This is a genomic window from Nocardiopsis sp. LOL_012 (genome assembly GCF_048060475.1).
Classification (GTDB): domain Bacteria; phylum Actinomycetota; class Actinomycetes; order Streptosporangiales; family Streptosporangiaceae; genus Nocardiopsis.
This window is the reverse complement of the sequence record NZ_JBHMIV010000019.1, coordinates 56793-106653: the sequence shown is the minus strand read 5'-3', so window position 1 is coordinate 106653 and position 49861 is coordinate 56793. Positions and strand designations below refer to the sequence as shown.

42 protein-coding genes (1 of these 42 running past the window's edge) are annotated in these 49861 nt (G+C 72.2%); 13 read left to right on the top strand and 29 right to left on the bottom strand.

Going from position 1 to position 49861, the window contains the following annotated elements:
• The first annotated feature begins 130 nt into the window (after positions 1-130).
• The 3 genes from ACFHWE_RS14375 (at position 131) to ACFHWE_RS14365 (ending at position 3398) form a co-directional block, all read left to right on the top strand.
• Positions 131-898 (top strand): LON peptidase substrate-binding domain-containing protein, encoded by a 768-nt coding sequence (locus ACFHWE_RS14375; protein WP_416601968.1) that lies wholly within the window; start codon positions 131-133, stop codon positions 896-898.
• Positions 899-978: 80 nt separating this feature from the next.
• Positions 979-1461: a Cys-tRNA(Pro) deacylase gene (gene ybaK / locus ACFHWE_RS14370; protein WP_416601966.1), complete on the top strand. Its 483-nt coding sequence runs from the start codon at positions 979-981 to the stop codon at positions 1459-1461.
• Between the two features lie 83 nt (positions 1462-1544).
• Positions 1545-3398, top strand: a complete 1854-nt coding sequence (locus ACFHWE_RS14365) for an AMP-dependent synthetase/ligase (RefSeq protein WP_416601964.1) — start codon at positions 1545-1547, stop codon at positions 3396-3398.
• Here ACFHWE_RS14365 and ACFHWE_RS14360 read toward each other — a convergent pair.
• The 3 genes from ACFHWE_RS14360 to dnaE form a co-directional block, all read right to left on the bottom strand.
• Entirely contained in the window at positions 3395-4030 is a 636-nt protein-coding gene (locus tag ACFHWE_RS14360) for a hypothetical protein (RefSeq protein ID WP_416601962.1), read from the bottom strand. The genes ACFHWE_RS14365 and ACFHWE_RS14360 overlap by 4 nt on opposite strands.
• A gap of 152 nt (positions 4031-4182) precedes the next feature.
• Entirely contained in the window at positions 4183-4962 is a 780-nt protein-coding gene (locus ACFHWE_RS14355) for a PadR family transcriptional regulator (RefSeq protein WP_416601960.1), read from the bottom strand.
• Positions 4963-5148: 186 nt separating this feature from the next.
• On the bottom strand, positions 5149-8712 hold the full coding sequence (gene dnaE / locus ACFHWE_RS14350; protein WP_416601958.1) for a DNA polymerase III subunit alpha: 3564 nt from the start codon (positions 8710-8712) through the stop codon (positions 5149-5151).
• 215 nt (positions 8713-8927) lie between these two features.
• Between dnaE and ACFHWE_RS14345 the strand changes: the two genes are divergently transcribed.
• Positions 8928-9329 carry a hypothetical protein gene (locus ACFHWE_RS14345; protein ID WP_416601956.1) on the top strand — a complete coding sequence of 134 codons (402 nt, stop codon included), beginning with the start codon at positions 8928-8930 and terminating at the stop codon, positions 9327-9329.
• Positions 9330-9426: 97 nt separating this feature from the next.
• Here ACFHWE_RS14345 and ACFHWE_RS14340 read toward each other — a convergent pair whose 3' ends face one another.
• The 3 genes from ACFHWE_RS14340 to ACFHWE_RS14330 all read right to left on the bottom strand — a co-directional run bounded on the left by ACFHWE_RS14340 (position 9427) and on the right by ACFHWE_RS14330 (position 11806).
• Positions 9427-10383, bottom strand: coding sequence for a hypothetical protein (locus ACFHWE_RS14340; RefSeq protein ID WP_416601954.1), 957 nt, complete (start codon positions 10381-10383; stop codon positions 9427-9429).
• Between the two features lie 180 nt (positions 10384-10563).
• Complete coding sequence (locus ACFHWE_RS14335) at positions 10564-11235, bottom strand: PaaI family thioesterase (protein ID WP_416601953.1); 672 nt, start codon at positions 11233-11235, stop codon at positions 10564-10566.
• 127 nt (positions 11236-11362) lie between these two features.
• Positions 11363-11806, bottom strand: coding sequence for a GNAT family N-acetyltransferase (locus tag ACFHWE_RS14330; protein WP_416601951.1), 444 nt, complete (start codon positions 11804-11806; stop codon positions 11363-11365).
• A gap of 45 nt (positions 11807-11851) precedes the next feature.
• Between ACFHWE_RS14330 and ACFHWE_RS14325 the strand changes: the two genes are divergently transcribed.
• The 4 genes from ACFHWE_RS14325 to ACFHWE_RS14310 all read left to right on the top strand — a co-directional run bounded on the left by ACFHWE_RS14325 (position 11852) and on the right by ACFHWE_RS14310 (position 15572).
• On the top strand, positions 11852-12709 hold the full coding sequence (locus ACFHWE_RS14325; RefSeq protein WP_416601949.1) for a helix-turn-helix domain-containing protein: 858 nt from the start codon (positions 11852-11854) through the stop codon (positions 12707-12709).
• A gap of 95 nt (positions 12710-12804) precedes the next feature.
• Complete coding sequence (locus tag ACFHWE_RS14320; RefSeq protein WP_416601983.1) at positions 12805-13485, top strand: AzlC family ABC transporter permease; 681 nt, start codon at positions 12805-12807, stop codon at positions 13483-13485.
• Positions 13482-13796 (top strand): AzlD domain-containing protein, encoded by a 315-nt coding sequence (locus ACFHWE_RS14315; RefSeq protein WP_416601948.1) that lies wholly within the window; start codon positions 13482-13484, stop codon positions 13794-13796. The genes ACFHWE_RS14320 and ACFHWE_RS14315 overlap by 4 nt, the downstream gene beginning before the upstream one ends.
• A gap of 105 nt (positions 13797-13901) precedes the next feature.
• The gene (locus ACFHWE_RS14310) at positions 13902-15572 is read left to right on the top strand and encodes a thiamine pyrophosphate-dependent enzyme (RefSeq protein WP_416601946.1); all 1671 of its coding nucleotides are present in this window, start codon (positions 13902-13904) and stop codon (positions 15570-15572) included.
• Between the two features lie 12 nt (positions 15573-15584).
• On the opposite strand, the gene ACFHWE_RS14305 is transcribed toward ACFHWE_RS14310, so the two are convergent.
• The 4 genes from ACFHWE_RS14305 to ACFHWE_RS14290 form a co-directional block, all read right to left on the bottom strand.
• Entirely contained in the window at positions 15585-16511 is a 927-nt protein-coding gene (locus ACFHWE_RS14305; protein ID WP_416601944.1) for an RluA family pseudouridine synthase, read from the bottom strand.
• Entirely contained in the window at positions 16508-17071 is a 564-nt protein-coding gene (gene lspA / locus ACFHWE_RS14300; protein ID WP_416601981.1) for a signal peptidase II, read from the bottom strand. The genes ACFHWE_RS14305 and lspA overlap by 4 nt, the downstream gene beginning before the upstream one ends.
• A complete protein-coding gene (locus tag ACFHWE_RS14295; RefSeq protein ID WP_416601942.1) occupies positions 17068-17478 on the bottom strand; it encodes a TraR/DksA family transcriptional regulator in 411 nt (136 codons plus the stop codon). Before ACFHWE_RS14295 ends, lspA begins: the two co-directional genes overlap by 4 nt.
• 458 nt (positions 17479-17936) lie before the next feature.
• Positions 17937-18200, bottom strand: a complete 264-nt coding sequence (locus ACFHWE_RS14290; protein ID WP_416601940.1) for a hypothetical protein — start codon at positions 18198-18200, stop codon at positions 17937-17939.
• A gap of 360 nt (positions 18201-18560) precedes the next feature.
• On the opposite strand from ACFHWE_RS14290, the gene ileS reads away from it, so the two are divergent.
• Positions 18561-21761 (top strand): isoleucine--tRNA ligase, encoded by a 3201-nt coding sequence (gene ileS, locus ACFHWE_RS14285; RefSeq protein ID WP_416601938.1) that lies wholly within the window; start codon positions 18561-18563, stop codon positions 21759-21761.
• A 52-nt stretch (positions 21762-21813) separates the two neighbouring features.
• Here ileS and ACFHWE_RS14280 read toward each other — a convergent pair whose 3' ends face one another.
• From ACFHWE_RS14280 to ACFHWE_RS14210, 15 genes are all read right to left on the bottom strand, one after another.
• Positions 21814-23004, bottom strand: coding sequence for a hypothetical protein (locus ACFHWE_RS14280; RefSeq protein WP_416601936.1), 1191 nt, complete (start codon positions 23002-23004; stop codon positions 21814-21816).
• Between the two features lie 69 nt (positions 23005-23073).
• Positions 23074-23949: a DivIVA domain-containing protein gene (locus ACFHWE_RS14275; RefSeq protein ID WP_416601935.1), complete on the bottom strand. Its 876-nt coding sequence runs from the start codon at positions 23947-23949 to the stop codon at positions 23074-23076.
• Positions 23950-24087: 138 nt separating this feature from the next.
• On the bottom strand, positions 24088-24375 hold the full coding sequence (locus tag ACFHWE_RS14270; protein ID WP_416601933.1) for a YggT family protein: 288 nt from the start codon (positions 24373-24375) through the stop codon (positions 24088-24090).
• A 39-nt stretch (positions 24376-24414) separates the two neighbouring features.
• Entirely contained in the window at positions 24415-24936 is a 522-nt protein-coding gene (locus ACFHWE_RS14265; RefSeq protein ID WP_028647763.1) for a cell division protein SepF, read from the bottom strand.
• Between the two features lie 131 nt (positions 24937-25067).
• Complete coding sequence (locus ACFHWE_RS14260) at positions 25068-25796, bottom strand: YggS family pyridoxal phosphate-dependent enzyme (RefSeq protein ID WP_416601930.1); 729 nt, start codon at positions 25794-25796, stop codon at positions 25068-25070.
• A 150-nt stretch (positions 25797-25946) separates the two neighbouring features.
• Positions 25947-26666 carry a peptidoglycan editing factor PgeF gene (pgeF, locus tag ACFHWE_RS14255; RefSeq protein ID WP_416601928.1) on the bottom strand — a complete coding sequence of 240 codons (720 nt, stop codon included), beginning with the start codon at positions 26664-26666 and terminating at the stop codon, positions 25947-25949.
• A gap of 210 nt (positions 26667-26876) precedes the next feature.
• On the bottom strand, positions 26877-28400 hold the full coding sequence (gene ftsZ / locus ACFHWE_RS14250; protein WP_416601926.1) for a cell division protein FtsZ: 1524 nt from the start codon (positions 28398-28400) through the stop codon (positions 26877-26879).
• 484 nt (positions 28401-28884) lie between these two features.
• Complete coding sequence (locus ACFHWE_RS14245) at positions 28885-29661, bottom strand: cell division protein FtsQ/DivIB (RefSeq protein ID WP_416601924.1); 777 nt, start codon at positions 29659-29661, stop codon at positions 28885-28887.
• A gap of 43 nt (positions 29662-29704) precedes the next feature.
• Entirely contained in the window at positions 29705-31159 is a 1455-nt protein-coding gene (murC, locus tag ACFHWE_RS14240) for a UDP-N-acetylmuramate--L-alanine ligase (RefSeq protein WP_416601922.1), read from the bottom strand.
• On the bottom strand, positions 31156-32316 hold the full coding sequence (murG, locus tag ACFHWE_RS14235) for an undecaprenyldiphospho-muramoylpentapeptide beta-N-acetylglucosaminyltransferase (RefSeq protein ID WP_028647757.1): 1161 nt from the start codon (positions 32314-32316) through the stop codon (positions 31156-31158). The genes murC and murG overlap by 4 nt, the downstream gene beginning before the upstream one ends.
• Positions 32313-33737, bottom strand: coding sequence for a putative lipid II flippase FtsW (ftsW, locus tag ACFHWE_RS14230; RefSeq protein ID WP_416601921.1), 1425 nt, complete (start codon positions 33735-33737; stop codon positions 32313-32315). Before ftsW ends, murG begins: the two co-directional genes overlap by 4 nt.
• A gap of 164 nt (positions 33738-33901) precedes the next feature.
• Positions 33902-35344, bottom strand: coding sequence for a UDP-N-acetylmuramoyl-L-alanine--D-glutamate ligase (gene murD / locus ACFHWE_RS14225; RefSeq protein ID WP_416601919.1), 1443 nt, complete (start codon positions 35342-35344; stop codon positions 33902-33904).
• The gene (mraY, locus tag ACFHWE_RS14220; protein ID WP_028647753.1) at positions 35329-36402 is read right to left on the bottom strand and encodes a phospho-N-acetylmuramoyl-pentapeptide-transferase; all 1074 of its coding nucleotides are present in this window, start codon (positions 36400-36402) and stop codon (positions 35329-35331) included. Before mraY ends, murD begins: the two co-directional genes overlap by 16 nt.
• The gene (locus ACFHWE_RS14215) at positions 36399-37853 is read right to left on the bottom strand and encodes a UDP-N-acetylmuramoyl-tripeptide--D-alanyl-D-alanine ligase (RefSeq protein ID WP_416601916.1); all 1455 of its coding nucleotides are present in this window, start codon (positions 37851-37853) and stop codon (positions 36399-36401) included. Before ACFHWE_RS14215 ends, mraY begins: the two co-directional genes overlap by 4 nt.
• Before the next feature lie 354 nt (positions 37854-38207).
• Entirely contained in the window at positions 38208-39869 is a 1662-nt protein-coding gene (locus tag ACFHWE_RS14210; protein ID WP_416601915.1) for a UDP-N-acetylmuramoyl-L-alanyl-D-glutamate--2,6-diaminopimelate ligase, read from the bottom strand.
• A gap of 160 nt (positions 39870-40029) precedes the next feature.
• On the opposite strand from ACFHWE_RS14210, the gene mmuM reads away from it, so the two are divergent.
• Positions 40030-40944, top strand: coding sequence for a homocysteine S-methyltransferase (gene mmuM, locus ACFHWE_RS14205; RefSeq protein ID WP_416601979.1), 915 nt, complete (start codon positions 40030-40032; stop codon positions 40942-40944).
• Here mmuM and ACFHWE_RS14200 read toward each other — a convergent pair.
• The 4 genes from ACFHWE_RS14200 to mraZ form a co-directional block, all read right to left on the bottom strand.
• Entirely contained in the window at positions 40941-42908 is a 1968-nt protein-coding gene (locus tag ACFHWE_RS14200; protein WP_416601913.1) for a peptidoglycan D,D-transpeptidase FtsI family protein, read from the bottom strand. The two genes, mmuM and ACFHWE_RS14200, sit on opposite strands and share 4 nt — an antisense overlap.
• Positions 42905-43381, bottom strand: a complete 477-nt coding sequence (locus ACFHWE_RS14195) for a hypothetical protein (RefSeq protein WP_416601911.1) — start codon at positions 43379-43381, stop codon at positions 42905-42907. Before ACFHWE_RS14195 ends, ACFHWE_RS14200 begins: the two co-directional genes overlap by 4 nt.
• An 8-nt stretch (positions 43382-43389) precedes the next feature.
• Positions 43390-44391 carry a 16S rRNA (cytosine(1402)-N(4))-methyltransferase RsmH gene (gene rsmH / locus ACFHWE_RS14190; RefSeq protein WP_416601909.1) on the bottom strand — a complete coding sequence of 334 codons (1002 nt, stop codon included), beginning with the start codon at positions 44389-44391 and terminating at the stop codon, positions 43390-43392.
• A gap of 273 nt (positions 44392-44664) precedes the next feature.
• Complete coding sequence (gene mraZ, locus ACFHWE_RS14185; RefSeq protein ID WP_028647747.1) at positions 44665-45096, bottom strand: division/cell wall cluster transcriptional repressor MraZ; 432 nt, start codon at positions 45094-45096, stop codon at positions 44665-44667.
• A gap of 477 nt (positions 45097-45573) precedes the next feature.
• Between mraZ and ACFHWE_RS14180 the strand changes: the two genes are divergently transcribed.
• The 3 genes in view from ACFHWE_RS14180 to ACFHWE_RS14170 are tightly spaced (at most 56 nt apart) and all read left to right on the top strand, a layout consistent with a single transcriptional unit that may run on beyond the window.
• Positions 45574-46563 carry an AAA family ATPase gene (locus tag ACFHWE_RS14180; RefSeq protein WP_416601908.1) on the top strand — a complete coding sequence of 330 codons (990 nt, stop codon included), beginning with the start codon at positions 45574-45576 and terminating at the stop codon, positions 46561-46563.
• Positions 46564-46619: 56 nt separating this feature from the next.
• On the top strand, positions 46620-47816 hold the full coding sequence (locus ACFHWE_RS14175; RefSeq protein ID WP_416601978.1) for a DUF58 domain-containing protein: 1197 nt from the start codon (positions 46620-46622) through the stop codon (positions 47814-47816).
• On the top strand, positions 47813-49861 hold the 5' portion of the coding sequence (locus ACFHWE_RS14170) for a transglutaminaseTgpA domain-containing protein (RefSeq protein ID WP_416601906.1). 303 nt of this gene lie beyond the right edge of the window; the window shows 2049 of its 2352 coding nt (coding positions 1-2049); the start codon lies at positions 47813-47815; the stop codon falls past the right edge of the window. Before ACFHWE_RS14175 ends, ACFHWE_RS14170 begins: the two co-directional genes overlap by 4 nt.

The window sequence follows — 49861 nt, the reverse complement described above, 5'->3', positions numbered from 1 at the left end:
GACGGGCCCGGCAGAGCTGCGGCCCACGGCCGACCGTTGAGGGCGGTGGTGGGTGACGGGCCCGGCAGAGCTGCGGCCCACGGCCGACCGTTGAGGGCGGTGGTGGGTGACGGGCGGGCATACTGGGACCATGCCCGCCGCACTACCGCTCTTCCCGCTCAACACCGTGCTGTTCCCCGGCATGAGCGTTCCCCTGCACGTCTTCGAGCGGCGGTACCGCCGCTTGGTCTCCGAACTCCTGGAGCCCGCCCCGGACGGCGGGGAGCGTCGCGGGGGACTGCGCCGGTTCGGTGTGGTGTGGATCGAACTCGGACACGAGGTGGCCAGCGAGTCGGGCCAGGGCGCGGCCGGCGCGGACACCGGTGCTCCGAGTACCGCAAAGGACGGTGTCCTGCTGCCCCGGGTGAGCGGGACGGGCTGTACGGCGCTGGTGCGTGATGTGCGCACCTACGGGGACGGCCGCTACGACCTGGTCGTGGAGGGCGGTGCGCGGTTCACCGTGACCGACCTGTCCGAGGTCGACGCGTCCTCGTCGGAGGACTACGCGACCGCGTCGGTGTCGTTCCTACCCGAGCCGATGGGCCCGGGGGCCGAGGAGCAGGCGGAGCGGGTCCGGGACCTGTACGAGGTCTACTGCCAGCGGCTCTCGTCGATCGGTATGTCCGTCGGTACGTCGGCGGAGCTGCCCAAGGACCCGATCGCGCTGTCCTACGACGTGGCGTCGCTGGTGGTGCTGGACCAGACGGAGAAGCAGCGGCTGCTGGAGGCGGAGGACGCGGCGGCACGCCTGGCGCTGACCGCCGGGTTCCTGCGCCGGGAGAACCGGATCGTCGACGCCCCCGAACTCCCGAACCTGCCCGCAGGCCCCTTCCTCAACAACGGGGTCTCCTTCAACTGACCGTAGGGTGGTCGGTCGGGGGAACCGTGTTGACCAGCGGTACCCCTCCCCCTGATGCGCTGTTGAAGGAGCGTTGACCCATGAGTGGAAAGGGCACACCCGCGACCGTCGCCGCGGGCCGGGCCAAGGCCGCCTACACCCTGCACCCCTACGAGGCCGGCGGATCCGACGGCCACTCCTACGGGACCGACGCCGCCGACGCGCTCGGGGTGCCGCATGGACAGGTCTTCAAGACGCTGGTGGCCGAGGTGGACGGCACGCTCACCGTGGGAGTGGTCCCGGTGAGTACCTCCCTCGACCTGAAGGCGCTGGCCGCCGCGGTCGGCGGTAAGAGGGCCGTGATGGCCGATCCGGCGCGGGCGGAGAAGGTCACGGGGTACGTGCGAGGCGGTATCAGCCCCCTGGGGCAGCGCAAGAGGCTGCGAACGGTGGTCGACACCTCCGCCGCGGAGTGGGACGAGGTCTACGTCTCGGCGGGTCGTCGCGGTGTGCAGATGCGGATCGGCCCCGGGGACCTGGTCCGGCTCACCGATGCGGTGACCGCGCCCATCGGGGCGCGCTGACCGGTTTCGGACATGGACAACGGGTCCGAATTATTCCCGTTTTTACCATTGCCGGGGTGTTCACGTGACGCTAACTTTGTGACATGTCCAACACTCCGGCCTCCGTTTCCTCCGTCCCCGCCATGTTCCTCTCCCGCGTCCACGAGTCCGGCGACAGGGCGGCCTTCCGGTATCCGGTGCCGGGGGCCGACGGCGCCCCGGAGGAATGGGCGACCCTGACCTGGGCACAGACGCGCGACCGGGTCCGCGACATCGCGCTCGGCCTGCACGACCTGGGGGTGACCCCTCAGGCCCGGTGCGCCATCGCGTCCAGCACACGTGTCGAGTGGATCCTGGCGGACCTGGGCGTCCTGTGCGCCGGTGGCGCGTCCACCACCATCTACCCTCAGTCGACCGCCGCCGACGCGGCCTTCATCACCGACGACTCGGGCAGCATGGTCGTCTTCGCCGAGAACGACACACAGGTCGCCAAACTCACCGAGCAGCGCTCGAAGATCCCGGGTGTGTCCAAGGTCGTGGTCTTCGACGGCGAGGGGGACGGCGACTGGGTCATGACCCTCGCCGAGCTGGAGGCCCGGGGCGCCGGGATCGCCGGGGAGCGGCCCGAACTGTTCGAGGAGCTGGTCTCCTCGATCGAGCCCGACCACCTCGCCACGCTCATCTACACCTCCGGCAGTACCGGCAAGCCCAAGGGCGTGCGCCTGGACCACGCCAACTGGCTGTTCGAGGCCGAGTCTGTGGGGCGTCTGAGCGAGGAGGTGCAGGAGAGCGGCTACGAGATGATGGACGTCGACGACGTGCAGTACCTGTGGCTGCCGCTCTCCCACGTCTTCGGCAAGTACATGCTGGTCGGCCAGATCCGGGTCGGCTACGAGACCGCCGTGGACGGGAGGGTCGACCGGATCGTCGGCAACCTCGCCATCATCCGGCCCACGTTCATGTCCGCCGTCCCGCGCATCTTCGAGAAGGTCTACAACGGTGTCGTCACGCAGGCCAAGCAGGGCGGTGCGGCCAAGTACCGGATCTTCCGGTGGGCGGCGGGCGTGGCCGACCGCGTGGCCCGTGTCAAGGAGGAGGGACGCGAGCCCAGCGGCCTGCTGGCACTCCAGCAGGCGGTCGCCGACCGGCTGGTGTTCAGCAAGCTCCGGGAGCTGTTCGGCGGTCGGCTGAAGTTCATGGTCTCCGGGAGCGCGCCGCTGACCCCGGAGCTCGGGCGCTTCTTCTACGGCGCCGGGCTCACCATCCTGGAGGGGTACGGCCTCACCGAGACCAGCGCCGGCACGTTCGTCAACCGCCCCGGCGAGGTACGGTTCGGCACGGTCGGCAAGCCGATGCCCGGGGTCGAGGTGAGGATCGCCGAGGACGGCGAGATCCTGCTCCGCGGCGGCAACGTGATGCGCGGCTACCATAACCTCTCCGGCGCCACCGAGGACGTGCTCGGCGAGGACGGCTGGTTCGCCACCGGGGACATCGGTGTCCTGGAGAACGGGAACCTGCGCATCACCGACCGCAAGAAGGAGCTGATCAAGACCTCCGGCGGCAAGTACGTGGCACCGCAGGGCATCGAGTCGCGCTTCGTGTCCCTGTGTCCCTACGCCAGCAACCTGGTGGTGCACGGCGACCGTCGTCCCTACTGTGTGGCACTGGTGGCCCTGGACCCGGAGACCATCACCGGATGGGCGCGGACCCACGGCCTGGACTCCCTCGACTACACGGCGCTGACCAAGGAGGCGAAGGTCAAGGCGATGGTGCAGGAGGCCATCGACAGGCTCAACGCCGACCTGCCCCGCCACGAGACCGTGAAGAAGTTCCGGATCCTGCCGCGCGGCCTGTCCGTGGAGGAGGGCGAGATCACGCCCAGCCTGAAGATGCGGCGGCGGGCTGTCGAGAAGAAGTACGAGGACCTGATCGAGGAGATGTACGAGGAGTCGGTCTAGGTTCCACCGCCCGGGGCGGTCCCGGGCACGGTGCCCCCGTCCGCGGCGTGCAGGGACACCGCGGACGGGATCTGCGCCGGGATCCGCTCGGTCACCCCGGGCAGGTCCCGGCGCATGAGGCTGATCAGCTCCAGCATCGCGTACTGGAGGACGAACAGGAACGGCCAGGCGACGAGGAAGGCGGTCGCCTCCAACCGGAGCCCGACCGTGACCGCGTCCCCGGCCTGTGCGGCGGCCAGCGCCTCGTGCAGGGGCGCGTCGAGCGCCACCCCGACCCGCCAGGTGAGCAGGGCAGCGGCGACCGAACCCGCGAAGCCCGCGAGCAGGACCACCAGGCGCAGGTCCTGGGCGCGTCCGCGCGCGAGGGAGAACTGCGCCATGTAGGCGGTGTGGCCCGTCAACAGGCCGGCGGCCCCGGTCATCAGGGCGTAGTAGGCCTCGGCGGAGAAGACGTCCTCGGTGACACCGGTGAAGACCCGGCCCTCGCCGAGGGCGGTACCCACCGCCCGTTCGGGGGCGGCCAGCCACCAGAGCGGTCCGAGGAGCACGCCGAGCAGGGCCAGGGCCGCGAGGACACAGACGCCCACGGCCAACGCGCGACGCGCCGCGTCCGTTCGGGGGTGCTCGGCCATGCTCCTCCTTCGTCGGCCCGGCGTCGTGTCGCGGACCGCAACGGAGGATACCCGCCCGGACGGTGCTGCCGCCGCGAGCCCCGACCGGCCGCCCGGAACCCGCTGGCCTCCGCGCTGGTACAAGGGTCGGCTCAAGAACCCGGTCTGATGGGCTAGGAGTCGTCGGACCTGCTGTCTTCGGCACCCTCGTCGTCCTCGGCGAGGACCCGGTACAGCCCCTTCCTGGTCTCGTTGAGAAGCCGCTTGGCCCGCTCCACCTGCGTGTCGCTGCCGGCGTGGGCGACCTGGGCGGCGGCGGCGCTGAGCTGGTGGGCGAGAGCACCGAGCTCCTCGTAGCGAGAACGGGTGCCGGCGTAGGCGTCCTCACCCGCCTCCCAGGGCGGGGTGAGGTCGGCGCCGCGCTCGTCCAGGTGGGCGACGCCCTCCTCGGTGAGCCGGTAGGGGCGTCGGCGCCCCTGCCCCTCGGCCTGGGCGACCAGCCCCTCGTCCTCCAACTGCTGGAGCATCGGATAGACCGATCCGGGGCTGGGCCGCCACAGGCCACCGCTGCGCTCACGGCCCTCGCGGATGATCTCGTAGCCGCTGCGGGGTTCCTCGGCGAGGAGCATGAGGATGCCGGTGCGCACGTCGCCCCGGCGGGCCCGGGGGCCGCCCCGGTGCCCTCCTCGGCGGCCGCCGGGCGGGCCGAACCCGGCGAAGGGGCCGCCGAATCCGCCCTCCCCCCAGGGCGCTCCCGGTGGTACGGGGGGCCGGGAGCCGGGGCCGCCGCGCCGACGCCCGCGCGGCCCCTCCTCCACCCGCATACGGTCGCCGCGCCTGGGACGGCCCCGGCCGCCGCGCGGGGTGTCTTCGGTGCGGGGGCGGCGGAACCCTCGTCCTCGGCCGCCGCGTCCGTCCCAGGCCCAGGGGCCCGGCAGTGCCATGGAGCTCATGGTGTCTCTCCTTGTGTGGTCATGGTGCGAACAGGCTGTCGCTTCTTATCCACGACAGTCGTTCTTACTTTAGATAGCTCAAAGATATATCGTTAAATCTATCGATGCAAGAGATCCAGGACACAGAGAAGGCCCCGAACGCCACGAGGTGTGGTGTTCGGGGCCCTCGCCAGGCCGGAGCGGCCGTCAGTAGTCGACCGCGTAGGCGCCCAGCAGGCTCTTCATCTCCGCGTTGAACTCCGGCGACATCCGCACCGAGTACCGGTCCACTGCGTAGACCCTGGACCGCACGGGGTTGTCCACGCGGATCCGTACCGGTGTCTCCCCCTTGTGGCTGTCCAGGACCTGCCGCAGGTCCCCCACCAGATCGGACGTGAGCCGCTTCTCGTCCACGGTCAGCAGCACCGGGGGCTCGCCGTCGGTCACGTGGGAGATGTCCAGGATCGACATGTCCGAGGCGAACATCGACCACGTGCCGTCGCGCTCGTTCAGCCGCCCCTTGACGGTGACCGCCGTGTCCTCCAGCAGCGCCTCCACGTACAGCGGGTACGTCTTGGGGAAGAACAGCACCTCCATGCTCGCGTCCAGGTCCTCCACCGTGGCGATCGCCCACTGGTTACCGGCCTTGTTGACCCGCTTGTCCACCTTGGAGATCAGCCCGGAGACACGCACCTCGCCGCGCTCCCGGGCCAGCTCACCGGCGACCACCTGCGCGATGGAGGTGTCCCGCGAACGCGCCAGGATCCGCTCGGCCCCGGCCAGCGGATGGCTGGACACGTACAGCCCCAGCATCTCCCGCTCGAACGCCAGCTTGGTCTTGCGGTCCCACTCCTCGTCGCCCCACTGGATGTTCAGCCCGATCGGGGTGGAGTCGCCGTTGTCGTCACCGCCGCCGAACAGGTCGAACTGGCCGTGTGCCTCCTGCTTCTTGGAGCTGATCATCCCGTCGACCGCGGTCTCGTGGTGGCGGTACAGCTCCCGGCGCGGCTGGCCCAGGGAGTCGAAGGCCCCCGCCTTGACCAGCGACTCGATCACCCGCTTGTTGCAGGCGGCCAGCTCGATCTTGGACAGGAAGTCGGTGAAGGAGGTGTAGCGGCCCTTCTCGCCCCGGGTCTTGATGACGGAGTTGACGACGTTGGCGCCGACGTTGCGGACCGCGCCCATGCCGAAGCGGATGTCCTTGCCCACCGGGGTGAAGCGCAGACCGGAGTCGTTGACGTCCGGCGGGAGCACCTTGATGCCCTGCGCCCGGCACTCGGCCAGGTAGACCGCCATCTTGTCCTTGTCGTCGCTGACCGAGGTGAGAAGCGCGGCCATGTACGCGGCCGGGTAGTTGGCCTTGAGGTAGGCGGTCCAGTACGCGACGAGGGCGTATCCGGCGGCGTGCGACTTGTTGAAGGCGTACCCGGCGAAGGGGAGCATGACGTCCCACAGCGCCTGGGTGGCCTCCTTGGAGAACCCGCGCTCGGCGGCGCCGGGGAAGAACTTGGCCTCTTCCTTCTCCAGGGCCTCCTTCTTCTTCTTGCCCATCGCCCGGCGCATCAGGTCGGCGCCGCCCAGGCTGTACCCGGCCAACTGCTGGGCGATGGCCATGATCTGCTCCTGGTAGACGATCAGGTGGTACGTCTCCCCCAGGATGGGGTCCAGGGCGTCCTTGAGATCGGGATGGATCGGGGTGATCTCCTGGCGCCCGTTCGAGCGGTCGGCGTAGTCGTTGTGGGCGTTGGCCGCCATGGGTCCGGGCCGGTAGAGGGAGATGACCGCCGTGATGTCGGCGAAGGTCTTCGGCTCCATCCGCCGCAGCAGGTTGCGCATGGCACCACCGTCCAACTGGAACACGCCGAGCGTGTCCCCGCGGGACAGAAGGTCGTAGGCCTTCTTGTCGTCCAGGGGGACGTCCGACATGTTCAGGTCGACCCCTTCGGACTCCCTGATGCTGTTCACCGCGTCGTCGATGATGGTGAGGTTGCGCAGCCCCAGGAAGTCCATCTTGAGCAGGCCCATGTCCTCGCACTGCGGATAGGGGAAGCCCGTGATGATGGCACCGTCGGTGTCGCGCTTGTGCACCGGGATGACGTCCAGCAGGGGATCACGGGAGAGGATGACGCCCGCCGCGTGCACGCCGGTGCCCCGGGTCAGACCCTCGATACCCCGAGCGGTCTCCATGACCTTGGCGACCTGCGGGTCGTTGTCGATCAGGCCCCGCAGCTCGCTCGCCTCGGCGTAGCGCTCGTGCTCGGTGTTGAACACCGCGTCCAAAGGAATCTCGTTGCCGCCGACCGGCGCGGGGAACGCCTTGGTGATCTGGTCCCCGGTGGAGTAGGGCATACCGAGGATCCGGGTGGAGTCCTTGACCGCGGCCTTGGCCTTGATGGTGCCGAAGGTGAGGATCTGCGCGACGCGCTCCTCGCCGTACAGGTCGGTGACGTAGTCGATCATCTCGGCGCGCCGACGCTCGTCGAAGTCCAGGTCGATGTCGGGCATGGAGACGCGTTCGGGGTTGAGGAAGCGCTCGAACAGCAGACCGTGCTCCAGGGGGTCCAGGTCGGTGATGCCCAGGACGTAGGCGACCATCGACCCCGCCGCCGAACCGCGGCCCGGCCCCAGCGCGATCCCGGACTTGCGGGCGTGCTGGCAGATGTCGGCCACGACGAGGAAGTAGGCGGGGAAACCCATCTCGTTGATGATGCCGAGCTCGTACTCGACACGGCGGCGCGCGTCCTCGGTGGCACCGCCGGGGTAGCGGTCGGCGAGCCCCCTCTCCACCTCCTTGGCCAGCCACGAGGACTCGGTCTCCCCATCCGGGATGGGGAAGGCGGGCATGAGATCGCGGTGAGCGAAGACGTTGTCGTAGGCGTCCGGCGCGATGCGCTCGGCGATGAGCAGGGTGTTCTTGCACCCCTGCGCCCACTCGTCGAAGTTGAGCAGGCCGCGCATCTCGTCGGGGGTCTTGAGGTAGTAGCCCGATCCGTTGAACCGGAAGCGGGTGGGGTCGTCCAGGTTCTTGCCCACGCCCACGGCCAGGAGCGCGTCGTGCGCCGAGGACTGGCTCTCGTAGACGTAGTGGGAATCGTTGGTGACCAGCGGCGGGATGCTCAGCTCGCGGCCGACCTTGAGCAGGCCGTCGCGGACCTCCTTCTCGATGGGCACTCCGTGGTCCATCAGCTCCAGGAAGACGTTCTCCCGGCCGAAGATGTCCTGGAGCCTGGCGGCGTAGTCGATCGCCTCCTTCTCCTGGCCCAGCCGCAGGCGGGTCTGCACGCCGCCGGAGGGGCAGCCGGTGGAGACGATGACGCCCTCGCTGTACTCGGACATGAGGTCCAGGTCCATGCGGGGCTTCATGTAGTAGCCCTCCATGGAAGCCAGGGAGGACATCCGGAAGAGGTTGCGCAGCCCGGTCTCGTTCTCCGCGAGCATCGTCATGTGCAGGAACCGGCCACCGCCGGAGACGTCCTTGCCACCCTCACCGGCGACGTCGTCGGAGCCGCTGGCCCGCCCCCAGAAGACCCGCTTCTTGTGGAAGCGCGACTCCGGGGCGACGTAGGCCTCGATACCGATGATGGGCTTGACCCCGGTGCCCTTCGACTGCTGGAAGAACTCGTAGGCCCCGAACATGTTGCCGTGGTCGGTCATCGCGACCGCCGGCATGCCCAACCGCGCGGCCTCCTTGTACAGGGGCTTGAGTTTCGCGGCGCCGTCCAGCATCGAGTACTCGGTGTGGACGTGCAGATGGGTGAAGGAGTCAGCCATGGCTCGGGTGCCCCCAGGAGGGTCGGTGGACGGGTGATGACTCCTGAGCCTACGCCTGTGCCACGACTCTCGCCGCCCCCTGTGGGCAACCGGGTCCCAGACCCGCAAGACGCCGGGGCACCTGCCCGGGAATTCGGTGAAAGCGCCACCCACACAGCATGGAAATGGCGTATACACGACATGACTCCATGTCATCGACTCAGGTAAGGACCGGCGTGGCCACCCCGAACAGGCGGCACCGACACCTCGTGCCGTTCGGACCCGCCCCCGGACAGACCCGGCTGATCACCCTCGAACTCGAACCAGAGGTGGCGGCGAAACTGGATGCGATCCGCGAAGATGAGTACGTAGTCGTGCTACGGCTCGCCGAAATGCTCGCTCTGATGGGCCGCAGGCTCACCGAACCCCAGGTGAAACCCCTGGGGGAGCGTGTCTACGAACTCCGACTGGTTCGATCGCCCTCGGAAGGAGAAGTGATGGAGCACAGCGAGTGGAACCTGTCCGAGGACTGGTCCGGCCACGCGCCGAATGGTGTGCGGCCCTGTCCACCGTCGTCTGCCGGGTACGGACCGCACGCGGCTGGTCCCACGCCGACCTCGCCCGGCGCATGGGCGTGATCCGGGCCACCAGGAATGGTACGTGGTTCCATCTATGGTTCCCCGGTCCGGGGTGCCGATTGGTGTGGGTGGACGCGGCCCAGCCCTGAGCAGAGAGTCAGCCCCTCCTGCGGCACCGCAGCGCCCGGAAGGGCTGCGCGAGCGGCCCGAAGAGGGCGAACCCGGCCAGGATCACCCCCGTGATGATCAGCGGGGCGAACCTGTCGCCTGTGTCAGCGTCCTTCACGGTCACGACGTCGCCCGGGTCGTCGTGACCGTAGAGGACCTCGACCTCCTCGCCCACGTCGGCGACGACGTCGTGGACGTCCCGCACGTACTCGGTACCCCGCACCGCGTGGGAGACCTCGCCGTCCAAGCCCTCGCACCGATGCGCCTCACAGTGCCAGACGTCCACGACGGTCGCACTAGTGAGCCTGGGATCGTCGACGGGTTCCGGATCCGTCAGCGCGGCGAGGGGCACCAGGACGGGGATCACGACGATCCCGAAAAAGGAGAACATGGCGCCTCGAATGGGCATGAGCAGGCCGCGCCCGAGCTGGACCAGCCCACGCCGCCGGAAGAGCCGGAACCGGCCCGTGGACGCCTTCGAGTGCAGGAGGTACACGGCGGTACCGAGAACGAGGCAGGAGACCGCCACAACGGCGGCCTCCCCGGACGGGTGCCGGACCCCGTCGATCGCGACCAGGGGGTCGGATCCGGGCACCACCTCGACGGTGACGGCGGTCCCGTGGGGATAGGAGGTGTCGCTGAGAGCCGGATCCACGCGCCACACCCCGTCCCGTTCGTACCAGAAGTACTGGTTCTCGCCGACGAACCAGACGGCCTGTGCGGTGGTGGTCTCGAACCGGGTGTCGAGTGCGCGGTTCTCCAGCGCCCAGGCCCCGGCGAACACCGCGGCCGACAGTCCCGTGACGAGGAGGAGCACCGAGAGCAGCGCCCACCGAGTCTCCTCCGATACCCGCCTTCGGTGGTGCTCCTCCAGGCGCCGCCTGCGCATCGAGGGCGGCAGCGACATGTACGGGACGCGGGGCGTCTGTTCCCTCGACCGGGGCACGGGGTCTCCCTCCGCGGCCCGGGGTGGGGGTTTCCGAACCGCCGGGTGTGGGACGGCGTCCCACACCCGGCGGTTCCCAACGGGCCGGAAGCGGACGGATCACCCCCTGTTCCCCGACCGCCTCGGCGCAGAGCGGTGGATCGTGACCCCTCCCACCACCGTGTGCCCCGCGAACACGGGTCAGGAGTCGTCCTTGGGGAGGGTGACCTGGATCATGAGCGCCCTGGCCTCGGCGGTGACCTTGCCGTGGGCACGGATCTCGCCCCTGACGTAGACCTTGCGCCCCTCGACGCGCTCCACACCGGCGGTGATCTCCAACGGCATGAACAGCGGGGTGGGCCTGCGGTAGTCGACTTCCAGGCGGGCGGTCATGCCGACGCTGGTCGCGAAGGCGGAGGCGCTGCCGATGGCCTGGTCGAGCAGGGCGGCGATCCATCCACCGTGGACGCATCCGGGAGGGCCCTGGTAGAGGTTGTCGAGCGTGACCTCGCCGCGCACGCCCTCCTCGGTGCGCTCCAGCACCAGGGGCGGGGCGGCGGGGTTGGTGTCCCCGGAGACGATGTTGGTGATGGTGCCGTACTCGCTGACACCGTCATGGTGGCCTCGGAAGACCATGGTGGCGGGCTCGCGGCGGGCTGCGTTGAGCGTGTCGGTGAGGCTCTGGACGGCGGCGGTGGCCTCGGCGAGGGTCTCCCGGTCGGCCGTGGTGTTGGCGACGGCCTCGATGAGGTCGTGGGCGCGGGCGACGAGCGAGCGCAGTTCGTCGGGAAGGGCGTCCGCTTCGACGACGGGGAGGCCGTAGTAGTCCCGGGGCGCGGGAGGCTGGGCGGCCTGCGGGGTGTTGACCGTCATGTGTTCCTCGTCGGGATCGGCGTGGGCACGGTGGCTGGGGGCTCATCTACGGAACCGAATCTTACTCGGAAGTAGGACGAATGCCCTCTTCCGCCCCTGCGTGACCTCTCCCACCGGGGCCGACAGATCAGCCCAGAGCGCGCACCATGTGCCGGTGCGGGATGCCCGCGTCCAGGAACTCCCCACCGTGGGCGGTGTACCCCAGCCGCTCGTAGAAGCCCAGCGCGTGGGTCTGCGCGTGCAGTTCCACCGAGGTGAGGCCGTGCTCACGCGCCCGCTCCTCCACCGCCCGCACCAGCGCGGCGCCGATCCCGCCGCCGCGTCGCTCGGGCAGGACCGCCATGCGCCCGAGCAGTCCCGCGCCCTCGCCCCGGTCCAGCAGCCGAGCCGTCCCGGCGGGGACCCCGCCGACGAGGGCCAGCAGGTGGTCGGCACCGGCGTCGCGGTCGTCCCACTCCTCGGCGATCGGCACCCGCTGCTCGGCGACGAACACGGCGCCGCGGATGGCGAACACGGCGGCGCGGTCGCGCTCGTCCCGTGCGGGGCGGATCAACAGGTCGGTCGAACTCATAGCGGAAGGCTAAGGGCTGTCCGCGACCAGCCTTAACCTGGGGCCATGTCCAGCCCCGCCTCCGTACACCCTCCGGTCGAGGACCCGCGCGTGGAGCACGCGCGCTACTGGCGCTTCTCCGGTCTGCCGGAGACCGACCTGCTCACCGCACGGTTCGTCACCACCGCGTTCGTCCGCCACACGCATCCCACGTACACCATCGGCCTCATCACCGACGGGATCGAGGAGTTCACGCACGCGCACGGCCGTGCCCGGGTGGGCCGGGGCGGGCTGGCCGTGGTCGGCCCCGAGGAGGTGCACACCGGCCACGCCGGGGCGCCCGAGGGGTGGAGCTACCGGGTCTTCTACCCCACCCCCGAGACGGTCACCGGTGTGGCCCGCGAGCTGGGGATGCGCGGCACCCCCTCCTTCACGGAATCGGGGATCGACTCCCCCGAGGCGGCCCGTGCCCTGGGCCGGGCGCACCTGGCCGCCGAGCACGGCCAGGTCCTGGCCGCGTCCTCCCACGCCCGGGAGGGGCTGGCACTGCTGCTGCGCTCCCACGGCCGGGAACGCGCCACCGTCCCCGGCCGCCACACCGCCCGGAGCGAGGTCGAACGCGCGCGGGAGATCCTCGCCGCCCGCCTGGTCGACCCGCCCACCCTGGAGGAGCTGGCCGCCCGGGTGGGGATGGGCCCCTTCGCCCTGAACCGGGCGTTCCGCGCCACGTACGGCCTGCCGCCGCACGCCTACCTCACCCAGGTGCGGGTGGACCGCGCCCGGGTGCTGCTGCGGTCGGGACGGCGGGTGTCGGAGGCGGCCGCCGAGACGGGCTTCGCCGACCAGTCCCACCTGACTCGGCACTTCAAGCGCAGGCTGGGGGTGCCGCCCGGCGCCTACCGCAGGGACATGCTGGCGGTCTGACCCGCACCGGGCGCAAGAACGTTCAAGACCCGTCCGGCCACCGCCGCCTAGCGTCGGATGACGTGACAACCTCCTCCTTCCTCCGTTCGCCGGAGATGCGCGACGGCGTCGGCATCGGGCTCGGCGTGGGCCTGTCCGGCCTGGCCTTCGGCACCGCAGCGGTGACCGCCGGGCTCTCACCCGCCCAAACCGTGTTCCTGAGCGCGTTCGCCTTCACCGGCGCCTCGCAGTTCGCCCTGGTCGGCGTGGTCGCGAGCGGCGGCAGCCTGGCCGCCGGGGTCGCGGGGGCCCTGCTGCTGGGCGCCCGCAACACCCTCTACGGGCTGCGGCTGGCCGACACCCTGGGCTGGCGGGGCGGGCGGCGCGCCCTGGCCGCCCACGGCGTGATCGACGAGACCGCCGCCGTCACCCTGCCCAGGACGGACCGGGCCTCGGCGCGCAGGGCGTTCACGGCCACGTTCGCGGTGCTGTGCGTGAGCTGGGTGCTGACGAGCCTGGTGGGGGCGCTGGCCACCGACCGGGTGGGCGACGTCGACGCCTTCGGGCTGGACGCGGTCGGCCCGGCGGTCTTCCTCGCTCTGCTGTGGCCGCGGCTGCGCGAGGGTGGCGGCCGGGTGCGGCTGATCGCGCTGCTGGGGGCCGGGCTGGCCCTGGCCGCCACGCCGCTGCTGCCGCCCGGGGTACCGGTGCTGCTGGCCGCCTCGGCCGCCCTGGTGGTCCTCGTGCGGCCCCGCTCCGGCAGGCCGTCCGAGTCAGCCGAGGAGGTGCGCGCGTGAGCCTGTGGATCGCCCTGGTGGCCACCGCCGTGGGCTGCTACCTGCTCAAGTTCGCGGGGATGGCCGCACCGCGCCGCCTGCTCGACGATCCGGCGCTCCAGCGGTTCGCCACGGCCGTGCCCGTGGCGCTCCTGGCGGCGCTGATCGCGGTGCAGGCCCTCCAAGGCGAGAGACAGGCGCTGGACTGGGACACGGCCCGGATGGGCGGTCTCGGGGCGGCCGTGTTCGCCCTGGTCCTGCGGGCGCCCTTCCTCGCGGTGATCGTCGTGGCCGCGGCCGCCACGGCGGGGCTGCGCGCCCTGGGCCTGTGACCGGCGCGGACGTTCGTCCACAGGCCGGGGCGGCGGCCTTGACCGGCCCCTCGCCCCCTGTCAGAGTCGACCGCACCGAGTGAACGAGGACAGGGGGCACCGTCCATGGCCACGGCCGTCCAGCGCCCGCCCGCCGAGACCGCGGCCCAGGCCGTGGCGGAGGTCCTGGCCGCGGCGGGGATCAGACGGTGCTACACCGTGCCCGGGGAGAGCTTCCTCGAACTCGCCGACGCCGTGGACCGGCACCCGGCGCTGTCGCTGGTCTCCACCCGGCACGAGAACGGCGCCGCCTTCATGGCCGAGGCCGAGGCCAAGCTGACCGGGGTCCCGGCGGTGGCCGCCGCTACCCGGGGCCCGGGCGCGGCCAACCTGGCGGTGGGCGTGCACACGGCCCGGCAGGACTCCACGCCGATGGTCGTCTTCCTGGGGCAGGCCGAAAGCGACCGGCTGGGCCGGGAGGCGTTCCAGGAGGTGGACCTCACGGCGTTCTACACGCCGATCACCAAGTGGGCCACCACGGTGCACCGGGCCGACCGGTTGGCGGAGGTGACCGCGGAGGCGGTCCGGGTGGCCACCACGGGCCGCCCGGGTCCGGTGGCGATCGCCGTCCCCGGCGACCTGTTCGGGCAGCGTGTGCGGCGGCGTGCCGTGCCCGCCCCGCCGGAGGTGCCCCGGCCGCCCCTGGGCGGAGCGATGCGCGACCGGCTGGCCGCCTGGCTGTCGGGCGCCGAGCGGCCCGTGATCGTGGCCGGTGGCGGCGCGCGCGGTGCCCGCGGCGAGCTCGTGCGGGTGGCTGAGCGGTTCCGGGCCGGGGTGTACGCCTCCTGGCGGCGCCAGGACGTGTTCCCCAACGACCACCCGCTCTACCTGGGGCACCTGGGGCTGGGCGCGCCGGGGCCGGTGCTGGAGGCGCTGGGCGGCGCGGACGCGGTCCTGGTCGTGGGCTGCCGGCTGGGTGAGACCACCACCCAGGGGTACCGGCTGCCGCCGGAGGGGGCCGAGGTGGCCCAGATCGACATCGACGCCGACCGGCTCGGTGCGGGGCGCGGCCTGTGGCTGGCGGCGGTCGCCGACGCGGCCACGGCGCTGGCCGAGCTCGCCGGGGCCGGTGGGCGGGCTCCGGAGCGGGACTGGGGCGCGGCCCGCCGCAGGTGGGTGGAGAGCACCGTGCCCCCGCCGGAGGCCGAGGAGCACACCGGGCCGGGGATGCACCCGTGGTCGGTGGTCTCGGCGATGCGCGAGGCGCTGCCCGAGGACGCGCTGGTCACCAACGACGCGGGTAACTTCGCGGCGTTCCTGCACCGTGGCTGGTGGTTCCGCCACCCCCGGACCCAGCTCGCCCCCACGAGCGGGGCGATGGGCTACGCGGTGCCGGCGGCGGTGGCCGCCAAGATCGCCGCCCCCGGGCGGACCGTGGTGGCGGTGGCCGGTGACGGCGGGGCGCTCATGACGGGCCAGGAGTTGGAGACGGCGGTGCGCGAGGGCGCGGCGGTCACGGTGGTGGTGTTCCAGAACGGGCTGTACGGCACGATCGCCATGCACCAGGCCCGGGAACTGGGCCGGATCGCGGGGACCCGGATCAGCGGGCCGCTGGACCTGGCCGGGTACGCCCGGTCCCTGGGAGCACTGGGGGCGACCGTCCGCACGCGACCGGAGCTGGTGCGGGCGCTGGCCGCGGCGGTGGCGGCGGACCGTCCCACGCTGGTGGACGTGCGCACCGACCCGGAGGTGATCAGCCCGGGAGCCACGCTCACGGAGCTGTTGGGGGGCGGCTGAGCACCGCCCGCCTCACTCCTCCCGGAGCTTGTCCACCGCAGCGGCGAGGTCGTCGGGGTAGGTGCTGGAGAACTCCACCGGGCGGCGCTCGGTGGGGTGCTCGAACCCGAGCCGGACCGCGTGCAGCCACTGGCGGCGCACCCCCAGGCGCTCGGCGAGCGTGGGGTCGGCGCCGTAGAGCGTGTCGCCCACGCACGGGTGGCGCAGCGCGGCCATGTGCACGCGGATCTGGTGGGTGCGCCCGGTCTCCAGCTTGATCTCCAGCAGGCTGGCCGCCCGGAACGCCTCCTGGGTGTCGTAGTGGGTGACCGAGGGGCGTCCGCCAGCCACCACGGCCCAGCGGCCGTCCCCGGCGGGGTGGCGGTCGATGGGGGCGTCGACGGTGCCCCGCAGCGGGTCCGGGTGCCCCTGCACCAGCGTGTGGTAGCGCTTGTCGACGGTGCGCTCCTTGAACGCCCGCTTGAGCACGCTGTAGGCGATCTCGCTCTTGGCCAGGACCATGAGGCCGGTGGTGTTGGCGTCCAGCCGGTGCACGATCCCCTGGCGCTCGGCCGCGCCGCTGGTGGTGAGCTGCACGCCGGAGGAGAGCAGCCCCTCCAGGACGCTGGGGCCGGTCCAGCCGACGGTGGGGTGGGCGACCACCCCGACCGGCTTGTCCACGACGACGATGTCGGCGTCCTCGTGGACCACGCGCAGGCCCGGAACGGGTTCGGGGCGCGGGACGGGGGCGGTGGGCGGCGGCGGGAGCGTCACCTCCAGCCAGGTGCCGGCCTGGACGCGGTCGGACTTGCCCGCCGAGGCGCCGTCCACCAGGACGTCGCCGCCGACGATGAGCTCGGCGGCACGGGTGCGCGAGAGCCCGAACAGGCGGGCGATGGCGGCGTCGAGCCGGTCGCCCTCCAGGCCGTCGGGCACGGGCAGGCTGCGGGTGTCGCTCACGCCTGGTCCTCCTCGGAGGGCTTCTCGCCCCTGGTGCCGTCCAGGTTCAGACCCCTGAAGGTGAGCAGGACCACCAGGCAGGCACCGACCACCACGCAGGAGTCGGCGATGTTGAACACCGGGTAGTACGGGACGCTGATGAAGTCGACGACCTCGCCGTGGAAGGGCCCCGGGGGGCGGAACAGGCGGTCGATCAGGTTCCCGGCGGCGCCGCCCATCATGAGGCCGAGCGTCACCCCCCACCACACGCTGCGCACCCGCCACCCGATGTAGGCGATGCCCAGCACGACGGCGATGGCGATGCAACTGAACACCCACGTGAAGTCGGTGCCCATGGAGAAGGCTGCCCCGGGGTTGAACACCAGGGTGAACTGGAGGAGGCTGCCGACCACGTCGACGCGCTCGCCCTCCTCGAAGGCGCGCAGGACCCACTCCTTGGTGGCGAAGTCGACCGCGATCGCGCCGAGCGCCACCAACAGCAGGAGCGGGTACCTGCGGGGCCGCCGCGGGGCCGCCGCCGTGTTCGTTGTGCTGTCCCCGGAGGGCTCTACCTCAGTCAGCGACGCTCCTCGCGTTGTTTGCAGGTGACGCACAGGGTGGCCCGGGGGAAGGCCTGGAGACGTGCCTTCCCGATCGCCCGGCCGCATGACTCACAGACCCCGTAGGTTCCCGCGTCCATCCGTTCGATCGCCCGCTCGCTCTTGGCGAGCAGGTCACGAGTATTGTAGGCCAACGCCAGATCGTGCTCGCGCTGGAAGGCCTTGGCCCCGGTGTCGGCGGGGTCGTCGCCCGCCCCGTCGACCGGGTCCTCCAGGCGCGCGGCGAGCTCGCTCTCGCTCTCGCGGATCTCCGCGCGCAGCGCGGCGATCTCCTCCTTGAGGCGATCGCGGACCTCGGCGATCTCCTCCGACGTCCAGGGGTCCTCCCCCGGGAGAACCGGCAACCCGGCGACCTCGGTGGCCTTCATCGTACTTCCCCTCCCCGACGGGCTCGCCACCGCCCGAAGCCCCGCGATCGACGCGGGGCTCCCCCGTGGGCGGTGGCACAAGCGGTGCCGGAAGCGTAGGCAATACGCGGGCCCAAGGCAACGATCCCGGCCGTGTCAGCCCACACCTGTGCGAACGACGGGAACCGCCCACGCCTTCCCGAATCCGCCTTCCCAGGCGTCCGGCTCCGGAACGACCACGGCCACAGCGCGAGGGCGCCGCCGGTGTCTGCAGGAGGAGTCATCCCCCGCTGCGAGGAACGAGCCCCACCCGTCTGGCCGACAGACCACCAGCGGAAGCAGCGCGAGCGGCGTACCGGTCTCTGCAGGAGGAGTCTCCGCCGCTGCGAGGAACGAGCAGGGGCGGTAGCGACGACGAAGAGGCCGGTTCTCCACGCCGCGAGCACGCTCCGAGCCTGCGAGGAGCCATGAACACAGCCTCACGCCCCGACCGCGGCGAACCCGCCGTAGTCCTGGGCGAGGGCGGCCAAGTGCGGTTCGTCGAACACGGCGGGGCCGCCGTGCGGGCCGGTGCGCACCTCGATCACCCAGTCGACGTCCTCGGCGTCGTCCTCACCCGCGAGCATGTCCCTGTGCACGAGGCAGGGCTCATACCCCTGTTCGAGGAGCTGCTCGGCCAGCTCGTCGGCGTCCTCACGGTCGTGCAGGGTCACCAGGACCGCGCCGCGCGCGCTCTCCGACATGACGACATCCCTTCCCACGGCGGCGTGAGGGCGCGGTGCGCCCGCCGCTCTGCGTTATCCTGGCACTCGACAAGGCGTCGATGGGGACGAGTAGCGCTGGCCCCGACCGGACGGACACAGCCTAAGGTCCGGCCGAGCGACCCGGGGACGGTGGGAGCCCGGGGGCACGACCAGCGCGAAGATCACCCCGGAGCCGCCGGAGGAACGGGTGCGCGCACCCCAGTAGAACCGGCACCAGCGCAACGAAGCGGGACCCGCCGTCGGCCGCCCAGCGGCCGGACGCGGTTCCAAGGAGGGTGGTACCGCGGGGCCCCGGCCTCGTCCCTCCGTCAGGCACATCCCTGATGGAAAGGTACGACGGTGGCCAACGACCCCCGGCCCACACCCCGTGGGCTGCCCCAACTGCCCGCGCAGATCGACCTGCCCGCCGTGGAGCACGAGGTCCTCGGCCGCTGGTCGAAGGAGAACGTCTTCCAGCGCTCGCTCGACCAGACCCGCGGCGGCCCCAACTGGGTCTTCTACGAGGGGCCGCCGACCGCGAACGGCCAGCCGGGCGTGCACCACGTCGAGGCCCGCGCGTTCAAGGACGTCTTCCCGCGCTTTCGGACCATGCGCGGCTACCACGTGGACCGCAAGGCGGGATGGGACTGCCACGGCCTGCCCGTCGAGGTCGCCGTGGAGAAGGAGCTGGGCCTGAGCGGCAAGAAGGACATCGAGTCCTTCGGTATCGCCGAGTTCAACGACCGCTGCCGCGAGTCGGTGCTGCGCAACGTCGACGCCTTCACCGCCATGACCGAGCGCATGGGCTACTGGGTGAACACCGGCGAGGCCTACCGCACCATGGACCCGCAGTACGTGGAATCGGTGTGGTGGGCCCTCAAGCAGATCTGGGACAAGGGCCTGCTGGTCCGCGACTACCGGATCAGCCCCTACTGCCCGCGCTGCGGCACGACCCTGTCCGACCACGAGCTCGCCCAGGGCTACGAGACGGTGACCGACCCGTCGGTGTACGTGCGCTTCCCGGTGACCTCGGGGCCGCTGGCCTCCCCGGAGCACCCGACGTCGCTGCTGGCGTGGACCACCACCCCGTGGACCCTGGTGTCCAACACCGCGATCGCCGTGCATCCGGACGTGGAGTACGTGGTGGCCACCGACGGCACCGAGCGCCTGGTGGTCGCCGAGCCCCTGTTCGAGAAGGTCCTGGGCGAGGGCTGGGAGCTGACCGGCGAGCGCTTCGAGGGCGACGAGATGGAGCGCTGGGGCTACCGGCGCCCGTTCGATCTGGTGCCCTTCGACGAGCCCGCGCACTTCGTGGTCCTGGCCGACTACGTCACCGTGGAGGACGGCACCGGCCTGGTGCACCAGGCCCCCGCCTTCGGTGGCGACGACATGGCGGTCTGCCGCGCCTACGGCATGCCCGTGGTGAACCCGGTGCGCCCCGACGGCGCCTTCGAGGCCGACCTGGACCTGGTGGGCGGCGTGTTCTTCAAGGAGGCGGACAAGACGCTGGTCCGCGACCTGCGGGACCGCGGCCTGCTCTTCCACCGGGAGGACTACGAGCACTCCTACCCGCACTGCTGGCGCTGCCACACCGCCCTGCTGTACTACGCGGTCCCGTCCTGGTTCATCCGCACGACCGCGGTCAAGGACGAGCTGATCGCGCAGAACGACGCCACGAACTGGGTGCCCGAGCACGTCAAGGAGGGCCGCTTCGGCGAGTGGCTGCGCGGCAACGTCGACTGGGCGCTCTCGCGCAACCGCTACTGGGGCACGCCGCTGCCCATCTGGGAGTTCCCCGACGGCCGCCGGATCTGTGTCGGGTCGCTGGAGGAACTGGGCCGGTTGAGCGGGCAGGACCTGTCGGCGCTGGACCCGCACCGCCCCTACGTGGACGACATCGTCATCCCCGATCCCGACGCCGACCCCTCCCTGCCCGAGGAGCAGCGGGTGGCGCGCCGGGTACCGGAGGTGATCGACGCCTGGTTCGACTCGGGGTCGATGCCGTTCGCCCAGTGGGGGGCGCCGCACCGCGAGGCCGACACGTTCGAGGCCAACTTCCCCGCTCAGTACATCTCCGAGGCGATCGACCAGACCCGCGGCTGGTTCTACTCGCTGCTGGCCGTGAACACGCTGGTGTTCGGGCGCAACGCCTTCGAGAACGTGGTCGTGCTCGGCCACATCCTCGCCGAGGACGGCCGCAAGATGAGCAAGCACCTGGGCAACGTCATGGAGCCCACCGAGGTGATGGACCGGCACGGTGCGGACGCACTGCGCTGGTTCATGCTGGTCAGCGGCTCTCCGTGGACGGCTCGGCGGGTGGGCCACACGGCGTTGGAGGAGATCGTCCGCAAGGTCCTGCTGACCTACCACAGCACGGCCTCCTTCTTCACCCTGTACGCGAACGCGGGTGAGGGCTGGGACCACTCCCGTCTGGCGCAGGCCCCGGCCCCCGAGGACCGGCCGCTGCTGGACCGCTGGCTGCTGTCGGAGCTGCACGAGGTGGTCCGCGACGTCACCGGCGCGCTGGACGCCTTCGACACGGCCGCTGCCGGGCGCCGCCTCACCGCGTTCGTCGACGACGTGTCCAACTGGTACGTGCGCCGCTCCCGCCGCCGGTTCTGGGGCGGGGCGAGCACCCCGGAGGGCGCGTCGGCGTTCGCGACGCTGTTCGAGGCCCTGGAGACGGTCACCCTGCTGATGGCCCCTGTGGTGCCGTTCCTGACCGACCACGTGTGGTCGGCGCTGCGTCGGCCGGACGCCCCGGACTCGGTGCACCTGGCGTCGTGGCCGCAGGCCCGCGAGGACCTCATCGACCCTGAGCTGTCGGAGCGGATGGCGCTCACCCGCCGCCTGGTGGAGCTGGGCCGCTCGGCGCGTGTGGACTCGGCGATGCGCACCCGCCAGCCGCTGGCCCGCGCCCTGGTCGGCGCGCCCGGGTTCGCCGACCTGCCGCGGCAGTTGCGCGACCAGGTCGCCGACGAGCTGAACGTGGAGCGCCTGGACGCGCTGTCCTCCGTGGGCGGCGACCTGGTGGACTACGCCGTGAAGCCGAACTTCCGGGCGCTGGGCAAGCGGTTCGCCAAGCGCACCCCGCTCGTGGCCAAGGCCATCCAGGTGGCGGACCCGGCGGAGCTGGTCGCCGCGATCCGCGGGACGGGCTGGGCGCAGGTGAGCGTCGAGGACGAACCTGTGGAGGTCAGCGCCGACGAGCTTCTGGTGACCGAGCAGCCGCGCGAGGGGTGGGCGGTGGCCTCGGAGTCGGGGGAGACCGTCGCCCTGGACCTGGAGCTCACACCGGAGCTGCGCCGTGCCGGTCTGGCCCGCGAGATGGTGCGGATGATCCAGGAGGCCCGCAAGCGGAGCGGCCTTGAGGTCTCGGACCGGATCCACGTGTGGTGGTCCGCCACGGACGAGGCCGTGGGGAGGGCGCTGGCCGAGCACGGTGAGGCGATCGCTGGAGAGGTGCTGGCCGACGCCTTCGTCGCCGGTGAGCCGGGCGGAGACGCGTACACGGTGGACTCGGAGGAGTTCGGTGTGTCCTTCGGGTTCCGCCGGGTCTAGAGCACGTTCTCGGGCGCCGTCCCCTTCCGGGGCGGCGCCCGTCGTGTGCGGGTCAGCGCGGGCCGGCCGCGTCCTCGGGTTCGGCCGGCTCCCCGTCGTCCGGTCTCCCGGCGGCTGCGGCAACGGTCTCCGCCGCGTCCGCGGAAGCGGTACCCGTGTCCGCAGGACCGCTGTCGGTGTCCGCCGACACGGCAGCGGTGACGGTGGTCTCCGTGTCCTCTTCGGTCTCCTCGGCGGCGCGGCCGTCGGTGTCGAAGAGTGCGGCGTAGGCGACAGCGGGGTCGGCGGCGTCGTCCCCGTCCCGGAGGTCGGTCTCGGTTCCGGCCTCCATCGGAGCGGGGCCGGTGTCCCCCCTCTCGGAGTATCCGCTGCCCTCGGGGGCGTCGGCGATCGCCTCGTCCACGGATCGTCCGCCGGTTCCGGCCACGGCGGTGTCCTCGGGGCCGGTACCGCTGGGAGGAGCGGCCGCGGTCGCGGTGTCCGTGGCGGCCTCCTCCGGTTCGGCCTCGGCCGCACCGGGGTGTTCGTGGTCCTCCTCGACGCCGGGGACCGCGTCGTCCTCGGAGCGCTCCCCGTGGCCGGTTTCGGCCACGGTCGCCTCCGCGGAGGGTTCGGTCACCTCATCGGACCCGTCCGGCTCATCCGTCACAGGGGGAACATTCTCGGTGAAGGCCCCGAGGTCGCCGGGTTCGTTCCGGCTGAGGGAGGAGGGAAGTCTGTAGGAGAAGGGGGGCGGGGGGGTGGGGGGTGCGGGGGGATCGGTTTCGGGGGGAGCTTCCGGGGGGGCGGGAGCGGCGGCGGGGAGTGGATCCGCCTCGTCCTCCGACGGTCTCCGCCATGCTCCGGCCGTGGGGATCTCCCATCGGGGAACCTCGAAGTCCGGTTCTCCCGCACTGTGGTGCTCAGCGGCGGGTGGCGCCTGGGCGGCTTCCGGGACGGTAGCCTCCCGCACCGGCGGGTGGGCCGGTGCGGGCGCGCGCCCGGAGTACTCCGGCTGTGCGTACTCGGCCCCGGCCGCCGCCGTCACGGGGACGGACGCCTTCCCCAAACCGTCCGTCCCGGGGCCGCGGTGATCCCGTCCGCGCACGCCCGCCTGAACGAGCGCTCCCACCAGGAGGAGGGAGCTGACGGCGCCCAGAGCCAGGGCGACGTACACCAGGGCGGGTTCGGCGAACAGCAGAGCGGCCGCGATGGCGGCGATCGCCGCCAGCACCGCCACTGCGGCGAGGATGCTGAGGATCACGGGTCGATCAGGGCCTTTGCACGCTTTGATCCGGAGTGTTCAGTGGTCGGCCCCTGACGGGCCGTCCTGTCAGCGGCGCTCGTGCGGGGCCTCGCCCGGGTGGAATCCGCCGTGCTGGGCGGGCTCGGGCTGGCCGAACGGGTTGCCCGGGCCCTGGTGCATCGCCGGTCCGCCACCGGTCTGCGGCCCCATGGTCTGGAAGCCGCCGGTGGTGTTCGGGTTGTGCTCGCCCGGCTGGGACTCCTCGTTGCTGAGCTCGCGCAACTGGCGCTCGAAGTAGTCCTTGAGGCGGCTGCGGTACTCGCGCTCGAAGTCCTTGAGGACGTTGACCTTGTGCTCCAGCTCCTCGCGCTGCTGCACGAGACTGCCCATGACCTGGCGGTGGCGCTCCTGGGCGTCGCGGTCGAGGTTCTCGGAGCGGGCGCGGGCCTCACCGATGATCTGGTCGGCCTGGCGGCGCGCCTTGCCGAGGATGTCCTCGGACTCGTGGCGGGCGCGGCCCAGGGTCTCGTCGGCCTCGCGGCGGGCGTCGGAGATGGCCTGGTCCGCGGTCTGCTGGGCCAGGGCCAGGACGCGGGCGGCCGTGTCCATGTTCTCCTCGCCGCCCATGGCGAGGTTGGCGCCGGTCATCTGCATCGGCGCGGGCGCGGGGGGCTGCGGCGGCTCGACCGGCTGCTGGGCCTGGACGGGCTCCGGACGCCGCTGCTCGACATGGGGCTCGGGACCGACGTCCTGCTGCTGGAAGTCCTGCATGCCGGCGTTGGGCACCTTGCCCCGCAGGCACTCGGCCAGCTTGCCGCGCAGTTCCTCGTTCTCCTGGATCAGCCGGTCCAGCTCGGACTCGACCTCATCGAGAAAGGCGTCGACCTCTTCCTCGTCGTACCCGGGCCGGAGCCGGGTGGTACTGAACTGCTTGTTCCGCACATCCGCGGGTGTCAGCGGCATCTTCGTCTCCTTGGCGCGCTTGGAGTCTGTCCGTAGGGACGCTACCTGATCGTGACCTTACGGCATCACAGATCATGACCAAGAGCACATACGGGAATCCGAACTATATCTTTGTCCCATTTCATCCCCACCTGACCCTTAGATGAGGCTCTGGAGTAGGGAGCTCAGGATCAAGATGATGAAGAAGAGGACCATCACACTCAGGTCGAGCGCGACGCTCCCCAGTCTCACCGGCTTGATGAACCGGCGCAGGAGCTTCAGGGGCGGGTCGGTGATCGTGTACACGATCTCGGCGATCACGAGCACGAACCCGGTCGGACGCCACGTCCTGGAGAAGGACTGCACCATCTCCAGGACCACCCTCGCGATGAGCACGAAGATGAAGAGCTGCAAGGCATAGACGAGTACGGTCAGGACGATACTCACGGTCGTTCCTCGACCCAATCTCTGGACAGGTGTGATGGTCTAACTCTGATTGAAGAACCCTCGCTCGGCGATCCGCGCCTTGTCCTCGGCGGTCACCTCGACGTTGGCCGGGGACAGCAGGAACACCTTGTTGGTGACCCTCTCGATACTGCCATGCAGACCGAAGATCAGACCAGCCGCGAAGTCGACCAGACGCTTGGCGTCACTGTCGACCATCTCGGTCAGGTTCATGATCACCGGTGTGCCCTCCCGGAAGTGCTCTCCGATCGTACGCGCCTCGTTGTAGGTACGCGGATGGAGTGTCGTGATCCGGGCCAGGTCGGCGGTGGAAGCCACCATGGTCGAGCCGCCGCGCCGCTCACCCGAGCCCAGGGGGTCGCCGGTGTCCGTCACGTCCTCGCCTCGTGCTTCCTCGCCTCGCGGGGAGTCGACCTCGTGGTCGCGCCCCTCCCGGTCGTCGAATTCGTCGAACTCATCATATTCGTCCGCATAGCGGTGATCGTAACGGTCGTCCTCCACGAGGCCGAGGTAGACCGCCATCTTGCGCATCGCGCCGGCCATCCCATGCCCTCCGTCGTCCTCGCGGCCTTCACCGCAGCCAACTCCTCCATCATCACCCGTCCCGCCTCAGCGGTGCGGTGTGCCCATTCGGGCGAATCCCGCAGACAGGCCCCAAGGTCTATGTGGGGACATTACCCCACCAGCGGCGGCCGTTCCCCGAGCAACGCCGTACCGATCCGCAGGTGTGTCGCGCCGTGTGCGATCGCCTCCTCGAGGTCACCGCTCATACCCGCGGAGACCGCCGTCGCACGAGGGTAGCGATCGCGCACGCGCCTGGCGACCCCTTCGAGCCGGGCGAAGGCCGCCTCGGGGTCCCCTCCCCTGGGTGCCACCGCCATCACACCACCAAGGGTGAGCGCCTCGTGCTCTTCGACACGCCCCGCCAGCTCCAATATGTCGGCCGGATCGGCCCCGCCACGGGGTCCGACCACCCCCGAGCGCGCACCGGCGTCCAGGTCGACCTGGACCAGACAGGTCAGACGGCGTCCGGCGGCCGCGGCACGCTCCCCCAGTGCCCGCACGAGCCGGCCCCGGTCCACCGAGTGCACGACGTCGGCGTAGGAGGCCACCGACCTGGCCTTGTTGGTCTGCAACTGCCCGACGAAGTGCCAGGTCAGATCCAGATCGGCGGTCGCGGCCGCCTTCGGCGCCGCCTCCTGGTCGCGGTTCTCCCCGACCTCGGTGATCCCGAGCGAAGCCAGGACTCGCACGTCACTGGCCGGGTAGGTCTTGGTCACCGCGATCAGGGACACCTCAGCGGGGTCGCGGTCGGCCTTGGCACACGCCGCGTCGATCCTGGCCCGCACCGCGTCGAGGTTGGCACGGACCCCTTCCACACGCGCGGGGTCGAGGTCTGGCACGGTCCTCCCTTTCCGTTCCCGGGCCGGCCGGGGATGCTTCCGGAGCGGCCCGCTCCCCGCCACGGCGGGGGCACCGGTCGCCGCGGGTACCAGGGTAGGGCCACGGAACCGGAACGGACACGGGACCGGCCCGTGTCCCCGGCCCCGGGGTCAGGAGCGCCAGACGAAGGAGGCCAGCCGCCCGGTCGGCGCCCCGCGCCTGTGGGAGAAGAGCTCCTCGCTCTCCAGCGTGCACCGGCCGTCCGCGGTGATGTCCGCCACACCCGCACGGCGCAGTTGGGCGGTCACCGCCGCACGCATGTCCACCCCGGCGGTGCCCCAGCGGGTAGTGCACTCCGCCTCGGGTGCCTCCCTCGCGGTCTCGGCCTGGACCTCGGGCGGCACCTCGTAGCACCGCCCGCAGATCGCCGGCCCCAGGAAGACCGACAGTCGGTCGGCCCGCGCCCCCTGCGCGACCATCGCCTCGACCAGGCGGACGGCCACCCCTTGGGCCGTGCCCAGCCGCCCCGAGTGGGCGGCGCCCAGGACACCCGCCCCGGTGTCGGCGGCCAGGACGGGGAGGCAGTCGGCGGACAGGGCGGCCAGCACCACGTCGGAGCGGGTCGTGACGACACCGTCGCAGGTCCCCACCCCTCCGGGACCCTCGGCCACGAGCACGTCCGCGCTGTGCACCTGGTTCATCCACGCCACCCGTTCGGCGGAGAAGCCCAGGTTGCGTGCGGCGGCCTCCCGGTTGGCCAGGACCGCCTCCCTCTCGTCCCCCGTGCCGAGGCCGAGGTTGAGCGAGTCGTAGGGCGGCGCGCTCACGCCGCCGGTGCGTTCGGTCACGGCGGCGCGGGCCCCGCGCCCCAGTTCGATGACGTTGCCCATCGGAGGTGTCCGTGGTCCTTCCGTTGCCGAGGCCGGCCGATACCGGCGTCCCGACCTTTCTACCCGGAGGGTCCGCGGCGGTGCCCCCCGCCCCGGGCAACGGCGAAGGCCCCGGCACGGGGCCGGGGCCTTGCGGGCTGTGTTCCCTTCGGGCCGCCCGCCACCGCCCTCAACGGACGCCTGCGGCGCGGCCCCTCCCGTGCTCGGGGCCTACTTCAGGAACTCGGGCACGTCCAGGTCGTCGGGGTCGTCGAAGATCACCCGGCGGCGGGGCGTGGGCACCTCGCCGCGCCGCTCCACCGGCTCGGAGACGGGGCGGACCGGCGCGGACCGCGCGTCCTCGGCCTCCTCGCCGTCCCGGCCCGTCCATGCGGCGTCCTCCACCGCGGAGGTCTGCTCGCGGCGCGGCTCGTAGGAGGTCCGGTAGGACACCGGCTCCGCAGGCGGCTCCGGCTCGGCGGGCGCGACCGGCTGCGGGGCGGGCTCGGGGTCGAGCGGCCGGACCGGCTCCGCGGCGCGGGGCGGCTCGGCGGGACGGACCGGCTCGGCGGGCCGCACGGGCTCCGAGGTCCGGGGCTCGGGGCGCTCGGACTCCACCGGGCGTGCGGGCTCGGCGGGAGGGGTGGGCTCGCTCTGGGGCCGGGCCAGGCGGGCCGGAGGGGTCCAGGGGCCGTCGGCCGCCGCGCCCCCGGAGGAGGGCAGTGCGGACGGCTCCCCCGCGGCGGGCACGGACCCGGTCCCGGTGGACTCGACGGGGCGGTGAGCCCGCTCGGAGACCCCGCGCAGCTCCGGCTCATCGAAGCCCGCGGCGATGACCGTGACCCTCACCTCATCGCCCAGCGCGTCGTCGATGACCGCACCGAAGATGATGTTGGCCTCGGGCGCGGCCGAGTTCGCCACCAGTTGCGCGGCCTCGTTGATCTCGAACAGGCCCAGGTCGGAGCCGCCCTGGATGGAGAGCAGCACGCCGTGGGCGCCGTCGATGCTGGCTTCCAGCAGGGGTGAGGAGATCGCCATCTCGGCCGCCGCGACGGCCCGGTCGTCCCCCCGCGCCGATCCGATGCCCATGAGCGCCGATCCGGCCCCCGACATGACCGACTTGACATCGGCGAAGTCCAGGTTGATCAGTCCGGGGGTGGTGATGAGGTCCGTGATGCCCTGCACACCCGAGAGCAGGACCTGGTCGGCCGCCTTGAAGGCGTCCAGCACACTGACCTGGCGGTCGGAGATGGACAGCAGCCGGTCGTTGGGGATCACGATGAGCGTGTCGACCTCTTCACGGAGCATCGCTATGCCCGACTCGGCCTGGGTGGCCCGCCGCTTGCCCTCGAACCCGAAGGGGCGGGTGACCACGCCGATGGTGAGGGCCCCCAGGGAGCGGGCGATGTTGGCGACCACGGGCGCGCCTCCGGTGCCCGTGCCGCCGCCCTCCCCTGCGGTGACGAAGACCATGTCGGCCCCCTTGAGGACCTCCTCGATCTCCTCTCGGTGGTCCTCGGCGGCCTTGCAGCCGACGTCGGGGTTGGCTCCGGCTCCCAGGCCGCGCGTGAGCTCGCGGCCGACGTCGAGCTTGACGTCGGCGTCACTCATCAGCAGCGCCTGAGCGTCGGTATTGATGGCGATGAACTCGACGCCCTTGAGCCCCTCTTCGATCATCCGGTTGACGGCGTTGACACCGCCGCCGCCGATGCCGACGACCTTGATGACCGCGAGGTAGTTCTGCGGTGCTGCCACGACGAGGGGCCTTTCCGCTCGCAATACGCCGTTCCCCACCGTGTCCGGGGCCGTGGGCCGCCGGAGACGCCGCGGGGACGGCATCCGGTTTACTCCATGCGTTTCGGGCTCCTCCGCGCGTACGGCGCTCCCGACGCCGACGCCCGGGGACCCGGGGCCACCTGAATCCCGCTCCCCGCCCTCCGCGGGCGCGGTCCGCTCAGAAGGCGGACCGGAACGGTTCCTGTGTACCCCGAAAAAGCGTGTTTTACTACGTTCTTACGGTGGTTGTGCTTCCCGACAGTAAGTGGACCGCCGGTCACGGGCAACCGATGCTGGCCTCAGCCTAACCGCGCATAACGCGGAGAAGCGATGTGCAGACCCGGCGCGTCGCGTCTGGAATGTCCGCGCCGACCAGCCAAACGACCCGAAGGAGACCCCGCCGGGAGCCGGGGACCGCCTTCTGCGGGGCTTTGCGTTCCTTTCCCCGTTCCTGGCCGCCCCTTCACCGAACGATGGCCAAACCCGGGTTCGCCACGTCGTAGAGACGCCCCTCCTCCTGGGGGTGCTCGCGGATGAGAACGCGCAGGACCTCGCTCTTGTCCGCCGTCGCCGTGGCGTCGCCCCACTCCACGAGCGAACCGTCCCCGAGTTCGAGTTCGATCGCCTCGGCGTCGGTGGCGTCGATGAGCTGGATCCGCGCCAGGAGGGAGTCCGGGGCGGCCTCGACGATGTCGGCGGCGGCGCGGACCGCCGCGCTGCCCGCGACCTCCCCCGTGACACGGACGACGGGGTAGGCGCCGGGCCGGGTCGGCGCGTCCTCGATCCGCACACCGTCCCCGTCCACCAGCCGATACCCGTCACCGGCCCGGACCGCCAGCAGGGGCTGGCGCTCGACCACCTCCACGTGGAGAGCGGCCGGCCAGCTCCGGGACACCGTCACCGACTCGACGAGTTCGATCGCCTCCACCCCGGCCGCCCCGCGGTCGAGGTCGACACGGACCAGCGGTGTCCCCGTGGCCACGTCGACCGCGGCGACGACCTCCCGCTCCGACACCCGCTCCAGGCCGGTGACGGTGACCTCGCGCACGACGAGCAGCCGCGAACCGAGCAGGACCCAGGCGACGACGCAGACCAGGGCGACCACGAGCAGTACCACGAAGGTGAGCTTCCACGGATCGGACCCGAGCCGCTGTGCCTCGGGCTCCCCGGCCGCGGGGCCGGGGCCCGCTCCGGTGCCCTGTCCCGTCCCGGCCTGGTCCGGCCCCCGTACCCCGCTCACCGATCGCCTCGCTCTCCGCACACTCCGGCACGCGGGTGTGGCCTCAGCCCTCCGCGCCCTCCAAGGGCCCGGAGAGCCGCTCCACGATCCGCGGCCCCAACTCGGTCACATCACCGGCCCCCATGGTGAGGACGATGTCACCGGGTCGCGCCAGCCCCGCCACGGTACGCACCGCCTCGTCGCGCCCGGGCACGTACCGGACGCGGTCGTGGGGGACGCGGGAGGTGATGAGCTCACCGGTGACCCCCGGTTCGGGGTCCTCACGAGCCGCGTACACCTCCATGACCACGACCTCGTCGGCGAGGCCGAGCGCGGCTGCGAACTCCTCCGCGAAGATGCGCGTGCGGCTGTACAGGTGGGGCTGGAACAGGGCGACGATCCGTCCGCCGGGCGCCGACTCCTCCACCCCATCCTCGGGGAAGGAGTCCAGCGCGGCACGGGTGGCGCGCAGGTCGGCCTCGATCTCCGTGGGGTGGTGGGCGTAACTGTCGTAGACGGCCGCGCCGCCCGCGACCCCCTTGAGTTCGAAGCGCCGCGCGGCGCCGGCGAAGTCGACCAGGCCCTCGGCCGCGATCTCCAGGTCGTGGCCGAGTTCGTCGGCCACCACGAGCGCGGCGGCGGCGTTGAGCACGTTGTGGCGCCCGGGGACGGCCAGGGTGCCCTCGACCGGGTCGCCGTCGGCGGGGGCGAGGGTGAAGTCGGTGGTGAAGCCGCGGGCGGCGACCCGGGTGACGCGGTAGTCGGCGTCGGCGGCCTCGCCGTAGGTGAGGACCCTCTTGCCCCGGTCCCGGGCGATGGCGGCGACCCGGCGGGCGCCCGGGTCGTCGATGCCCACGATCAGCGTGCGCTCGACGCGGTCGACGAAGGAGGCGAAGCCCGCGTGGATCTCCTCGATACCGCTGTAGTTGTCGAGGTGGTCGGCCTCGACGTTGGTGACCACGGCGATCTTCGGGGAGAGCATGAGGAAGGAGCCGTCGCTCTCGTCGGCCTCCACCGCGATGGCGGGTCCGATCCCGGCGTCGGCGCCCAGCCCGGTGGTGACCAGCTTGCCGCCGATCACGTACCCGGGTTCGGCACCCAGGTGCTGGAGCACGACGGTGACCATCGAGGTCGTCGTGGTCTTGCCGTGGGTGCCGGAGACCGCGATGCCCTCGCGGCCCAGCAGCAGCGCGCCGAGGGCGGCGGCCCTGGGCAGGATCCGCAGGCCGCGGCGGCGCGCCTCGGCGAGTTCGGGGTTGTCCTCGCGGATGGCGGAGGAGACCACGAGCGTCTCGGCGGCACCGAGGTGCTCCGCGGCGTGGCCGACGTGGACCTCGGCGCCCATCTCCTCCAGTTCGCGCAGGTTGTCGGAGTCGCGGGCGTCGCTGCCGGAGACCTCGACCCCCGCCTGGAGCAGGACGCGGGCGATCCCGGACATGCCGGCGCCGCCCAGTCCGATGAAGTGGGTGCGCCCGAGCTTGTCCACGGGTACCGGCTCGGTGGGCGGGATCAGGCTCATCGGGCGTCCTTGCCGTCGTCGGTGTAGGCCTCGTCCGCGTCGTCGTCGGAGATCGGCATGTCGGGGGTGGGCTTGTCGCCCCGGGCGATGGCGAGCACCTCACGTGCCAGGGCGGTGTCGGCGTCGCGTCGGCCCATCCGGGCGGCGGCCTCGGACATGTTGACGACCCGGTCGGTGTCGGTGAGCAGCGGGATGAGCTGTGTGGCGATCCACTCCACCGAGACGTCGGCGTTGCCCACCATGACACCGCCGCCCGCCTGGACGATCGGCTCGGCGTTGAGGGCCTGCTCACCGTTGCCGATGGCCAGCGGGACGAACGCCCCGGGCAGGCCGACGGCGGTCAGCTCGGCGCAGGTCAGCGCGCCGGAGCGGCACATCGCCACGTCGGCGGCGGCGTAGGCCATGTCCATGCGGTCCACGTAGGGCACCGCCACGTAGGGCACGCCGTCCTGCGTCAGGTCCTGGGGCTCGTCGGCGTTCTTGGGGCCGACGACGTGCAGGACCTGCACCCCGGCGTCCCTGAAGTGGGCGGCGGCGGCGAAGGCGGTCTCGTTGATGCGCTGCGCGCCCTGGGAGCCGCCGAAGATCAGCAGGGTGGGCAGGTCGTGGCGCAGCCCGAAGTAGGCGCGGGCCTTGTCGCCCATGGCGAGCCGGTCCAGCGCGGTGATCTGGCGACGCAGCGGGATGCCGATGAAGCGCCCGCCCTTGAGTTCGGCGTGGGGGTGCCCGGTGTACACGTGCGGGGTGAGCCGGGCGCCCAGGCGGTTGGCCAGTCCCGGCAGCGGGTTGGCCTCGTGCACGACGATGGGGATCTTGCGGCGTTTCGCGGCGAGGTAGCCGGGGGTGGCCACGTAGCCGCCGAACCCGACGAGGACGTCTGCCTGGATGCGGTCGAGCTGCTCGCCCGCGGCGCTGAGCGCGCCCGCGAGCTTGCCGGGGACCGTCAGGAGACCGGGGGTGAGCCTGCGGGGCAGGGGGACCGCCGGGATCAGACCGAGTTCGTACCCCCGCATGGGGATCAGCCTGGTCTCCAGGCCCCGTTCGGTTCCCAGGCAGAGGATCTCCGTGTCGGGGTCGACGCGCAAGAGCGCGTCGGCAAGAGAGAGTGCGGGCTCGATATGCCCGGCCGTGCCGCCTCCGGCAAGGGCTACCCTCATCGTCGCCGATCCCTCCTTGGCCGGTCTCCCACCGGGACCGGACCGCTACTGTTCTTGGCCGTTGTCCTGGCACCGCCGCGCGCGGGTCGGGGGACGCCCGGCGTCGTGGTGCGCCTGGAAGGCGCGGTCCCGCCCCGCTTGGGCGGGGCTCCGACATTCTCCAGGCCCAGCCAGCTTAGAGCCCTTTGCACCCGGCCGGGACCCCGGGCCGCCAGCGTCTTCGCCGCCTCGGGCTCGGTCTTGGCCAGGGCGAGCAGCACGCCGAGGGCCACCATGGTCGGGATGAGCGCCGAGCCCCCGTAGGAGACCAGGGGCAGGGGGATACCGGTGACGGGGACGAGCCCGATGACCGCGGCGATGTTGATCATGGCCTGGCCGAGCACCCACGTGACGATGGCGGCGGCGGCCAGGCGGGCGAAGGGGTCGGTGACCCGGGTGGCCACGCGCAGACCGGCGTAGCCGAGGACCCCGAACAGGCCCAGAACCAGCAGGGTGCCGATGAGGCCGAACTCCTCCCCTATGATCGCGAAGATGAAGTCCGACTCCGCGAACGGCAGGAAGCCCCACTTCTCGCGGCTGGCGCCGATGCCCACGCCGAAGACCCCGCCGGTTCCCAGGGCGTACAGGCCGTGCAGCGACTGGAACCCGGCGTCGGTGGGGTCGCTGCCCGGGTCGAGGAAGACCGTGACCCGGGCGATGCGGTAGGGCTCGATGGCGATGACGATGGTGGCCAGGGCCAGCACCAGCCCGAACATGGCCACGAAGAGCTTGCCCGGCGCGCCCACGACCCACAGCAGCGACAGGAAGACCAGCAGCAGGACGAGGGTGGTGGACAGGTCCGACCCCAGCAGCACGAGCAGGGCGAGCAGTCCGCAGCCGGGCAGCAGCGGGAAGAGCAGGTGCCGCCACTCGGTGAGTTCGCCCAGTTCCTCCTTGCGGGCGAGGATGTTGGCGCCCCACAGCGCGAAGGCCAGCTTGGCGGGTTCGGAGGGCTGGATGCTCACCCCACCGATGTCCAACCAGCGCATGGCGCCGTTGACCTCGGTGCCTTGGAAGGCGGTGAGCAGCAGCAGCCCCACCGAGACGATGATCGCCGGGTAGCCGACGACCCGGAAGATCCCCAACGGCAGGTGGGAGGCCAGGATCATCAGGGGGAGGCCGAAGAGGGCCGACACCATCTGCTTCTGGAACATCGAGAAGGCCGAGCCGGTCTCGGTGATCGAGTCGACCATGGTCGAGGACAGGACCATGACCAGGCCCAGGGCGATGAGCATCACCCCGGTTCCCAGGACCAGGTAGTAGGAGGTGAGCGGACGGTCGAGCGACCGCGCCCACTCACGCCACAGGGCGCGTTCGCGTCCCCGTCCGCCCGCCGACTTCGCCCTCGCCCCGGACACACCGGGCACCACTGTCGTCGCCATCCGCACCCTCCGCACGATCCGCGCCTCAATAGTGGCGTACCGGCGGGTCGGTACCCGTGGACATTTACCGCGTGTTGGCCATCTTCAGCATCCGAATCGGTGGTGCCGGGCACAGTGGAAGCCCCCAGCGCACGAATTATCACGCAAGGGGACGGTTGAACTACTCAGCGCCTGCGCTTGACCGCCTCGGCGAAGAGGCGGCCCCGCTCGGGGTAGTTGGTGAACATGTCCATGGAGGCGGCGGCCGGTGCGAGCAGCACGGTGTCCCCCTCCTCCGCCATGTCGGCGGCGGCGGCGACCACCGCGTCCATCACGGTGTGCCCCTGCGGGGCGTCCTCGGCTGGGCCCTCGACCTCGACCACGGGGACCTCGGGCGCGTGTTCGGCCAGGGCCTCGCGCAGCCGCGCCCGGTCGGCGCCGATGAGGACCGCGCCGCGCAGGCGACCGGCGGCCGAGGCCACGAGTTCGTCGACGTCGGCGCCCTTGAGCAGCCCGCCGGCGATCCACACCACGGAGGGGTAGGCGCAGAGCGAGGCCGCCGCGGCGTGCGGGTTGGTGGCCTTGGAGTCGTCGACGTAGTCGACCCCGGCCACCACGGCGACGTGGGCGATGCGGTGCGGTTCGGGGACGAACGCGGCCAGTCCGGCCCTCACCGAGGCGGGGGCCACCCCGACGGAGCGCGCCAGAGCGGCGGCGGCCAGGGCGTTGGCCACGTTGTGGGGTGCGGCGGGGCGCACGTCGGCCAGGTTCGCGAGTTCCTCGGCGCTGCTCGCCGGGTCCTCGACGAAGGCGCGGTCGACCAGCAGGTCCTCGACCACCCCCAGCTCCCCCGGCCGGGGGGTGTCCAGACGGAGCCCGACCAGCGGCGTGTGCGGGTCGCCGTCCTCCTCGGCCAGGCGCGTGGACCAGGCGTCGGCCGTGTTGGCCACGCGGAGGGTTCCGCGAGCGAAGATCCGGCCCTTGGCCCGGGCGTAGGCGGTGATCCCGCCGTGCCAGTCCAGGTGGTCGGGGGCGACGTTGAGGACGGCGGCGGCGTGGGGGGCCAGGCTGGAGGACCAGTGCAACTGGAAGCTGGACAGCTCCACCGCCAGGACGTCGTGGACGCGTCCGTCGGCGTCGGGCAGCACGGCGTCGATGACGGGGGTGCCCACGTTGCCCACGGCGAGCGCGTCGCGCCCGTCCGCGCGGAGCATCGCCTCCAGCATGCGGACGGTGGTGGTCTTGCCGTTCGTACCCGTGATGGCCAGCCACACCTGGTCGGCGGGCTTGAGCCGCCAGGCCAGCTCCACGTCCCCGATGACCTCGATGCCCGCCTCGGCGGCCCGGACCAGGAGCGGGGAGTCGGGGCGCCACCCGGGCGAGGTGACGACCAGGTCGCAGGGGCGCGGCAGGGGCGTGTCGCCGAGGACGACCTCGGCCCCGGCCGCGGTCAGCTCGGCGGCCACCGGACGGGTGGTGCCGTCGTCGCGGCCGTCGACGACGACCACGCGCGCCCCGCGCTCCAGGAGCACCCGGGCCACGGGGGGACCGGAGACGCCCAGGCCAGCGACGCAGACGTGCCTTCCCTCGAAGGCGGAGCGGTGGTGCGGCATTACCTCGGCATCCATTCCAGGTAGAACAGTCCGATCGAGATCGCCACGAACAGGCCCTGGATGATCCAGAAGCGGATCACGATGGTCGTCTCGGCCCACCCCTTGAGCTCGAAGTGGTGCTGTAGGGGGGCCATGCGGAACACGCGCTTGCCGGTGAGGCGGAAGGAGCCGATCTGGATCATCACCGACATGGTGATGATGACGAAGAGGCCGCCGATGAGCAGCAGCAGGAGCTGGGTCCGAGTGGTGATGGCCAGGCCGACGATGAGGCCGCCCAGGGCCAGGGAGCCGGTGTCGCCCATGAAGATCTTCGCGGGCGGGGCGTTGAACCACAGGAACGCGATGCACGAGCCGAGCGCCGCCGCCGCGACCACCGCCAGGTCCAGGGGGTCTCGGACCGTGTAGCAGTTGTCGGCGAGGTAGGCCACGCAGGACTGGCGCAACTGCCAGTTGCCGATGAGGACGTAGGCGACCAGTGACAGGATGGTGGCGCCGGTGGCCAGGCCGTCGAGGCCGTCGGTGAGGTTGACCGCGTTGGAGAAGCCGACGATGAGGAACAGGGCCCAGAGGATGAACAGGCCGATCATCAGCGGGGGGCCGAAGTCTCGGAGGAGGGAGAGGCTGGGGGCGGCGGGGGTGTAGCCGTAGCCGTTGGGGAACATGGTGACGCCGTAGGCGAAACCCACGCCGACCACGGCCTGACCGACCATCTTCGCGCCGCTGCGCAGGCCCAGGCTGCGGCGCTTGTAGATCTTGATGAAGTCGTCGAGGAAGCCGACGCAGCCCATCCCCACGAAGAGGAACATCACGAGCAGGCCGGAGGCGGTGGGGCCCGTGGCGGAGGGCTGGATCAGCCACAGTGCGAGGTGGGAGCCGAAGTAGCCCAGTACCGCGCCGAGGATGATGACGATGCCGCCCATGGTGGGCGTGCCCTGCTTGGTCTTGTGCCCCTCGGGCCCGTCGTCGCGGACCTCCTGGCCGAACTTGAACCGGTAGAGGAGTTTGATCAGCGGCGGCATCAGCGCCATGGACACGATCAGCGAGATCGCCGCCGCGATGGCGATACCGATCACTGGGCATCACCCTTGGTGATGAGGTCGATAACCCTTTCGAGCGCTGCCACCCTCGATCCCTTCACAATGACGACGTCTCCTGCACGCATCCGCTCGCGCACGGCCGGGGCCGCCCGCTCGGCGTCCGGAACCCGGATGCACTCGCCGCGCCACCGACCGTCGCGGGCGGCGCGCTCGGCGCCGACGGCGATCCCCTCGGCCCCCTCGCCGACCACGACCAGGTGGGACACGCCGGTCTCTGCGGCCATCTCCCCCACCCGTTCGTGCTCCGCCTGGTGGGCCTGCTCCCCGAGCTCGCCCATGAGGCCGAGCACGGCGATGGAGCGCCGCTCCCGGGCGAGGGCGCCCAGGGTGGTCAGTGCCGCGCGCATGGACTCGGGGTTGGCGTTGTAGGCGTCGTTGACGAGCGTGACGCCGTCGTGCTCGGTGACCTCCATGCGCCACCGGCTCGCCGGGACCGCCGCGCCGAGTGCGGCGGCGATCGCCTCGATGTCCATGCCGAGTTCGTCGGCGACCGCGGCGGCCGCCAACGCGTTGTGTACCTGGTGGGCGCCCACGAGCGCCAACCGCACCCGGGCGGTGGAACCGTCCAGGTGAAGAGTGAAGGAGGGTGCCCCGGTGTCCTCCAGGACCACATCCGAGGCACGTACGTCGGCGTCCTCGGCCAGACCGTAGGTGACCACCCTGGCCCGGGTGCGCGCGGCCATCGCGTTCACCCGGGGGTCGTCGGCGTTGAGGACGGCCACGCCACCGCCGCCGCGCCGCTCCCCGCCGGGCGGGAGCGCCTCGACGAGTTCCCCCTTGGCGCGGGCGATGGCGTCCCGGCCGCCGAACTCGCCCATGTGGGCGCTGCCGACGTTGAGGACCACCCCGATGCGGGGCGGCGCCACACGGCACAGGTGGGCGATGTGCCCGATCCCGCGGGCCGCGACCTCCAGGACGAGGTGGCGGGTGCCGGTGTCGGCGCGCAGCACCGTGAGCGGGTGGCCGATCTCGTTGTTGAACGATCCGGCGGGCGCCACGGTGGGGCCGAGGCCGCCGAGGACCTGGGCGACGAGGTCCTTGGTGGTGGTCTTTCCGGAGGAGCCGGTGATCCCGACGATCTGGGCGGCGTCCGCGCCCCGGGCGGGGTCGCTCAGCTCTCTGGCCACGTAGGCGGCCAGGCGGGCCAGGGCCGCGACGACCGCCTCGTCCCCTCCGCCGTCCACCAGCAGGTGGGGCGCGTCGACGGGCCGGGAGGCCAGGACGGCCACCGCACCGGCCTCGACCGCGGCGGCGGCGAAGTCGTGCCCGTCCACGCGCTCGCCCTTGAGGGCCACGAAGAGCGCCCCCGGTGCCGCTCCGCGGGAGTCGATGACGACGGGACCGTCGACGACACTGTCGGGGCGCGCCGATCCGCCGATGGCGGTCTGGGTGATCTCGGCGATCCGATCGAGCGTGAGCGCGATCAAATCCACTCCTCATGTCAGGCCCGGCTCACGGCGCCGCAGGGGGCACTCGGCCGCCCGGCCGGAGTTTCAGGTCAGGGGAAGGCACCGCGGATACCGTGTGCGGTGTCGTACGGGCCGTACCGAGCAGCGCGGCCCTCGCCGCTGCCGTGTGAGCCACCGTGGGCGACACGTTTCCGGGCTGCGATTGCCTACCTTAGAACATGTTGGGGTGTCCGGGGTCCTCCTGGGGCCCGTGTGGAGCAATATGCGCCACTTCGTAACCCGCCCGAGCACGCAGAACACGACGATCAGAGCACGCGGCGCGCCGGGGTGCGGTATGCGCGCGCCCCGGCGCGTCGCCCGCCGAAGGGCCGCTCACCCCTCGTCGGGCACCCTGTGGATGTCCTGGAGGGCGAAGCCGAGGCGTTCGCGGGCGCTGACGCTGAGGCGCTCCTCCAGAGCCCGGGCGAGCACCTCGCGGTCGTCGAAGGGCACCACGCGCCCCTTGGCGTACTGGCCGGTCTCGTGCCCCTTCCCGGCCACGACGATCACGTCGCCGGACCCGGCCCGGTCCACGGCCAGGGCGATGGCCTCGGCGCGGTCGAGTTCGACGGTCACGTGCGCGCGCTGTTCCTCGGGCACCTTGGCCACGCCCTCCAGCACGGCGGCGGCGATCGCGACGGGATCCTCGCTGCGGGGGTTGTCGTTGGTGATGATCACCTGGTCGGCGAGGCGGGCGGCCGCCTCGCCCATGAGCGGGCGTTTGACGCGGTCCCGGTCGCCTCCGCAACCCACGACCATGGTGAGCCGGCCCCGCGTGGTGGTGCGCAGGGCGGACAGGACCGCTTCGATCGCCCCCGGCTTGTGGGAGTAGTCGACGATGGCGGTGACGTCCTGTTCGACGCCGGGCACGGTGCGGACCACCACGGGCTCCATGCGGCCGGGGACCCCGGGTGCGGCGGCGACCCCGGAGATCGCCGCGTCCAGAGGGATCCCGGCCTCGACCAGGCCGACGATCGCGGCCATGGCGTTGGAGACGTTGAAGGGCCCGGGCAGGGCGACGGAGGCGGCCGCCTCCATGCCGCCGGGGCCGACGACGCGGAAGGTGCTGCCGGTCACGCCCAGGGCCACGTCGACGGCGCGCCAGTCGGCCGGTATCCCGTTGGCCGGCGCGGCGTCCGAGCAGCCCTCCACACCGAACGTGGTGACGGGGACGGCGCCGTCGGCGCGCACCATGTCCACGAGCGCGCGGCCGAAGCGGTCGTCGGTGTTGACGACGGCGATCTCGCAGTACTCGGGGGTGAACAGGCGGGCCTTGGTCTCGAAGTAGTCGCGCAGGTCCGTGTGGAAGTCCAGGTGGTCCTGGGACAGATTCGTGAAGACGGCGACGTCGTAGCGGGTGCCGCCGACCCGCCCCAGGGCCAGGGCGTGGCTGGAGACCTCCATGGCCGCGGCGGCCACGCCGCGTTCGCGCATGAGGGCGAACAGGCCGTGCAGGTCGGTGGCCTCCGGGGTGGTGAGCGAGGAGGCGACGCGCTCGTCGCCGACGCGCATCTCGACGGTTCCGATGAGGCCGGTGCTCATGCCGGCCCGGCGCAGGCCGGACTCCACCAGGTAGGTGATGGTGGTCTTGCCGCTGGTCCCGGTGGTACCGATCAGGAGCAGGTCCCGTGCGGGGTCGCCGAAGACCCACGCCGCCGCGGTGCCGAGCGCGGCCCGCGCGTCGGGGACGACCAGGACCGGCAGTCCGGACTCCGACGCCCGTTCCGCGCCCTCGGGGTCGGTGAGGACGGCGGCGGCGCCCGCCTCCGCGGCCTGGGCGCAGAAGACGGCGCCGTGGACCCGCGTCCCGGGCAGGGCCGCGTACAGGTCGCCGGGGCCGACCCGGCGAGAGTCGTGGGTGATGCCGCGTACCTCCTCGCCGGGCACCTCGGCGGCGGGTTCGGCGCCCGTGTGCGGGCGCAGGAGCGTGGTTCCCGGCCCGAGCAGCGTCGCCAGGGCGGAGAGCGGACGTGGCTGAGTGTGTTCAGGTCGCATTACCGGTGGCACGAGTGGAGGTTAACGGCTGCGGAGGCCCGCTCGGTAATTTCCACGCTGCGGCCGACGCGGAATCCTCCTGTGGGCGTTTCTCCCAGGTTACGCAAGGTTCCTCCGAGTGGCAGACTGCCGGGGGGACGGGGTGACGGGGGTGGCGGCGATGGCCGCGTACGTGTTCGGGGAACGGCCGCTGGTGTTGGACGGCGGCCTGGCGACACGTCTGGAGTCCTACGGGTACGACCTGGGCGGCGGCCTGTGGTCGGCGCGGCTGCTGGCCGAGGCACCGGAGGCGGTGCGCCGCGTGCACAGGGAGTACCTGGAGGCGGGTGCGGACGTGGTGATCGCCGCCGGGTACCAGGCGAGCCTGCCGGAGCTGGCCGCCCGGGGGTTCGGGGAGGCCGGGGCGCGGGCGCTGGTGGCCTCCTCGGTGGAGCTGGCGCTGCGGGAGCGGGACGCCTTCGGTTCGGGGCTCGTCGCCGCGGGGGTGGGCCCCTACGGCGCGGCTCGCGCGGACGGGTCCGAATACACCGGCCGCTACGGCCTGGACGAGGACGCGCTGGTGGACTGGCACCGCGAGCGCTGGCACCTGCTGGCCGGTGCCGGGGCCGACCTGGTGGCGTGCGAGACGGTCCCGTCCCTGCCCGAGGCACGGGCCCTGGTGCGCCTGATGGCGGAGACGCCGGGTGTGCGCGCGTGGCTGAGCTTCACCTGCTCCGACGGCGGCCACATCAGCGACGGCACCCCCCTGCGCGAGGTGGCCGCCGAACTGGCCCCGTGGCACGCCGACGGTGCCCTGGTGGCGGTGGGGGTCAACTGCACCGCGCCCCGGTTCGCCGCCGAGGCGGTGCGCGCGGTGGCCTCGGCGGGTCTGCCCGCGGTGGCCTACCCCAACTCGGGCGAGGTGTGGGACGCCCGGCGGCGGCGCTGGACCGGTGCGGGCGACCCCGAGGCGTTCGGCAGGGCGGCCGCCCGGTGGTGCGCGGAGGGCGCCGTGCTCGTGGGCGGGTGCTGCCGCACCGGCCCCGAGCACATCCGGTCCGTCCGCTCCCACCTGGACCGGAGCCTCCCCCTCTAGCCCTCGTCCTCGAACAGGCGGATGGCGGGCGGCTCGGTGCCGGTCGGCGGGACCTGCATGGAGCGCAGCGCGAAGGACATGATGTCGTTGAACACCGGCCCGGCGGCCTCACCGCCGTAGTAGCTCCTCTGCGGGTCGTGCAGGACCACCTGGACCACCAGTTCGGGGTCGTCGGCGGGCGCGAACCCTGCGAAGGTCGCCGTGTAGCCGCCGCCCCGGTAGCGCCCGGTCTCGGGGTTGATCCGGTTGGCCGTACCGGTCTTGCCCGCCACGCGGTAGCCGTCGATGCGCGCCTGGGGCGCGGTGCCCTCGTCGCTGGTGACCGCCTCCAGCATGAGCGCGAGCTGCCGGGCGGTCTCCTCGCTGACCACGCGGCGGCGCTCGCCCTCCTCCGACGGGGTGAACCCGCCCTCGGCGTCCACGGTCCCGGCCACCACGCGCGGTTCGGCGCGCACACCGCCGTTGGCGATGGTGGCGTACACCGAGGCCATCTGGGCGGCGTTGACGGAGACGCCGTGGCCGATGGAGACCGAGGGCAACTGGGTCCCCCACCAGTCGTCGGGGTGGGTGAGGATGCCGGCCTCCTCCCCGGGCAGTTCGAGCCCGGTGGGCTGGCCGAGGCCGAAGTCCTCCATGTACGAGTGCAGGACGCCCGCGCCGACCTCGTCGGCGATCTGGATGGTGCCCACGTTGCTGGACTGGGCCATGATGCCGTTGACCGTCAGACGCTGTGTGCCGCTGTTGGTGGAGTTGCGGAAGGTCTGGTCGTAGTACTGGATCGAGTAGGGAACCGTGTAGACGGTCTCGGGGGTGGTGATCCCCCGCTCCAGGGCCGCACCCATCGTGATGACCTTGTTGGTGCTGCCCGGTTCGAAGATCTCGTGCACCGCGCCGTTGGCCCAGTCCTCCTGGTCCGCCTCGAAGACCTCGCTCTGGGAGTAGGAGGGGTAGTCGGCCATCGCGAGGATCTCACCGGTCGGGCGCATCACGATCACGCTGCCGCCCTCGGCCTCCAGTTCGTCCACCCGCTCGGCGAGGACCTGGTAGGCGTACCACTGGACGTCGCGCTCCAGGGTCAGGCGCACGTCCTGTCCGGGGACGGGTTCACGGACGAGCCCGCCGGCCATGGGGATCTGCGTGCCGTCCATGCCGACCTCGACCTGGCGCTTGCCCTGCTGCCCGGCGAGTACGGAGTCGAGGTAGCCCTCCAGGCCCTCCAGTCCGTGGCCCTCGTCCCCGACGAAGCCCACGAGGTCGGCGGCACCGGTCTCCTCCGGGTAGGACCTGCGGTAGTCGACCTGCGCCCCCACCCCGGACAGGCCCAGGTCGCGCAGCGCGGCCCACTCCCCGGGCAGGACACCGGTCGCCACCACCTGGTAGCGGCTGGGCTTGGCGTCCACCGCCTCCGCCACCTCGTCCTCCTCCAGGCCGAAGCGGGAGACGAGTTCGTCCACCAGCCGGTCGCGCTCGTCCGGCTCGACCTCCTCGGGGTCGACGAAGACCCGGCGCACCTCCACCGACAGTGCGAACGGGGCGCCGTGGACGTCGGTGATCTGCCCGCGCAGGGTGGGGATGTCGATGGTCTGCAGGCGCATGTTGGAGGCGGCCTCGGCGTAGGTCTCGGCCTCCAGGCCCTGGATCTGGGTGAGCCGTCCGGCGAACAGCAGCAGGATCACGACGATGAGCACGCCGCCGAACCTGATCCGCTTGCCCGGGTCGCCCCGCTGGAAGGTCCGTCTGAGCAGCGGCGGGGCCGGCGGCGCGGCACGGTGACGGCGCGCCGCGCGCTCCCGTTCGCGGCGGCGGCCGTGGGAGGGCCGACCGGTGGGGCGCGCGCGGGTGCGCGCGGCGCCGTCGGGGCGGGTGGCCCCGGGTCTGGGCTGCTGGGCCGGCCGGGCCCCGGTCCGGTTGGCCGCGCCGGGGCGTCTGGGGTCGCGGGGGCGCCGGTCGCGGGGCGCGCTCACCGGCGGCCCTCGTCGTCCCCGGTGATCTCACCGTTGTCCAGGTCCAGGAAGAGCGGGGCCTCGCCGGTCTGCTCCATCCCCATGTCCTCGGCCTCCTCGGCGATGCGCTCGGAGCTCTCCAACCGGGAGACCCGCTCCTGGAGCTGCTGTTCGATGTAGGCCAGTTCCCGGTTCTCCGTCTGGAGCCGGGCGATGGTGAAGGTCTCCTGGGCGATGACGCTGCGCAGCAGGAGCAGGCTGACCAGTGCGCCGCCGAGCAGGCACAGGATGAGCAGGACGAAGGGGATGCGCGGCGCGCGTCCACGACCGGTGCGGGCGGGGCCGCCCGGGGGCTGGGTCGCCGCGCGGGTCGCTCTGCCCTCGGTCGGGGACGCCGTGCCTTCGCGTCGACCCGTCTCGGGGCGTGTCCGGGTGGTCGGAGTACCCGTCCCCGCGCGGCGGGGTGCGCGCCGCGTCTCCGTGCTCGAACTCATCTGTCTCCCTAGCTGAGCGCGTGCGGCGACGGTCGGCGCACGCGTTGGGCCGCGCGGAGCCGGGCCGACTGCGCGCGCGGGTTGCGCTCGTTCTCTTCGTCCGTGGGCGGTTCCGCTCCCCGGGTGAGGAGTCGCAGCTCCGGCTGGCGGTCGGGGAGGGGCACCGGGAGGTCGGCGGGGGTGGTGTCGGTGGCCAGGGCGGCCAGCGCCCTCTTGGCCATCCGGTCCTCAAGGGAGTGGTAGGAGAGCACGGCGATGCGCCCGCCGAGCGCGAGGCGGGAGATGGCCGCGGGCAGGGCGCGTTCGAGGATGGACAGTTCGGCGTTGACCTCGATGCGCAGGCCCTGGAAGGTGCGTTTGGCGGGGTGTCCTCCCGTACGGCGGGTGGCTGCGGGGATGGCCGCGCGGACCAGTTCGGCCAGGTCGCGGGTGGAGGTGATGGGGCCCTGCGCACGGCGGCGCTCGATCGCGCGGGCGATGCGGGAGGCGAAGCGCTCCTCGCCGTAGGTGCGCAGGACGCGGGTGAGCTCGGCCGGCGGGTAGGTGTTGACCACCTCCGACGCGGTGAGGGCCTGGGTACGGTCCATCCGCATGTCCAGGGGGGCGTCGTGGGCGTAGGCGAAGCCGCGTTCGGTCTCGTCGAGCTGGGGCGAGGACACCCCGAGGTCGAGCAGGACGGCGTCGGCCTCGCCCGCTCCGGCCTCGTCCAGGGCGCGCGGGATGTCGGAGTAGACCGCGTGGACGAAGTGGGTGCGGTCGGCGTAGGGCGCCAGCCGGCGGGCGCTGCGCTCCAGGGCGGTGGGGTCGCGGTCCACACCGACCAGGCGTGCGCCGGGGCAGGCCCGGAGCAGGGCCTCGGAGTGGCCGCCCAGGCCCAGGGTGCCGTCGACGAGCACGGCACCGGGGGTGTCGAGTGCGGGAGCGAGCAACTCCACGATCCGGTCGAGCATGACGGGCACGTGCAGGGGGTCTGGTTCCCCCGGGTGCTCCGGTCGTCGGGTCTCCCCCACGCTGTGCCGCTCCTCCACGCTGTCGCCCTCTCCCCCGGGATCCGCCGCGGCGCGCGGGTGCGCCTCGCGGGTTCCGCGTGGCCCGGCCGGGAGCCGACCGGACCTTCGGAACACAGGCGCCATTGTCCACCTTCCGGCGGACCCACGTGCGCGGCCTGGCACCGGGGAAGTCGCGCCAGCCCGCTCGCGCCGTGACCGAAGGCCCCGGACGGACACCGGTCTGCGAAGGGTGTGATGGTCGTGCCGCTCGCTCCGGCGCGGGTGGCGCCGGCCTCACAGCACTCCGGGTAGCACCTCCTCCGAGAGTCGCGCGAAGGCCTGCTCCTGCTCCGCCTCGTACTCGGCCCAGGCCTGTGCGGCCCAGATCTCCAGCCGCGTGTTGGCGCCGACGACGACGCACTCGTGCTGAAGCCCCGCGTACTCGCGCAGCTTCTGCGGGATGGTGACCCTGCCCTGTTTGTCACAGGACTCGTCCGAGGCGCTGGCGAACAGCACCCTGCCGTAGTCGCGAACCGCCTTGGCGGTGACCGGAGCCGAACTCAGCGCCTCGGTGACGCGCCGGAACTCCTCCATCGGAAAGACGTAGAGGCAGTGCTCCTGGCCTTTCGTGATCACCAGTCCCCCCGACAGTTCGTCGCGGTACTTCGCAGGGAGGAACAGCCGCCCCTTCTGGTCGAGGCGTGGCGTGTGAGTGCCGAGAAACACCGCGCCACCTCCTCGCCCTCGCTGTGGGGCGTTCACCCCCTCCACGATGCCCCACTCTACTCCACCGTCCCCCACCGTCAACAGCTCCGAACCGTGTCCACTCCGGCTTCGATCAGCGAAGACGCAGGTCATCCCGGTGGCTTCGGGTGGGGTGCCCGCCCCTGGCCGGGGTCCGCCTCCTTCGGGCGCCGACACCCGCGGAAGTCCGCCAGACCGAAAACCGTTCGGGCAGCGCCGAACCGCACCCACGGCCGACACCCGGGTACCTGCGGGAACGCGGTTCCGGACACCGGGGGCGCCTCCGGGGCACCTGTGACATGAGTGGCCAGTAAGCCCATCCGCCCACGTACGGCGCCATCCGACCCGTACCGGTAGCGAACGGGGGCCGATTCCGACACTTCGGTTTGCAATCGCTCGGAATGGCTCTAGCCTCGGACCGACACCGAAACACGGAGCTCAGGGAAGCGGGAGGGTCTCGTGTCACTCGGCACACAGCACGGCGGCCAGGGGGGCGTCCACACGGACGTCGGCGCGGTCGTCGCCGCCGCCGACCGCATCCGCCACGCCATCGGAACCGTCATCGAGGGCAAACCGGAGCTCCTGCGCATCACGCTGACGGTGCTCCTGGCCGAGGGCCACCTGCTCATCGAGGACGTCCCCGGCGTCGGCAAGACCATGCTCGCCAAGGCGCTCGGCCAGGCGGTGGACTGCTCCGTGCAGCGGATCCAGTTCACCCCCGACCTTCTGCCCAGCGACATCACCGGCGTGAACGTCTACCACCAGGACCGGAACGCGTTCGAGTTCAGCCCAGGGCCGGTGTTCGCCAACATCGTGCTGGGCGACGAGATCAACCGGGCCTCCCCCAAGACCCAGGCCGCGCTCCTGGAGTGCATGGAGGAGCGCCAGGTCAGCGTCGACGGCCGCTCGCGCACCCTGGAACGGCCCTTCATGGTGGTGGCCACCCAGAACCCGTCCGACATGGAGGGCACCTACGCCCTCCCCGAGGCGCAGCGGGACCGGTTCATGGCCCGCGTGTCGGTCGGCTACCCCGCGCCCCAGGCCGAACTGGACATGATCGACTCCCACAGCGCCCGCTCACCCCTGACGGACCTGGCACCCGTCTCCAACTCGGCCCAGATCCGCCACCTGGCCGAACAGGTGGGCGCGGTCCACGTCGCACCGGGCATGCGCCGCTACGTCGTCGACCTGGTCAACTCCACGCGGACCAGCCCCGACCTGCAACTGGGCGCCTCCCCCCGGGCGACCCTGCACCTGGTGCGCGCCGCCCGCGCCTACGCCGCCCTGGACGGCCGGCACTACATCGTCCCCGACGACGTCCAGGCACTGGCGGTCCCCGTGCTCGCCCACCGGCTCGTCCTGGCCCCCGAGGCTCGCATGGAACGCATGAGCGCCGAGCAGGTGGTCGCCAAACTGGTCTCCCGCCTCCCCGTCCCCGGGCCGCAGTGACACCGGCGACGCCCGACGGCCGGGCGCACCGCACCCTCACCGTCCGCGGCGGGACGATGCTCCTCCTGGGCGTCCTCTCCCTGGTGGCGGGGGTGGTCATCGGGCAGCGCGAGATCGTGGGCCTGGGCGCCCTGCTGACCGCTGTGCCACTGGCCGCGGCGGTCACGGTGGCCGGCACCGCCGCACGGATCACCCAGAGCCGGGCGGTGCTCCCCCCGAGGGTGCCCGCCGGACACAACGCACGCGTCCTGCTCCGGCTGGGCAACACCTCCCCGATGTGGGCGGTGGCCTCCGTGTTCCTGGAGGACACCCTCCCCGTCCCGCTGGGCGGGGCACCCCGGTTCACCCTCGGCCGCCTGGCCAGGGGCGCGGTACGCGACGTGACCTACCTGGTGCGCCCCGCCGTACGCGGCGGCTACCCGCTGGGACCCCTGCGCGTGGAGGTGGTCGACCCCCTGGGGTGCGTGCGCGTCACCCGCTACGTGGGGGCACCCTCCCTCCTGCTCGTCACCCCCGCGACCGTGCCCCTGGCCCCGGTCGGGGCCACCGACGGCTCCCAGAGCGGGGACGCCCCGCGCAGCGCGGTGTCCAGCGCGGGAGAGCAGGACCCCGTTCCGCGCGAGTACCAGCACGGCGACGACCTGCGCCGCGTGCACTGGCGTTCGACCGCCAAGCACGGAAGGCTCATGGTCCGCCGCGACGAACAGCACCGGCGCGAGAGCAGCGCGGTGCTCCTGGACACCCGCGCCTCGGCCCACCTCGGAGCCGGGCCGCACGGATCCCTGGAGACCGCGGTGGGCATCGCGGCCTCGGTCTCCGTGCACCTGGCCGACCTGGGCCACGGCCTGCGCCTGCACACCGAACTGGGACGTGTGCGCACCCCCTCCTCCGGCAGCACGTTGGACGCGCTGGCCGTGGCCGAGCCCTCCGGCATGCCCGGCCTGCTGGACTCGATCGACACGCTCGGCTCCCACCACGGCGAACCGCCCGGCACGGTCGTGGCGGTGCTCGGGGCCGTGTCCGCCGAGGAGGCCGCGGCACTGGCCGACCTCTCCCGCGGAACGCGCGTGGCGGTGCTGTGCACCCGCGCCGCCTGGCCCTCCGCCGACGCCCTGCACGGCACCGCGCGGGTCCTGGAGTCCGGCGGCTGGCACGTCCTGCCCGTCGGCGACCTGAGCGAACTGCCCGACCTGTGGCGGGGGGTCGCCTCGACCGCGAAAACACCCACCGCCCTCGGGAAGGGACCGCGTTGAGAGCCCTCATGCCCCTGGCCGCACTGGTCGCCCTGCTGACGTCCCTGCCGCTGCTGGGCACGGTCGTGACGGGCTCCGGCTGGTGGGTGCCGGCCGCGGTCATGATGACCGCCGCGGCCGCCGCCTCCGCCCTGTACCGTCTGAGCGGCTGGAGTTCCCTGGCCGTGCCGTTCCTCCAACTGCTCGCGGCGGGCGCGGTCGCCACCCCGCTGTTCGCGGCCCACACCGGCTGGCTGGGCCTGGTCCCCACCGGCGAGACCGTTTCGGCCCTGTACCTGCTCCTGGACCAGGGGATCCACGACATCGACTTCAGCCCCCCGCCGGTCACCGCCTCCACCGGGGTCATGTTCATCATGGCCCTGGCCTTCACGGTGTTCACGGTGGCGGCCGACTTCCTCGCGGTGACCGCACGCTGCCCGGGGCTGGTCGGGGCGCCCGTCCTCGCGATCCTGGCGATCCCCCTGACCGTGAACGACGCCGGGGTGGGCGCCGGAGCGGCGGTGAGCGCGGCCACCGGCTTCCTGCTCCTGCTCGCCGCGGACATGTGGCTGCGGGGCCGCCAGTGGGGCCTGCGCGTCCCGGACGGCTCCGGCCCCTCCGCACGGCTCCTCAACGCGCTGCGCCGCGCCGCGGTCGTCACCGTGTCCATCGCGGTGGCCGCGGCGGCGTCCCTGGTGGTACCGCTGTCGATCCCGTTCCTGGGCAGCGGCTTCCTCTACCTCATGGCCGAGGAGGTCGGCCAGGGCCCAACGGGACCGGAGGTCATCACCACGACCGACCCGATGTCCTCCCTGGAACGCAACGTGCTCTCACTCTCCGACGAGCCGGTGCTGACCTACAGCACCGACGCCGAGGAGCCGGAGTACCTGCGCACCCACGTCCTGGACGAGTTCGACGGCGTGAACTGGACGATGTCACCGGTCGACGCCGAGGAGGAGCGCCGGGTGCGCGGCACCCTGCCACTGCCGACGGACTGGCGGTCCGGCACCGGCGGGGACACGGTCTCCACCCGGATCTCCCTGGACCCCGACACCCCGCCCATGGACTTCCTGCCGGTGCCCTACTGGCCGCGCACCCTGGAAGCGCCCGGAGAGTGGTACACCGCCCCGGAGACCCTCGCGGTGTTCACCACCGAGAGCGGGAGCACCGGCCTCAACTACACCGTGGTGTCGGCGACGGACGAGCCCTCGGCCGCGGAGCTGGCCGCCACGGGTCCGGCCCGTTCGGCACCGCAGCGCTACCTCTCGCTGCCCGAGGCCCTGGACCCGCGCGTCGCGGAACTGGCCGAGGACGTGACCGAGGGTGCGGACTCGCCCCACGCGCAGGCCATCGCCCTCCAGGAGTTCTTCAAGGGTGATTCCTTCACCTACACGCTGGAGCCCTCCCCGGTGCCCGGAGGCCGGGACCTGCTCACCCACTTCCTCCTGGAAGACCGCACGGGCTACTGCCAGCACTTCGCCGGCGCCATGGCGGCGCTCGCCCGGCACCTGGGCATCCCCGCCCGGGTGGCCACGGGCTTCACCCCGGGCGAGCGCTCCGAGGACGGACACTGGACTGTGACCCGGGCCGACGCGCACGCCTGGCCGGAACTGTACTTCGAGGGCGTGGGCTGGATCCGGTTCGAGCCGACCCCGAGCAGCCCCGACGCGCAGGGAACGGCCACCGTGCCCGACTACACCTCCGACGATCCGCCAGAACGGGACCCGGCGGAGGAGACCGAGCGCCCCGACCCCCCGGAGACCGACACCGACCAGGAGAGCGCCCCCTCAGCCGACGAGAGCGGCGGGGCGGCCGGGGACGGGTCGACCGCCTCCCCCTCGGCGTCCTCCGGGCGGGACATCGACCGGAACAGCTTCTCTTGGGCAGCGGGCTTGGTCCTGTCTCTCCTCCTACCGCTGGGCGTCCCCGCGATGATCCTCCTGCTCCTGTCCCTTCCCGCGCTGGTCCGCGCCATGCTGCGCGGGTCGCGCACGGCCGCCCTGTCCTCGGGCCCGCCGACGGCGGCCGCGCACGCCGCCTGGCGGGAACTCTGCGCCACCTCCACG

Excerpts from the sequence above, each read along its gene's own strand:
- ACFHWE_RS14375 (WP_416601968.1), top strand. The coding sequence starts at position 131 with ATGCCCGCCGCACTACCGCTCTTCCCGCTCAACACCGTGCTGTTCCCC.
- ybaK (WP_416601966.1), top strand. The coding sequence starts at position 979 with ATGAGTGGAAAGGGCACACCCGCGACCGTCGCCGCGGGCCGGGCCAAG.
- ACFHWE_RS14365 (WP_416601964.1), top strand. The coding sequence starts at position 1,545 with ATGTCCAACACTCCGGCCTCCGTTTCCTCCGTCCCCGCCATGTTCCTC.
- ACFHWE_RS14360 (WP_416601962.1), bottom strand. The coding sequence starts at position 4,030 with ATGGCCGAGCACCCCCGAACGGACGCGGCGCGTCGCGCGTTGGCCGTG.
- ACFHWE_RS14355 (WP_416601960.1), bottom strand. The coding sequence starts at position 4,962 with ATGAGCTCCATGGCACTGCCGGGCCCCTGGGCCTGGGACGGACGCGGC.
- dnaE (WP_416601958.1), bottom strand. The coding sequence starts at position 8,712 with ATGGCTGACTCCTTCACCCATCTGCACGTCCACACCGAGTACTCGATG.
- ACFHWE_RS14335 (WP_416601953.1), bottom strand. The coding sequence starts at position 11,235 with ATGACGGTCAACACCCCGCAGGCCGCCCAGCCTCCCGCGCCCCGGGAC.
- ACFHWE_RS14330 (WP_416601951.1), bottom strand. The coding sequence starts at position 11,806 with ATGAGTTCGACCGACCTGTTGATCCGCCCCGCACGGGACGAGCGCGAC.
- ACFHWE_RS14325 (WP_416601949.1), top strand. The coding sequence starts at position 11,852 with ATGTCCAGCCCCGCCTCCGTACACCCTCCGGTCGAGGACCCGCGCGTG.
- ACFHWE_RS14320 (WP_416601983.1), top strand. The coding sequence starts at position 12,805 with ATGCGCGACGGCGTCGGCATCGGGCTCGGCGTGGGCCTGTCCGGCCTG.
- ACFHWE_RS14310 (WP_416601946.1), top strand. The coding sequence starts at position 13,902 with ATGGCCACGGCCGTCCAGCGCCCGCCCGCCGAGACCGCGGCCCAGGCC.
- ACFHWE_RS14295 (WP_416601942.1), bottom strand. The coding sequence starts at position 17,478 with ATGAAGGCCACCGAGGTCGCCGGGTTGCCGGTTCTCCCGGGGGAGGAC.
- ACFHWE_RS14290 (WP_416601940.1), bottom strand. The coding sequence starts at position 18,200 with ATGTCGGAGAGCGCGCGCGGCGCGGTCCTGGTGACCCTGCACGACCGT.
- ACFHWE_RS14275 (WP_416601935.1), bottom strand. The coding sequence starts at position 23,949 with ATGCCGCTGACACCCGCGGATGTGCGGAACAAGCAGTTCAGTACCACC.
- ACFHWE_RS14265 (WP_028647763.1), bottom strand. The coding sequence starts at position 24,936 with ATGGCCGGCGCGATGCGCAAGATGGCGGTCTACCTCGGCCTCGTGGAG.
- pgeF (WP_416601928.1), bottom strand. The coding sequence starts at position 26,666 with ATGGGCAACGTCATCGAACTGGGGCGCGGGGCCCGCGCCGCCGTGACC.
- murC (WP_416601922.1), bottom strand. The coding sequence starts at position 31,159 with ATGAGCCTGATCCCGCCCACCGAGCCGGTACCCGTGGACAAGCTCGGG.
- murG (WP_028647757.1), bottom strand. The coding sequence starts at position 32,316 with ATGAGGGTAGCCCTTGCCGGAGGCGGCACGGCCGGGCATATCGAGCCC.
- ftsW (WP_416601921.1), bottom strand. The coding sequence starts at position 33,737 with ATGGCGACGACAGTGGTGCCCGGTGTGTCCGGGGCGAGGGCGAAGTCG.
- murD (WP_416601919.1), bottom strand. The coding sequence starts at position 35,344 with ATGGATGCCGAGGTAATGCCGCACCACCGCTCCGCCTTCGAGGGAAGG.
- ACFHWE_RS14210 (WP_416601915.1), bottom strand. The coding sequence starts at position 39,869 with ATGCGACCTGAACACACTCAGCCACGTCCGCTCTCCGCCCTGGCGACG.
- mmuM (WP_416601979.1), top strand. The coding sequence starts at position 40,030 with ATGGCCGCGTACGTGTTCGGGGAACGGCCGCTGGTGTTGGACGGCGGC.
- ACFHWE_RS14195 (WP_416601911.1), bottom strand. The coding sequence starts at position 43,381 with ATGAGTTCGAGCACGGAGACGCGGCGCGCACCCCGCCGCGCGGGGACG.
- ACFHWE_RS14175 (WP_416601978.1), top strand. The coding sequence starts at position 46,620 with ATGCTCCTCCTGGGCGTCCTCTCCCTGGTGGCGGGGGTGGTCATCGGG.